Source organism: Marinobacter shengliensis (assembly GCF_030297115.1).
Classification (GTDB): Bacteria; Pseudomonadota; Gammaproteobacteria; order Pseudomonadales; family Oleiphilaceae; genus Marinobacter; species Marinobacter shengliensis.
This window is the reverse complement of record NZ_AP028062.1, coordinates 1,954,174-2,011,844: the sequence shown is the minus strand read 5'-3', so window position 1 is coordinate 2,011,844 and position 57,671 is coordinate 1,954,174. Positions and strand designations below refer to the sequence as shown.

The following is a 57,671-nucleotide window of genomic DNA, read 5'->3' as shown; positions in this document are numbered from 1 at the left end:
GTAGCCTAAATGCAGGGTGCCTAGCGAAAGCTTTGGGTGAAAACTCTCCATAAAGCCCGCCTGCAGATTGTATACACGATTGCCTGCCTGAACATCGTAAAGGACTGAGACTACCTGCCCCCTGGCCTTCAGCGCCGAAAGCCTGGCTGATTGGCCATCACCCAACCGGCTGAGGAAAGCCAGATGAAAGCGCACCGCGTGCCTGTCAAAACAAGGCTTGCCCCAACGCTCAAGATGAAACTGGTTCAACTCCTGTAAAAAGCTCTCAGGCTCATCCCAGGGAACATATTCACCTGCAACTTCGCTTTCGAACACCGCTCGGCGGTTGAACGCCTTCAGGCGGGTGTTCTTTCCCAGCCTTTCCAGCCAGCGCCTGTAGCCAGATTCAACTGGAACCAGGACCCCTTCCGCTTCACTTCTGACCAGCCGGGCTATACCCATACTCTCTGACAAGGCCGGCTCCAGAAGCTTCATGGATCTGGGCGAAGCATCCGCCACAATCATCTCGTCCCAGACGAACCCTGCCAGATAATCTGTAAGCTGTGACATAACCGGTTGTTGATAGCGGCGATCAACAATTAGCCCAACGTATTCCGTCCGAACCGTCGGCCCTAGCTTCCAGGCGTTACCAATCACATGCAGACGGCGTACCCGCCAGCCCACAGGAGTTCTGACAGACTTCAGATACAATGGAGCAAGACCTACAAGTTCGTTGCACTGGTCGTAGACTCCTAGCAACAGAAGTTCCAGCTCCAATTCCCGGTTCCACGTCTCCCACCACGAAACCTGCCAGGCCCAGCTCATAAACAAAGGATCTGCATCACTGTGCTTGAGCAGTTCTACCCAGTTGTCCTCAAGGCTCAGAAAATCCGCCTCAGAGAGCCTGCGAACCGTAAAACTCACGTTCGCCTCACAGACACGGGGCTAATCAGAGTCTTCATGGCCAAACGCCAAGGGCCAGACCACAGGGGATCGTTTGCCAAGGACTTTCCAAGATCAACCAAAGCAGTTCGGTAACGACCTTGAGAAAGCTCGTAGCGTCCCTTGCGGACAAAAAACCGACTCATCCCATGGCGGGCTTCACCACGGCTCAACGCCTCAGGAAACGCCCCCAGAAAGTTCCGAATGATCTGCTCATTAGCCATGAGACGGCTATCCTTGTCGCTGGAAATCTGATTCTCCATCACCCGGTAATAACCCAGAATTTCAGGTAGATACAGGAACTGGTAGCGCGTTGAAAAACGTAACCAAAGACCATAGTCTTCGGCCAATCGATCGGCGTTATCAAAACCGCCCATTTCTTCGAAGCATCGCCTGCGAGTCATGGTGGTATTCATGCTGATAAAATTATCATGGATGAGATGGGAGGTAATCCGACCGGAATAGCGCTTCATTCGGTTAACGCCCTGCTCCTTACCGTCTTCATCTATCAGAATGAAATCCCCATAGACGATATCCGCTTCAGGGCTTTCCTCAAAGGCTTGAAGACTCTTATTCAACTTGGTTGTACACCAGGCATTATCTGAATCCAGAAAACAAATATAGTCACCTTTTGCGGCTTCGATGCCTCGATTTCGCGCAACGCTTTGACCTTGATTTTCCTGTTTAAAGTATCTGACTCGCGAGTCTGGGGTATACCGCTCCATTACTTCAGAAGTATTGTCTGTCGAGCCATCGTCAATCACGATCAACTCGAATTCCGGCATAGTTTGACCTAGAACACTTTCTACCGCGATAGGCAGATAATCTGCTCGATTGAAAGTCGGTGTAATGATTGATACCAAAGGCTTTGAATACATGATTGACCTACCTCCGTGTGGTTCAGACCAATATCATTGGAGCAGAGCGAGGGACCGCTAACTGCATTATTAATTTATTTTGGCGGCGTGGCATCACGCTGGTCACGAACCTCTATGGCTCGAGGTTATACCGCCCTTTACATCTAACCAGTTATCTCTCGCAGCGCTTAAAAATTCACCGTCTGAATCACCACCCATAACAAACCACCCAAGCTCGCCGATATCTTTTACACCTCCTAATCCGCGAGGCGAATGCACGTATAGTTTTGGAGTACTGCGAGTGAGAAAAAAGCCTTCGCTCAAGAAAACCCTTTTCAATGCCGGATCGGACGTTACAGCCAACCAAAGCCTCGCACCGTCATAACGCAAAACTGCAGCTTTCATCATTGATTTAAGCATCGAAGGCCGATCAGAACACCCAATATAGTCCACCACCCGAACCACACCCTCATGTTCACGTAGCACAAGCATCCCCTGCAACTTTCCAGACTCATCTCTAGCAACAAGGAACTCGTACGATGCCAGTGGATGCTTTTGATAACGCCAGTTCAAGTAATCGTAAGTACGGCAAACAATTTTTCGATAAGTTGGTGCTGCCTCTTGCCACAGAGCATTCACTTCACAGGCGTTAGGAAGTTCTGATTGGAATGTCAAATTTAATGAAAGGTCGAGTGGTATACGGAAAGCCAATTTCATCATCGACTGTAAGCACTGTATTGCGCGATCTTTGAACGAAGATGCGGTGATGATACGCCTGAATGACCAAACCTCTGGACTCTTTGACCAGCCCATTTTTTCAAGGACAATGGCCGCTGTGGGGCTTACACCAAAGGATAAGATAACAGGAGCACGCTTCAAAAGTTCTTGTTTGATCTCTTTTCCAAGACCTTTGCCTCTAACCCGAGCAGCAACATAGAAATCACAACTCCAGAGTCCCTCAACAACATCCTGTCCATATTTGATTGAAACTGGCATGACGCCATTGAATCCTGACACGCCCTGATCATCCAATTTCACAATCGGGGAAAAGCCGCAGGCTAAAGCTCCAGGATTAGTCTCATATTGCCAGTTCCAGATGTCATTCTTGAAAGGAGCATCAGGGAAAAACTCCAGGATTTGTGCGCGGTGCTCAGGCTTGTATTCACTCACGTATTATCGTTCCTGTCCTGAAAACGCGGAATCTCTCCATTGAATCATTGGTTTTCGATACCAGACAAGCATATAGGATTGAGGAATATACTCCCCTTTTTCGAATAGTTCGTTTCTCGTTTTTGACTTGGCAAGCGCGCTACCCGAATTGTCCGTTCCCAAATGGAAGCGCTCCGCTCCATACTTCAAAGGATCATTTGCCAGGTACGCAAGCCTGGGGCTGACCTTATCCAGTTGAGGGTCGTAAAACCAACTCGCGCCGCAGAATCCCTTGTGATCCGGATTTGCGCTTAACAGGTCAGCGACCAGCTTATAGGTCTTAAGCCAACCCTCTTGGTTAAACCGGCTAAGCAGGCTAGTGTGCGTATGATGCTGAAAGTAGTATTTGTTACCAATGGGCATTTGCAACAGATGACGCACAAACCGAATCCGCTGAGAAAAAGCTCCGAATTTCAGCGGGTGCCGCCATAAGGCACCATGAGTGTCCACAATCCCTGTATACACTGGCATCGATTTACCACGGAGTAACGAGAAATCCTTGTAGAAGGCATCGGCAAACGGATAGTAGTGTCCGTGCTCAGAGGAGATTACCTCATCATGTATCCGCTCACGCTCCTGTCGCATTTCTTTAACGATTGAATCAGGCACGTTACAAAGCGGACGCCATTCATTGTCATCCAGAAAAACCAGTAACAGGTAACGAGCCAGCACCTCAACGCTCTGTTTCCCAGATTCCGCTTCAACTTTACGGAAAAACGGCTCCAGCTCTCCAAGCCAATGATAGCTGTGACTGATCGGCAAGGATCGTGCGACAGTCAATGCCTCCTGTACCATCGCAGCATCGATTAGCTCAGTTTGGAGCCCAATCTTCTTGCCCAGATTTTGTAAATCGAGAGTGTCTAGTTCCATAGTGAACGCACCTTCCCGCGAACCTGCCTGGCGAGTGCCAGAAAGCCTGAAATCTCTGCCAAAAACTCATTGTCGCTGATCGTATGTTTATCCAGATAGCGTCTCAGAGTCAGATAATCATCGCCATCTGACACAAAGCCCAGATTGCAGGTAGTTGCTGACCGAATGTTCATTTTATCAAGCCAAGGTAGCTGGGCCGGATCCCACTTACCACTCGGATAACAGAAATGCTCGAGAGAGCCACCGGCAAGAGGCTCAAGAAACTCTCGATTTTCACGAATTTCCCGGTTAGCCTGATCCTCATCCATAGGAAAAACGTGACGATGTGTGTGAAGCTGGACGTCAACCCCCTTCTCCGCAATCATCTGAAGTTCTTTCTGGCCCATCAGCCGAAACATCCCAGCTGTTACCATACCGCCGTAATTCAATTCCAACTTGGCACACAAAGCTTTCAGAATATTTTGGCGGCCATTCTCGTCACAGTTTGCTCTGCCGTAGTTAATTATTCTCTCGCACCACCTCTGCTTCTCCACAGAGTCTTCAAGATCAATATGATCAACCCCGGGTAGCCCGATAGCAGAAAGATCCCCCTTTAAACTCGATCTATCAGTTTTCCAAAACAGATACTGAACCATGACATTAAAAATAGGGGTCTGCTTCTCTGCGTAGTAAGAGGTCACGTATATAGTCAGCGGATAACCAAATTCCTGACAACATTCGACCAGGGTCTCTGGTGAGTTCAAATAACCATCATCAGCTGTAATCACAATCGAATTAGCCGGCAGTGATCCTTCGGATAACCTGTTTAGTGCATCTCCGAGCCCCAGGACCCGATATCCATGATCCTTTAACAGTTTCAACCTTCCACGAAACCGATCCTCTGTCATAAATACGCCAGGCCACCACTCGTGTTCATCATCCAGCGAGATACCGTGGTAGCAAAGGATCATCAATTTGTGCCGAAAAAGCCGCCGCATCAGGTAAAAAGCACCAGCTCTTCTCAGCATCCCATAAATCCGATCTTTCACACCCTCATCCCCTTTGGTACTCGTTAAGCCAAGCCTGGAACATCAAAATGCCCCAAAGCTCAAAACTATAATCTTCCCGGCCAGAAAGATGCTCCTTCCACATCCAGCGCACCATTCCCGTATGCCAGTATGCTTGCTGAGCGAGCCGATGCTCGGCCAGTAGCTCCTCCGCCCACTCCCGGAGTGCGCCTCTTAACCAAGCCGCGACCGGTACAGCGAATCCCTGCTTGGGACGGTCAATAAGGTTCCGCGGTACATAACGGTATAGCACAGACCTGAGTACCTGCTTGCCAACACCGCCCTGAAGATTGAGGGAATCGGGTAGCCCCAGTGCGAACGACACGATTTCCGGAGCCAACATTGGAATACGGGTTTCCAGGCTGCATGCCATAGCCGCACGATCCACTTTGGTCAGGATGTCATCTGGCAGATACCAGTTAAGATCTCGCCACATCAGGGTTTTGAGCGTGTTTTCCGGGATACCTTCAGCAAGAGTACTGTTCAATCCATAACCGTACTCGCCTGCCGCCTTCAGCGCGATGGCAGGATCTGGCCAAAGGGATACCGACCGGCGGTAAAATTCAGAAAGATCGGAGGCTTCGGCAATCGATCGAATTCTGCACAGCTGATACTGAATTGCCTCTACGCTTCGATGTCTCTGGGAATGCACCAGAGCGCGAACCAGCCGGGCAGACAGCCCCGATGGTAAACTGGCAGCAACACGCTTAAGACGACTAACAGCCGATGAACGGCTATTCCAGGCATTCAGCATGCCAGGGTAACGCGTATAGCCGCAAAACAACTCGTCGCCGCCATCGCCGGATAGAGCGACCGTGACGTGCTTACGCGTCATCTGACTAACCAGAAATGTGGGAATCTGCGAGGAGTCCGCAAAGGGTTCATCGTAAATTACAGGGATGTTCGGAACCAAGTCTCTGGCTTCCTGCTCAGTCACATAAAGCTCGGTATGGTCCGTACCAAGATGCTTCGCGACTGCCCCTGCATGTTCTGCCTCATTAAAGCCTTCTTCACGAAAACCAATGCTGAAGGTACGTACTGGCTGACTGGCCATGCTCTGCATGATGCCAACCACGGTAGATGAATCGATGCCACCGGACAAAAAAGCACCGAGCGGTACGTCAGATACCATCTGGTCACTGATTGACTGCTTCAGTAGCCTTTCGAGCTCATCGGCAGCACTTTCTAACGTGAACCCGGACCGCTCCTCAAAGCAGGTTTCCAGCTTCCAATAACGTTTGGTCTCCAGTAGCTGACCGGACTGAGGATGATCGAGCTCGAGGCACACATAAGACGCTGGCGGTAGCTTGCATATACCCTGGTATATGGTGCGGGGGGCAGGAATCACATTGTGGCGCAGGAGCGCAGGCAGGACGGATGTATCAATTGCCCCCTGCCAATCGGGATGTTGGCGTAATGCCCGAAGCTCTGAACCAAAAATCAGGCTTTCACCCTGCCAGCCATAGTACAGGGGCTTTTCCCCCATTCGGTCCCTTGCCAGATAAAGCTTACGGAACCGCTTGTCTACTAACGCAAAGGCGAACATCCCTGAAAGTCGCTGGAGGGCCGGTTCGACCCCCCAGGCCTCGAATGCTGCAAGCATAACTTCAGTATCGGAATGCCCTCGAAATATCGCACCTTTGGCTTCCAGCTCTTTGCGCAGCAGGCGAAAGTTATATATTTCACCATTGAATGCAATAACAAAACGGCCGGACTCCGACGCCATCGGCTGGGCGCCAAACTTCGAAAGATCAATAATCGACAGGCGACGGTGACTCAGGCCGACGGACAAACTGTGGTCAAGCCATATTCCCGCACCATCAGGTCCTCTATGCTCGATAGCACGCCCCATCTGCTCTAGAACATGTTCATCGTCAGAAAAAGGCTTTGTACTAACAAATCCGGCAAAACCACACATTCCTTATTTCCTTCCCGCGATACGAGCAATCCGGACACCCAGATACGTTCGTTCTTCCCTGTTTAACACCAGTAACCAAAACGCCACAAGCCACGCGATACTACTCAGCAGTGCGCCAGCGACAATATCAACGTAGGAATCGTATACCAGATACTCATCCATACCCAATAGAACCAGCGCCATTAACCCTGCCGGGGCAAACGCCGGCAACACGGATACGCGAAGGTATTTTCTGACAGGTAATTCTAGGTGCTTGCAGGTATAACGAAGATATAAAGGCACAAAGATCAGCCCGGGTACCACTGAGGCAAAAGCCACACCTTCCAGACCAAAAGGGTGCACCAGAACAAGGCTAAGCCCAATATTTATAATTGCTGAGATGGGCGTAAGCCTGGCAAAAATTCCATGCTTGTTAATCGCCGTTAGGTAACGACTGGCGAATGGGTTAATGAAGGGCAGCACCGTAAATAACACTAGAAACACGATAAGCCATTGCGCTTTCTCGCCAAACTCGGGGCCCAGCCAAATCGAAATAAAAGGCACGCCTAACAACAGAGCCCCAGTAGCCATGGCCAAAAGAATACTGACAACGTAACGGGACGAAACCACAAAAACCTGCCGAATCGTGTCGTTCTCAGCCTTTGCGCTCAAGCCACTGAATAACGGCATGAAGGCGTGAGTTAATGTCCACCCAAGATTTCGGATGTATTGAGTCAGATTCGCCGGGATACTGTAGAAAGGCACCACGGCGGGCCCCATAATCAAGCCGATCACCAAAACATCCGTGGCGTTTTCAACACGGGTGGCAATACCCTGAATGAAAGATTTGAAGCCGAAAACAATCAGCTCTTTTAGCCGCAGCCAGGAGAACGATCGCCAACGGACCCTGATCGCACCGAATGCCGGGCGAGAAATTAACCACATAAAGAGCAGATATTTTATGGAAATTCCAATGGCGTTGATGCCGGCTAACAACACCAAACCATTTTCAGGGGTAATGAACAAGTAAAGAAGCGTGGAGCCTACTATCGAATTGATAATCGTAATATTATTTTTGAGATAATACTTCTGGAAACCTTCCAGATAGCTCTCTGCAACATACCCTGGAAATGAGATTAACAGGTGGGCGCCAATGATGATTAGAAACAGCGTGTATTTCTGGTAGGTCTCACCTTCCGGGGCGATTGCTCCTGAAAACCAGACTCCCCAGCAAAAGAAGAATGCGAAAAGAAGCAGCCCGACCATCATCATGAACGCAAATGCGGACATGTACACAGACTGAAGTGCCTGTGAATCCTGCTCCGCGTGGTGTTTCGCGGCATACCGACTGATGGCAGGCCTCAGGCCTAGGTCCAATATCCCCATGTAGCCGATCACAGCGCCAATCATCTCCCACAAACCGTAGTCATACTTCCCCAGGTTGTGAACAAAGACGGGGGTCATAATGAAGGTGATGATCAGTTTCACGATCATCACCAGGACATTTGAGCCGGTATTGACCAATAAAGTACGAATCACCGACTGGACTCCGGCTTTGTCAAAACATCATTAAAGAGGCGCATCAACTTACTTGAGGTTTGGCTGACATCGAATCTCAAAGCCGCTTCTTGCCTGAACCTATCCGAGTCAAGCTGGAAAGCGTTCTGATTTGCTCCAAACAAACGGATTTTTTCGAGAAGTCCGTCTAACGATCCAGCATCGAATATAATTGCCGGAGAATCGGCAACCACTTCCTTCATTCCAATACAGTTAGATGCAATTAGAGGTCGACCAGAGACCATTACTTCCATCGGTAGAAGGGGGCATGCTTCCCACCTGGACGGCATGACGACCACATCCACGCCCCGTATGGCCTCGGCCATCAAATCTGTCGCGGGAAAAAAATGAAAGAATGATTCCATGCCTCGGGAGCGAATATCTGCCTGCTCCTCTCTGATAAATCCACCCCAACCGAAGCAGCACACGTGAACCGGTTTCCCAATGCCCTCTTGATTCAATCTCTCAACGGCATCAACCAATAGGCCAAATCCCTTTTGAGCCATGAACCGCCCAAAAAATCCGAGCACAAGAGCATCAGAGGGAATGCCCGCTTCGTTGCGGAGATCTCTGACACTATCCACGAGAAAAGACTCAGCTTTAATCCCATTCCGAATCCCCTTTACGCGTCCCCGGGAACCCAAATCAGGAAACGTGTCTATAAAGTTCGAAGCCGCGTCCTCACCAACTGGATTTATCATATCCGCCAAGGAGAACAACCTGGCCATTATTCGTTTCTTTAATATTCCAAACCGTCCGTGGAAATGCTCATGCATAAATACATCATGAGTAGTTATGACATGAGGTATACGGAACAACCAAAGGGGCAAGGCCGCAACCAATCCGGCGGTAAAACCATGGGAGTGTACTAGTCCCGGCCTGGCTTTCATCACCTGCTTTAATAATGCTATCAATAACATAGCTAGGCTTTCAGTAGACTGATCGGCAATTTCAACATTTGATAGAGGCTCAACAAGAGCCTGAAGTGATTCAGACTCTGGCGTTACCAAACTGAAGGTGTTATCACTTTGAGCTTTATCGCCATAAACATAGGAAAAATACGTCCTGATACCACCACTTGGGTGTCTGGCAAAAACTACAACTCTCATGGGTAAATCCTTTTAAAAGACAAACTTCAGTTCCAGTGCGGTATGTTCTCACGATAAACTTCGATAATTTCATGATGTGGCCCTTCATCTCGCGTTTCAAATCAACCGAAATGATGCCGACCGTCACGAAGTTTTTCCGCAAGGTTGAAACGCCCACTTTCTTTATATTCTATAATGGCAGTTCCCTCAGCAGGCGTTGAGTCAGATTTTTCTGACATCGCCAGACGGCCCAACGCGATACTTAGACCACCGAAAAGGTACCAGTAGTATTGAGACAGCCCCCAATAGTTAATGCTGTAGACTGCGTACATCCAAAACAGACAGATAAGTACCTTATTCAGATTTTCATAGAACGAGATTTCTACGCGATCACTTCGGCCAAATTCTCTTTGAAGCCGTTTCAGTTGTCTGAAAGTACGCACTAAAAAGTTAATAAAGATTACAAACCCGATAGCTCCTATCTCGATCAACAGTTCAGCATATAAATTATGACTGGCTTGGCGCCGTCCTAATTTGTTTGCCTTAGTCTCCCCCGTCGTACCAAGTCCATGCCCCACAACAGGTCGGGTCAGCCCAAGCTGGAACTCCTGAATCATCCCCTGAATTCGGCCCTCGGCCGATGCTCCGCCTTCAACATCGCGGTCAATGATCGATAGGTAGCGTTCTTTTTGAACAGGCGTCATAACAGAAAAAGCAGCCACAATCACCATCACAGCCACTCCAGCGAGAGCCGCCTTATGTCGCGACTCCTTGAAAATAAAAAAGCTGACGACCATCAAGGCCAGGAAAGCACCGCGCGACATGGTTAAAATTAGGGCGTATAACAATAACGGCATCAAAATCAGATAAACAGCTTTGAGCTTCCACCTGCCAGTCCATAGGAGATAGTGTAAAAACGGAATTACCGTGACGATAACGAACCCAAGCTCGTTAGGATTAATTACGTCGGCGGGGGCACCTGAGAGCCGATTAGCAAACTCTGCCGTACTCAGGTACGTCGAGCTGCCCCAATATCCCTGAGTCAAATTCAAATATAGGGGCTCGAGTACCCGCACGAGCTGGCAAAACACGAAGACACCAACAAACCATACCAGCCGTCTACGAGTATCTACAATTAATGCAGTAAAGAACAAAAAGACAATAGCTTTAACAAAAGGATCCAGGTTATTTCGGATTACGCTACCCGGCCACTCCACAAGAGGCAGACTAATTACTATGTAGGCGAGCAAGGCAAACACGGGTTTGAAAACAGGATGCCGAAACTTCTCGGCCAATTTTTCACGCTGCACGAATAGTAGCAGCAAGAGAATCGCCACAGCCACCAACGTAGGACGCAGACTTGAATATCCTGGTATCCGAACCGAAAAGCGAAGGAAAAAGTCCAGAGTAAAATATAGAAAAAAGACAAAGGTAAACGAGCTGACTACTTGATCAGAGGCTTTGGCCTGACACTGAGCATCTACCCCTTTACCGGCCATAACTAGCCACCACAGCACCCATACCTAACCGAACTTCACTCCGGAGTTGTAAACCAATTAATTCAGCACCAGAAACAGACTTGAAAAACTGAAACATATCATCACCACTGGCATGGCGTCGCATTAGATAAGGCTCGGCAACACCACGTGCATCGGGAAACGCTGTAACCGCACCATAGAAACCTGCGCGTTCGACGATACCAGGTAAAAAGGGCTTAAAATCAGATGGCTGACCATTTGGGTAGCAAAAGGTTCTTGGGCGCTCCCCTAAGTTCTTAGTGAGCGATTCCATACATCCGAATATCTCCTCCTTGGCCTGCTCTTCGTCGACGCGCCCAAGGGAAGGATGAGTAACGGTGTGACCGCCAATTTCGATACCACTGTCTTGCAACTCCCTTAGTTCCTCCCAATTCAGCGGCTCGTAAGCGCCTGGAATCGACAGCGGAAAAGCTGTATTGAGGCGAAGCGTTAACTCTCCAATAAACTGCTGTTTTTCTTGATCAGGGAGGGAGAGAGCATGATCATTTAATCGCTTCCAATAAACCGGCCGGTTTTCAGCACTCACCGGTCCAGAAGGCAACTCGATTAGATCAATTTGTATCGTTTCAGGAATTTCTGAAACCTCATTCAGTAACCAGGTAATCTTATCGGGCCATAGCCAATGTTCGCGTTCTATGAAACCTGTGGTGGCAAACAGCGTGGCGGGAACATCGTATTTTTTCAGGATCGGGAAAGCGTATTGGTAAAAATCCCGATAACCATCATCAACAGTAATAACCACAGCATGAGGTGGAAATCGACCATGTTCTCGCTGATATTCCATTAAACCAATGAGGGAAAACGGGTTGTAGTTTCGCTTGATGTGTTTTACCTGGTCCTCAAAATGTTTCGAGCTACACTTACCGTCCGCAGGAGCGGAGGAAAACCTATGATACATAAGGATACGGGGCTGACTGCGGCAAATCTGTCGGGCAACCTCGTAGCCACCCACGGGCCCAAACGTTCGAATGATTCTAGAGAACAACCCCATACCGCCTTACTCCTTGTTCAGCAGTGAGTCATAAACTTCCTGATGCTGCCGTACCATAGTTTCCATACTGAAGCGTTGCATTGCGCTAGTCTTCGCAGTTCCCCCCAAACGGACTCGGAGTTCACTGTCCGTAACCAGTCTTATAAGGCAATCCGCCAACTCTTTCAGATTACCACATGAATACAGAAACCCGGTCTCTCCATGGGTTATAGCTTCTGGATTCCCTCCCACCGCACTACATACAACCGGTAAGCCAGCCTGCATATACTCTACTAATGAATTAGAGAAACCTTCGGACTCGGAACATAACAAACCGATATCAAGCCCGGTAAGACACTCCTTTACATCACGCCTCGCTCCCAAAAAGTGGACCCGCTCCTCAATGCCCAACTTTTTTGCTGTTGCCTTGAGTGCTTTTGGACCTCCATCTCCGATAATGACCAGATGCAAAGCCGGTGTTTCCCCTGACAACACCCCCAGCGCACGCACTGCATCTTCCACTCGTTTTATAGGCCGGATGTTAGCAACAATTACGGCAAATACTGCATCTGGATACTCCTCACGCAATTCCTTTAGATCAGCAGGTATCGCGGGCTGCTCATCCTCGAATTCATATCCGTTATAAATCACGTGAGTGCTTGTTAGATCAAATGGCTCATGCTCGATAGTAATCTTCCTCACAGCCTGGCTGTTGGCGATCGCCAAAGAAACAAATCGCCCACTAAGATTCAACATCGCTAGGTATTTTGGTGTGTACCAATAACCCATGTCACGGCGGGAGATAATCGTACGGATACCCAGCATTCGGAAAATTGGAGGGCAGATTACCGATGGATCGTTAAAGAAAACATGAGCTAGCCGGCCTCCTTCCAAACGGAATTCTTTAGCAATCACCCACAAACTTAACCAAGTTTTGATAGATAGCAACTTGCTATGCCCAAGCACCTTCACAGCACACGGGAAGTCGACCGAATCGAGATATTCGGATTGCTTGAACACTAAAAGAGTTGGCTCAAACCTTCGCCGATCAAGCCCGGTGATTAATTGGCATAACTGCCCTTCCGTGCCAGCATGGGGATTACGAAAAAAATCAATTACAAACAGAATAGGAATTGGTCGCGTACGGCTACTCATAAATAGTCAAAACGCTCCCTCAGCACGATTAGCCCCTTTCAAGCCAACAGCGATTGCCCTTCTCGGATCCAATAGCGAACAAGTCAGGAAAAAGCTAATTGCCTTTAAATACATTCCTTTCTCAAGATAAACCTGCCCTAACCGAAAATACAGTACGGCTCGACGCCTTCGCAGCGTAGAACGTTGGTATGGATAACGCACCGCTGCCCGTTCAAGGATTTTAAATCCATTTTTCCAGCGACTTAGCTGTCCATTTGCGCTGATAGTTCCACGGTGCTTTCTGTAGTAAAAACATTCAACACCGGAATAGGCAATCCGAGATACCTCTGCAACCCGCAGCACAAAGTCGTGGTCCTGAGCTGCCCTAAAGGTCTCTTCAAGTTGTCCAATTTTTGAAATCACGCTCTTACGGAACATGCAAAGTCCCGGTGAGACAATATAACAATCGAGTAAGAGCCGATTCGGATCGCTTTCCTCTTGGTGGGATGAGGGAAAAAGTTTATAGAGCCTCGCCGCCCGCTCATCAACAGCATACCCTTGACCATAAACCATACCGACTGAAGGAGTATTTTCCATCACTTGAACATGGGCAGCGAGCGCCCCCCCGGCAAGAAGGTCATCACTATCAAGGATTACAACATATCGCCCCCTGGCATAGCGCAACCCTAAATTTATTGACGCTGCCTGCCCGCGATTTTTCCTATCTGGATGCGAAAAAACCTTCACACGCGGATCGTCAACGCAATTGAGCCACTCCCAAGTGCCATCGGTGGAACCGTCGTCGACAATTAAATACTCTAACTGCTCGTAACCTTGAGACAGCACAGAATTTAACGTCGCAGGAAGTAAGTCAACACGGTTGAATGACGGGGTGATAACCGAAACTAAGGGGAGTGAATCCTGGTCCATGGAGAATACTCTATAATTCGAGCGACTTGGGCAAATGGATAGGCAACTTGTAGACAATCAAGCACCGACAGGCGTAACATTTTGATACATGGAGTATCAGTTTGTAAACCAATGATGCAAACCCAATACTCACCGCTCAGGTCTAAAAGCCTCGACAAGAGCCACTGCAGCTAGGATCAGCACGTTTTCAACCTTGCTTATTCACCCACCCATTCATTCAGTTTCGAAACTGGCACACACTCATGATAAGCCTGCCCGTCTAGATGGGAGCGATTCTCAAATTGGACCGACATGAGCAACATCACCTCGTCATCTCTATCGTGCCTTGGGTCGATGAAAATTCCTAAGATCAGCATGGACTAAAAAGCTGGGACCAAGTCACCAAAATTAGATATTACAGTCGAAATAGAATGAACTACAATTACAATGTAATACTTCCATCAAGTTGAATACTTTTAGTGTATAAAAAGTTATCACCATTAGTAATTAAAAGAAATAAATTAATAACCAAATCACAAACAACAATATCCAAAACGCTTTACCATAGGAGTTTGCTATGAAAAGTCGAAACCTTGATAAAAAAATCCTAGCTTTTACCTTGATCATCAAGGCTTCGACATCAGTTCAAGCGGAGCCTGTGATCTCTAATATTAGTTTTGGTGCTGACGCTCAAATTACTGTGTATGGCTCGGAATTCGGCAGAGGACCAAATATCGTCCTTTACGATGACTTTGAGACCGCATCAATAATCGATGGACGACTCGAATTACAACCAAAAATAGGAAGCTGGTATTCAGTTGCGTCCTCTAGCCCGGCTATATACTTAGATCAACGAAAAAATAAAAGCCTTTTTGTTCGCGGAAAAGGCCATGCAGCTTTAGTATTCGGGGTTGAGGATAGTAAAGGCCTCTATGGACTATCCCCCTTTACTGAAATTTTCTTTAGTTATTCAGTTAAGGACCTTGCTGAGTTCCCCGGAGATGGTGGAGAGAACTTTTCGTTTTCGACAAGATCTTCAACCAAGGATGCTTGGATGATGCTTGGCGACCGCGGAGACAACTTATCTTATTCATTATCCTTCAATACGCCTTCAGGCAACGACCTATATATACCAGCTTGGACGGGAAATGGATTTAATATAGCTGGCAATACAACAAAACTAGAACCAACTTTTTGGCAACCTGAGCTAACTAAGAATTGGGCTTTTCAAGATTGGAACACTACATTCTTTCACGCAAAGCTCGATCCAAAGGATCCGTACGGCCCCGCCGAAGGCTACTTTGGATTCATCAATAACAACTCATACCATGTAAACAAGAGATCTGGAAATCTAATTCAAGATCTACGTTCCGAGGGGCTTCCTTACGCATATTGGGATCGGATTAAATTTTTCGCTTGGATGAATGAAGGAGACGCAAATGTTGAAAGGTTATTAGATGATGTATACGTGGCAATTGGCCCTAATGCTAACGCAAGGGTAGTCATATCGGATGCACCTAGCTTAGAACAATCTTCACACATTCTTAATTTACCTATCAGAAGCTGGGATCAAGAAAAAATCTCTATTTCGTTACCAAAGTACATCATGGAAAACTCTCAAAAGAATCTTTATATCAGAGTTATAAATTCAGAAAATCAAAGCTCTAATTCGCTCAGACTCTGTAAAGACTGCCCTGTCGCACCAAAGTTAGAGCTAGTTAATTAACATCGCTTTGATACTTGCTGTAGACAGCTGCTTTTAGTTTATCCAAAGCAGCTGCCTCAACTTCCCCCAACAAACCTTTAAGACTATCGATATTTTTTGAGTGACTATCAAAATCAGCACTTAGAACCTCAATACTTCTTCTTATATCTTCAGGAGAATTATCAGTAAATAAGAAACCCTTAGAAAAATACTCACGAAGCGTTAATGTATTCGAGAGAATGCCAGGCTTCCCAGCAGAAACCGCTTCATATGCCCCACAATTTAAACAATTATCCCGTTTTGTTAATACAATTACTGCATCAGAATCAAAAAGCTCTGATATAAAATCTTCATCTGAAACAAATCCTAGCAACGCGACTGATCTTGGACATTTATATTCAATACCTATGGGCGGCTTCCCAGTTATTCTTATTTCATATTTATCAGAGTCTAACATCGATGCTGCATCTAAAAGCTCATAAAAAGGCTCATCTTCTGCCCAACTACAAATAAAAAGCAGCCTAAACTTTTCATCCTTTATTTTATTATGTTTTTTTAAGTCAAAAGTAGGAAGAGGGTCAGGCACAATAATCGGATCCCCCCCCCACTCAAGGCAAACATCCGACAACGGCTTATTAGTAACAATAACAATATCAGAGGTTGCAACAATCCATCTCGCGATATATTTAAGAAATATACTTCTACCCTCCAAAGGAAATAGCCCCGCATTATGCTCATCAACTACTGACAGGTAGCCAAAAGTTCGCCTAAGTGCAACGACAACAAACGCAAGGACAATTGAAGGGTTCTGGACAAAAACCACGTCAGCCTTTTCATCATATAATAGCTTTATAGTCTTAAAGGTCAGCTCAGCGTAACGAAAAAAGCCTTTTTTACTAGTTACAAACTCAAAATACGATGCATTTAACGCACTAGACATTGAGCGATTCCGACGCTGCACCTCCCATGTAATCCATAGCGATTTCATAAATCGACCTTATTAATCGAGTAGGTTTTCAAAAGTCTTTCATATTGTTCAGTATATTTTTTCGACATCATCCCTGCAGAAAATCCACTTACAACTTTATCATAGCCAGAATCAAGGCAAACACTGATTGTATTTAACCTTCCTAGAATAGAAGATACAGCATTTGAAATTTCTTGATGATCACCAACTTTTTTTAAAAGTACTCCTACCCCTCCCTCAAGAAGAGCAGGGATTTCACCAACTGAAGATGCAACAATTGGAATCCTTAGCAAAAGCGCCTCCAACAACGTAATTGGAAGCCCTTCATTAAGCGAAGGCATTACCAAGATTGACGATCTAGCCATTAATGCTGGTATATTTTCGACGTAGCCTAAAAAAAGCACATCATCTGATAATCCGAGCTCTAGCGCCATACTCTCTAATCGTGCTCTTTCGGGCCCATCGCCTGCTAGTACAAGCCCAGCATTAGTAAAATTATCTTTAATTTTTCTAAATGCCCTCAAAAGGTTATCGAAACCCTTTTCAGGTGATAGCCTTCCTACACCAATGATCAATGGTTCATGTGATTTAAAGAAATCGTTTATCTTAGGAGGCAAATCAGATTTGGCCATCTCCTTAACTCGATCAACATCTAAACCGTTTCGAATAGATATTACATGTTTATTAGAAAGCACAAAACTTGGCAACTCATGCCTCATTGCTTCACCCACTAGCACTAAGGAATCAATTCTAAGTGCGGAGAATCTATCTAGCTTTTCGTAAATCCAAAGTTTTGAAAATCTTGGTGCATGCAGATAGCCATGAAAAGTTGAAATCAAAGGAACATTTCGTTTGTGCCAGAATAGCCCCATCAGAACATTGAATTTGAAACCATGCGAATGAAATAAATCAACACCAATTTCAGCCGCCCATGATCTAATTTCTTTAGCTGCCTTCAGATTAAGACCTGGATGCATTCGCCAGACCTTCAATGGGAGGTTTAGACGCATCGCTTCAAGCTCAATCGGCTTGTTTTCGATACCAATCTCTCCAGCACTTAGGATAACCGGATCAAGCCCCGCATCTAGCTGTTCTTTCACAAGTGCCAGTAACATTCTTTCTGCGCCATATAGCCCCCCGCTGTCGATAAGATGAAGTATCTTCAACTCCAACGCTCCCTAGCCTTCATGCCATCCATACTTTGCGGATTCTCCGCCATAGATGAGTTACTAATCCTTGGCCCCTTTACCACATAGCGGTGCTTTAACCGCAGGAATCGTTTTTCGAGAAAATGGTAAGACGCTGATGCGAGCATACCGCTTATGATCACCCCAGCTAGGAGCTGTAACCACTCGGGGAGGAAGTTCAATTTATCACCCGCCTGGAGTCCCCAGACATGCCAAAGGTAGATTGGATAGGATATGACGCCGAGATAGATCGACACAGGATGATTCAACCACCCCCAAAAACGGCCTGAGCTGAGTCTTATCAGCTGCAGCAGCAGAATCGCTAGCAACAATGCATCAATTGTAAATGCGGGGCCGTAGGCGTAATCACTGCTGCCGTATTGTTTCGACAGAAACAACAGGCCCAGTGGTATAAAGGGCATCCAGAACCGACTGCTGATGCCATCGAACACGGTTAGCCAACGCGGCTTTTGAGCTAGAAACGCCAATAAGCACCCAAGCGCCAGATTATCAAAACGGGTATCGAAAGCGTTGTATGCGTACGACGGTCCGTAATCGAGGTAGGTATAGGAATAGGAGCGCCAGGCCAGTACAACCAAACTGGCGATAATCAATAAAGCAACCGCATACTCCCGACCACACCTCATCAGAAAAACGAAAAGCATCGGCCAGATCAGGTAGAACTGCTCTTCAATTGCCAGAGACCACACATGCCCAATGGACGACGACGAATGCCCCTCTAGCGCGTTGTGGTAGTTCATAAAATAGAACAAGCCGGGAACTATGGCGTCTTTGATGTCGTCATTACCGCGGAACAAGTCCCATGAAATTGATACCAGTAAGAAGGCGTAGTAAGCCGGGAAGATGCGAAGAGATCTCCGCATGTAGAAGTTTCTGAATGAAATGGTTCCTGCTTTTTCATGCTCTTTGAGCAGTAGCCAAGTGATCAGGAACCCACTCAGAACAAAGAAGCCGGCGACGCCATGACGTGCAGAAAAGAAAAGCGTGCCTACCCCGGAGTGAGCGAACACCACGGCCATGACGGCAACCATTCGAAATCCATCAAGCCCAGGGAGTTTCTTCTCCTCCAGCAATGCTTCCAGGTGGGGCAATGCCATCATCCTTTCCTTGGATTCCAGACAACCTTCTTCTCGCCCTTGGAGAAGGCGACAAATGCCTTAAAGGACGCAAGGTTTAACAATACAAAGTAGTAAGGCAGGGCATACACGGTAGAAAGCGATTGCCCCCGGCTCTCTTTTTGATAGCCCGCCCACGCGAAATAGAGAAACAGGCCGTACCCTATCGCGGCTAACGCATACAACCCTTTCACCGGCGCCAGGTAAAGTGCAGCAATCGCAAGGGTTATCATGGGTGCAAAGGCGGCGTAGCGAAGTAGCTTGTGGGAGATAAGCTGCCAGGCAAACAGTGGATCGTTGGCTGGGCTCATCAGCTGTTTCATATCTTTCAGCGCCCACAGCGCACGCAGGCTTACCCGCACCCGCATGCTGAACTCGCTCCCTCCGTCACTCAATGCTTCTTCCTTGAGCAAGGCTCCAGGTTCATATACAACACGGTACCCCTGCTCAACCACTTTGAGTGGCTGAACGAAGTCCGGCAATTGATCGGCATTCAGCTCGGAATGTAGTTCTTTACGCATCGCATCAATGCCACCATCAACGCCCACCACGGAGCCTACCAGAGTCTCCTGTGCCCTAAGCCAGTTCTCATACTTCATGTAAGCACTGCAGCCGTCGCCAATCAGGGCGCCCTCCGGGTTCACGTAGACCATTTTTCCGGTTACGTAACCCACCGATGGGTCGTTGAAATTACTCACTAGTGCTTTCAGGGCTTGTTGATCCCATTCGGAGTTTGCATCCGAGAACGCCAGGATCTCCCCTTCCGCATGCTGTTTGAGCATGTTGAGCCCCACGGTTTTACCCTGACGGGGTACCTGACGAAACAGTTTGACCGGGAAAGGCGCATCAGCGGCAACCACCTGGACAATCTCGTCGGTTCCGTCCTCCGACTCATCGGAAACCACCAGGATTTCCAATTGCTCCTTGGGATAGTCCAACGCCAGCTTGTTCCTGAGCGTAGCCTCAATGTCTTTGGCCTCGTTGTAGGCGGCGATAAGAATCGAGACTTTCGGCTGGTAAGCGCCGCTCTTGTTTACGGGCAAGGGTCGTGCAGATGCCAGCAGTTTGATACAGACGGGATAGCCGAAATAGATGTAAGCCAACAACAGGAAAGATATCCAGAAAACGGCGACCATCATGCCATCCCTGCCACAGAACTGGAGCTTAGAGTGTTCGATGAGGGCTCAAGAACCCCTTCGCTTTCCAAAACCTGGCTCATGGTGGTAAACCGGAAATCTGACAGCAACTTGGTCAATCGCTGTTCACACACATCCAGGTTGTTGTAATGGCGAAAGCGCGAGAACCATTTAACGTCCAGCCTTGGCTGGCCCGGGTCGATTTCCCAGGGGTGCAGGTAGAACACAAATGGCTGCCCCTGGCGATTGATGCTGCCCAGGCCCCAGCGACTGAACCAGTATGGGAACAGTCGGAAGTATCCGCCACCCGCTATGGGTAATGTGTAGCCGGGGAACTTCAGGGTACTCAAGGGGAATTCAGCAAGCTCATAGCCTTTGTCGGTTGTCAGCTTGTGGGGCCAGCGGGGTGTTCCGGGCATGCCATATCGGTCGTGGTGCACCGGGAATATGGAGGAGTCCCAGGTAAAACCTTCTTCCGCCAGAATATCCAGTGCCCAGCGGGACTGGTTGGTGATGGAATAGCTCGCCGCTCGATAACCAGTGATTGCTTCACCGGTGATATCTTCAAGGGTCTGCTTAGACCTACGGGTTTCTTCTCGAAAAACCTCTGGCGTTTGGTTGTAGATCAACTGGTGGCTGTAACCATGGCTCGCTACTTCATGGCCGGCTCTCTGAATAGCTTTTACCAAGTTTGGTGATTTATCAGCCACCCACCCCAGGGTAAAAAAGGTGGCCTTGCACTGCGCTTCATCCAGCAAGGTCAGGAGCCGGTTTACATTGGCTTCCACCCGGTATTCCATAGCGTGCCAACGATTAGGATCAACGGCTTCTGCCAGGGCGGCTACCTGGAAATAGTCTTCCACGTCGATGGTTAAAGCGTTGGAAAAGGGTTGTTTGTTCATGGCGTCTTCGTCACCTCCCGTATGCCGACCTGTGAGCACCTGTGTATTTCTACCGCAACATTAGTGAATACGGGCTCACATGGGCCTGCAGTAGACTCGACTTGCTCCAGGTAACGATCCAGCTTGTCTCTTTCAGGGTTTGAGAGATGGGTCATTACTAGCCATACCGTCCGGTATTGATTGAGTCCCTCCAGTTGATCTGGATACTCATCCGGCCCCTTAAAATAGTTTTCCGGAACCAATTTAAAGGGCAATGGATCCAGATCACAGCCGGTGGGATCGTGCTTCTCGTAGTAGTTAATGGCAGCCTGCCCCCGTGGGGTCATGTAAAGCACAGCCTGATTATTGCCACAGTGATTAGCCAGAAAACCAAAAGCCTCTGCCCAACGGTTAGGTTCCCGATGGGTGTAGGCGTGGGCAGACAACGCCAGGAGCAGCATGGCCAGCGCCACGGGTGCCAAGGCCCAGGTGCGGAACGCCAACGTCACCCCGATCGCCGCCAGCATCAGATAAAAAGGCATGAACGGTGTAAAAAAGCGTGTGGAGAATACAGGCTCAAACTGAGAAACCAGGAATACAATCCCAACAGGCACCACAGCGATGACAAGCGCACTAATCCAGAGCTGAAGCAGCCTGTTACCTCGCACCTTGATTCCACCCTCGGAATACAACAGCCGCAGCAAGCCAATTACTACCAAGATGCCAACTGCAAACAGCAATCCAAAACGCACCGGTTTACTGGCTTCGGGGGCGGCTCCGGAATAATCGAAACCGAGGTAGATGAGAGACTTGATGTCAGGCGCAGTCAGCCAGGCCAGTTGTCCGCTTTCCTTGAACACCACGAAAGCAAGAATGGGTAGAAAGCTCACACCAATAACCAAATGAGCACCAAGCCACCTGCCGAAGTCTCCTCGGCTCTTCAACGCCGGCAACGCCATCAAACCAAGGCAAAAAATTCCAAGTGCGATGTAGAAATGGGTATGCACCGCAAACAAGCCCGCCAATGCATACCAAAGCCAGTAATGACGTTCGCCGTCGAGAACAATGCGCGTCCAGCAGAACCACATCAGGGCCATGAATAGCAGCGCAAGGGCATAACCCCGGATTTCCACGCTGTAGCGAGCAAGATAGAAATGACAGAGGGCTAAGATCAGAAAAGTAAACGCAGCTCGTATCCCTAAGTGCTTGTTGACCGGCAGGAACATGAGCCAAAGTGCGCCAGCATAACAGAGCAGGGAAAACACCCGCAGGGCAATCTCGGAGCCTGCCGCCATGCTCCAGAATTTGAGCACGATGTAATATAACGCCATGTTGGCTTCATACCGGGCAATGAAGTGAAACAGATCGGCCCAGCCCAAGCCAATAAAGTAAGTGGTCAGTGCCTCGTCAAACCAGACCCCTTCACTGAGACTGTACCGAAGCCCGTAAAACAGACATAAGCCAATAGATACAAGCAGGGCAACAAACCATAGATTGCGTTCTGTAGACGATAACTGCAGGGTCATTTGACATCTTCCCTGGCATACTCTGCCGCGCTAACCGAGCCCCTGAAATCAGAACCACGCACGTGCTCCTGAATCAGATAAAGAGGGCGGCGTTTGGTCTCGTCGAACATTCGCCCGAGGTATTCCCCCAGCACACCAAGGAACATGAGTTGGATACCGCCAATGAAAAGAATTACGGTCATCAATGACGGATAACCGGGAACGGGATCCCCCCAGATCAGTGTTTTTACAATAACGTAGGCGCCGTATAAGAAGGAGCCAAAGGCCAGAAAAACCCCAATGTAAGATGCCAGCTTCAGGGGGATTGTGGTGAACGATGTAATACCATCAAGCGCAAAGTTCCACAGCTTCCAGTAATTGAATTTGGTTTCGCCCGCATGGCGGGGATCACGGGAATACTTGAGCGCGATTTGAGGGTAGCCAATCCAGGAGAATAGCCCTTTCATAAAGCGGTTGGACTCCGGCAGGCACCGCAGCGCATTCACTGCACGCCGGCTTAGCAGGCGAAAATCTCCTGTATCGCGGGGAATCGAGAATCGTCCAACATGGGCCATCAAACGGTAAAAAGCACTGGCAGTTAACTTTTTAACGAAAGACTCACCGTGCCGCTCGGTTCTCTGCCCGTATACTGTGTCGTACCCTTTTTTCCAAAGAGTGAGCATATCCGGGATAAGTTCCGGGGGGTCCTGGAGATCTGCATCGATGATAACGATGGCATCCGCGTCTACATGATCAAGCCCAGCCGTTAGCGCGGCTTCTTTTCCAAAGTTCCTTGAGAGTCGGAGCAATGAGAGCCGTGGATCCTTCGCAATCAGACCGCTAATAATGTCGCACGACCCGTCTGAGCTTCCATCATCTACAAAAAGGATCTCGAACTGCGTTCTGTCGAGGCTTTCGCACACAGCAACCGTACGACGATAGAACTCATCGATTACAGCTTCCTCGTTATAGACCGGCACCAGTACCGTCAAAGAATCCATTCGCCCCGCCATCCTATGCCCTGAACGTCCAAGACTTGTTTAAAACGAAAGTAACCAGGAACACCCCGGCTGTCGCTATCAGTTGCGCCAACAAGTAATAGACATGCATCAGCGAATGCAAAAGGTACATCGCCAGCATGTTTAAACAAAAACCAAGTACCGCTATGGCAAAAAATCTGACTGCGGTCTCGGCGTATCGCCCACCTGCACCCCTGAACACATAACGCCGGTTAAGTTCGTGGTTGATTACTGCGCCAACCAAAAACCCAATACCGGTTGCAACAAGAACGCCAACACCCGCAAATTCCACAAAGGTGTAAAGGGTCAGATAGTGAAACAATGTGCCAACGATGCCTGCCAACCCATAGGCAGCGAGCTTATTCACCATTCCTTCAGCATTCGTCAGCATTTTCCATTCACCTACCTAAACCGGTACTCCACCCCAACCAACACCCAGTTCTCGTCGTACTCCCGGGTAGGTACATCACTTACTTTTCTTTCGTGCCCGACTTTCGCCACCAGGTTGAAGTCCCGGGTTGCCTGGTACTCGGTACCGGCTTCCAGCCTGAGTGTGCGGTCATCTGCCTGGTCGCTCTGGAACTTGGTGTAGTCATAGCCGATGCCGGCGTAACCACTGGCCAATTCCGTCAGAGGCCTTGAATAGCGCGCGTTAAGCCCGGACTTGTCCTCACGCTCCGGTGATTCCAGATAATCCGCCTGGCTGGCATACAAATCAACAGTCAGGGATGACCGGTCTGAATAGCGCTGGTTAATACCGGTAGAGAGCGTGGTAGTTTCAACCGAGATGCTGTCACGCAGGTTGAACTCGAACTCACCAAACCGGATGTCAAAGCTGGAGGTGCGGTCGGTTAGCTCCCGGGCACCGCGCAGGTACCAATCCAGGCTTGGGGTAATGGTGCGTGTGAGGTCCAGCTCGCCGATCAGGCCGTCGCTGCTTTGGGTGGTTGAACCAAAGCGGGTTTCTATTTCGCTCACCCCAATGGCACCAGACAATCTTGTGGTCGCCCATACGTTGGAAAACGTCAGTCTGGCGCTCTTTACATCAACCTCTGCATCGGTGTCGTACTCGGTACGGCTGTATGAGGTGCTCACACCTGCAGTCAGTGTCTGGCTTACGATGTGGTTCCACGCCACAGAGCCGATGTAGCGTTCGCTGTCCGATTCTTCTGGCTCACTGAACTCGACGTTTTCATATCGGGCCGACAAGTTCAGCCAGTTGGTATCGTTCACGCGCAAAAGGTAACGGGGGCCGGTGCTGAATACGTTTTTGCGAGTTCGGTTGTCTGGGGTGTTGCTCTGGGTTGCGTCCTGGTTCACTTCACGCAGGTTGTTGCTGACATCCCAGTAGAAACGGTTAGCCAGTTCGCAATCACCGTTGAAGTCCATCTCGCCGTACGCTTCGTTATCGAAGGTGCTGTCTTGCCAGTACGAATAGCCCAAGGTGCCGGTAAAGTCTGCATTACAACGGCCGGGGTCAGTGCGATAGCCAGCTCTGATGTAGGCCCTGGTTTCCATATCACTGGTTTCACCGCTACTGGCTTTGCGGGCATTATCGGTGAAGCGGGTGTCCAGGCCCCCGGTGACCTCTGAATTACCTTGGGCGGTGGTTGCAACTCCGGAACATGCCAGCAAGAACCCGATCGCCAGTATTCTGCTGTGGGGCATCCCTGCGCCCTGCTTGCTATCCATTGATCACCGCTCCCACAAATTTATCCGGGTTGAAAGCCGTGGCAGCATGCTCAGCGGTGGTTGCTGTGATCTTGCCGTGAGGAACCACCAACATAGCGTAGTCGCACAATTCGGTCAGAATCCTTGCATCAGGTGATTCAGAAATGGGCGCAGTATCCAAAACAATGAAGCGATCTGGGTAGCGGCGGCGAACGGCTTGCAGGAACTGCTTCATTCGGAACGATGTAAAGAATTCCGACGGCGTTTCGCGGCGGCTGCCAGCCGGGATCAGTCTCAGCCTCGGGATACCCGTTGGGTAAAGGATTCTGGCGATGTCATAGTCTGGGTCATCCAGGAAGTCGGTCAGGCCCGTTTCCGGCAAAACATCCAGAGTGGTGTGCAGGGACGGCTCCCGGAGGTTGCAGTCAATGATCAGCGCGGTTTTCGCCTGGTCAAAGGCAAAGGCTGCGGCCAGGTTGAGCGCAACGAAGGAAGATCCGGCCCCAGAGGAGGCTCCGCTCACCACCAGGGTGAAATTGTTGCCGCCAGAAAGCTCGAGAAGCTTGGTCCGCAGGTCCCGAAACCGGTTAACGAGAGTACGGTTGCGGGATTCAGGATAGATAATGCGGCGTTCGTCCAGGTCATCAGGTGTCAGCCGCCTGGGCTCCTGCATCCGCACAATCTGCTTGCTTATGACGTATTTGTCTACAGCGCCCGGTCCCAGCTCAAGGGAGCTGGGTACCAGCATTCTGGAATCGTCTTCGTCAAAGTGTCCGAGCTCCTGCTTGAGACGCTCTTTGCGCTTCAACCAGAAAGACTGCTCATCCGCACTGGGAGCGCCTTGCTCCTCTGATTGTCCAGAGCGTTGCTCTGTTGGATCCAGTTCGGGCTGATCATTTCGTTGTTCTGGCATCAGATCACTCCCAGTTGGGCGAGCACAACGATGGTGATATACACCGCTGCAGTTAACACGACAAAAATGCCGACCATCATGGTGACCCGCCGGTCCCGGCGTTTCTCAAAGGGGGTGCGCACTTCCGGTATTTCGATCAGCACCGGTAACCCGATGCCGTCTTCAAGCTGCTTACGGGCACGAATTCGGGGATCGACCTGGAGCAATCCGGCAACCGCCCCAAAAGGCGCTGCCAACCCAAGGAAAAGCCCGGCCATGGCGAACATGGAAAACTGGGGGCCAGAAGGCGTTCTGGGGAACTGTGCCGCTTCGTTAATTCGGTAATTCAGGCCCTGCCCTTCTATATCAAGATGCATGGACACCCGCGCTTTTTCCCTGCGTTTGAGCAGGTCGTCATAGATTTCGCGGTTTACTTCCATGTCTCGGGTGAGTTCCGAGTACTGAGCTTTATTGGCCTGTATGCGCTCCATCCGCTGAGTCTGCTGCTCCATAAGGCGCTGTAAGGAGTTGATACGGGTATCAATGGTCGCCATGTCGGCCCGGGTTTTGGAGAGTGCAGCGCTGAGTTCCTGATAGAGCGGGTTTACAGCCTCTTCGCCATCGAGCGATGTGGTACCGCCTTGCTGTGCCGCAGCCAGATCCCGTTGGCGTTTGAGTTCGGCCAGCTGTTCCTGGGTGATAACGATGTCCGGATAGGTGTCGTGGTATTGCAGCCTCAAGGCATCCAATCGCTCTTCCAGTGTCCGAATCCGCTCCCGGAAAGCATCCTCGGTTCTGCCCTGGCGAATGGTCGGCCGGATGTTGTTGAGTTGTCCCTGCAAAGAAGCAATACGGGTTCTCAGCTCTTCCTTCTCTAGCTGAGCCAACTCCAGCTGGTTGCGCAGCTGGGCCATTCTGGAGTTTGCCTCCTGCTCCGTGCCGTCGGTGTTTTCAGAGAGGAACCGTTTCAGGCGATTTTCGGCCTGGGCCAGCTGCCTCTCGTAGCTTTTCACCTGTTTGTCGATGAAGTCGTAAGCATTGCGGCTTTCTGACCGTTTCCGGTCTTTGGTCTCTTCAATGAACACCTGGCCCAGCTTTTGGGCTACACGGAAGGCTTCCATCTGGGAAGTCGAGGAAAAGCCAATACTGAAGTAGCTATCGCCCCGGGGGCGCACCGATAGCCCACTTCGGATTTTGGCGATGCGCCCTTCCAAAGCATCCGGGTCCATGGGAGCGTTACGGTAAATCTCCGGGTCTGAGGCCACCCGCTCAATCAACGTTCGGCTCATCAGAAGCTCTCGGGCCGCCGATGTTCGATCATTAATCTTGGTGGTAACCGCACGCCCTTCCATCAAGGGCGCAATAATATTCCGGTCATCCACGAAGATAATGGTGTCTGCCTGGTACTTGTAAGGCCATATAAACCCGGCACCCAGCACCGCAAAACTGACAACCACAAACAACAAGAACGCCAGGCCCTTGCGCTGGCGCACTTCGCGAATAATCTCTTGCGGTAACTGCGATAACGGTAATGCCATAACTACACTCGATTCGAGACCAATGGTTCAGACAACGTCTGTCAGAAACTGCGTTCCGGGATGGTCAGGATGTCGCCCGGGCGCATGGAATAATTGGTTTCAACCTGGCCCTTGCTCAGGATGTCATCCAGCTTTACAGGGATGGCAACTACCTCGTTACCCACCTTGCGGTACAGCATGGACCTGTTGAGGGCAGCAAACTCGTTGGCGCCGCCAGCATTGAGAAACATATCCAGTACCGTCATACCACTGCGATGGGGAATAGACACAGGCTGGCGCACAGCACCGGTCACACGCACCCGGTCAGTGAACTCATGGCTGCCCATGGAGGTCACCACCACGCTTACCTGCGGTTCACGTATATATTCAGCCAGAGATGCCCGGATTGAGCTGGCAAGCTCCTCAGGCGTTCTGCCACTGGCCTGAACATCGCCAACCAGCGGTACGGATATCTTGCCGTCTGGGCGTACGGGTACCGAGATGCTCAGGTCCTCGTTGCGCCACACAGATACCCGGACAACGTCCGTAGCACCAAGTATGTACTGGTCCACACTGTCGCGGGTATCCAGTGCGAGTGCTCGCTGAATCTTGTCAGGAGAAGATGCGGACGGCCCTGCACAACCTGTTGCCAAAGCTACCGCCATGAAGGACACAAACAGCCCTTGGGTGAGATACTTCCGTGACATCGTATACCCTCTCTTGTGAGGTCCGTGCTGCATTCCATGTTTCGGGAACAGCTTACTCCCGAAACTACCTTGATCCTTTTTTGAACAATACCACTTCTACTGTCTGAATTATAACCAACAGATCAAGAAGCAAACTCTGATTCTTGATGTAATAAAGGTCGTAACGAAGCTTTTCCCGGGTGTCTTCTTCGTTGTCTGCGTAGGCAAAGCATAGCTGTGCCCAGCCAGTCAGGCCCGGCTTTACGCGGTGGCGTTCCGAATAAAACGGAATCTTCTCTGCTAACTGCGCCACGAATACCGGGCGTTCCGGCCTTGGCCCTACAAACGCCATGGTGCCGTTAAGAACGTTAAAGATTTGTGGCAGCTCATCGATCCTGACTTTCCGGATAAACTCGCCAACGCGAGTTACCCGGGTATCGTTCTTTTTTGCCCAGACGGCTCCGTCCTTTTCGGCATCGGTGATCATCGAACGGAACTTATGAACCTTAAAGACTTTATTGTTAAGCCCCACCCGCTCCTGGCTGTATATCACCGGCGCTTTGAAGCCGTCTTCCAGTTTGATGGCAAGTGCGGTGAGGATCATGATGGGAAACGTCGCCAGCAGCAGTGTGCCTGCGGCGAGAATATCGAGCGTTCGCTTGCCAGCACCGTAGACAGATGACACGGAGAAACCATCCGAGAACACCAGCCAACCGTGGCTGATCATTTCCAGGGCCACTTTCCGCGATTCCCGCTCATAGAAATTGGCACCGTCAATAATACTGACACCTTCCATTTTGCATTCCAGAAGGTCTTCCATCGGCAAGCCGCGCCGGCGGTCATCTACAGCTACCACGATCTCCCGAACGGGATGGCGCAATACGTAGTCGTGTAATGATGTGGGCAGGTTGATCAGGTGCTGATCACCCACTTCGATGGGTTCGTCCGGAAGTGGGACAAAGCCATCAAGCGTGAACCCCTTGCGGTTGAATGGGGTGGTGAGATCTTCCAGCAGTTGCCTGGCCCGGTGCCCTGCGCCAAGCACCAACACACGGCGTTTGAATGCCTCTTTGCCAACCAGGGCAAAAAACAGGACGCGCACTATGCCTAACGAAAAAATGGCCAGGACCGTGGCGGAGGTAAGCAGGCCGAAGCTGCCCAGATACCAAAGCCAGTCATCGGCAATGAAGTAAGCGAAACCGTGAACCGGTATGGCGAGAATCATGGCCATGATGGTTCTTAGCATCATGCCGGACATGCCCTCTTCCACCCGCGACTGATGCACACCCAAGGCAATCATAACCAGCAGGTTAAACAGGGCAAACGTAATGATGGAGGGAAAGACAAAATACAGGTGTTCAAGGAAGAAACCGACTTCACCAAAAAAGCGGAAGAACACCGCCAAACCAAAGGCAAAGCCCATCACGACCAGATCAATCAGGCCAAGGATGACGAAAGGTAAGTGAATATAGTGTCTGAACAACCTGACGTGGGCCACGTCGACTCCTTGTGCGGTTCACACTGCACTGTACTGCCAGCATCCTTTGCTACACACCGTAACAAACCGTAACAGAATTGTACTTCAATCTCCTGAAACTTCAATGAGTCCTTTAAAAACAAAGATCGGAATCTCACAGATGAGATCCCGATCATACGTTTGACCCAAGGGTTTACTTGTTACGGCGACGAACACCCAACAAGCCAGCCAGGCCCAGACCCAGCAGACCAAGCGTACCCGGCTCAGGAACACTCGCCACAGGCTCGTCAGGAATGTCGACGTTGTCGAGGGTTTCACCCATCACATAGGAGTAGCTCAGCTTGACCAGGTCACCCTGGAACAGGTTGCCAATGTTGAACGCCAGGCCAATGACGTTATCGCCATCGCCGTCGTTCTGACCGGCCAGGTAGGTATCCGGGTCATAGCTCCAGGACGAGGTGATACCGGTGTTATGCTCGATCGAAGAGTTTGTGTACAAGCCAAGGGTCAGGCCAGTCTGGGCGCCCTGGGAGTTTACAAAGTCTTCCTCGGCAATGCCTGCTCCGCCTCGGGTATTGATGGTGTTGAAACTGCCGTAGGTGTTTACATCGGGATCCGGATCAATCGCCCGCAGGAATTTCAGGCCGGTCAGGTCAGTCAGGGCCTCGATAGAGGTCAGGACATCAATGCGCTCGTAATTGTCATTGAAGATGTATTCGTGGGTGATATTGAACATCCCACCGTAGGTTCCACTCCAAAGCACGTGGTTATCGAAGGCGGAACCGCCACTGATATCCGTCAGGGAGGTGGAACCAATGTTGCTGGGCCAATCATTGTTATTGTGAACGTTGCCGAACTGATCGGCCTTCACACCAAACATTTCCCAGGGACTGCCAGGAGTCAGATAGTCCTCTGCGCCCCAGCTGCGTGTGCCGCTTGGATCGTGCAGCAAGCCAGGGGAGGTCGTTCCGCCGTAACCCAGCGTGCCGTTGTCGCTGATGGCGGTACGAACATAATCACCTTCCATGATGATCGGTGCCGCCAATGACGTTGCTGAGAAAGCAAGTGTCAGGGCCGCGCAACCTGCCAGCAGTGCCGGCTTTTTGAATGATTCAGGAATACGATTCACTGTCTAATCTCCCTTTAGATAAAAAATCCGCGTTGTTGGTCGGCGCTTATAACCGCCGGCCAAGCGGTCCGTGCAGCAATAAACTGTCCAGTTTCACGTCAGGCTTTAAATATCAGGGAGATAGAGGAACTTTAGAAGGGAAAAACCGGAGGTGTATCCGGAATGTGTAAAATCCTTCAACACCTCATAGGTCTGACTGTAACGAATCAGAAACAGTCGCCGGGCACCCTCACCCAGCCTTCCATGATAATCCGCGCGCTGCGGCTCATGATGGCTTTGGTGGCGGTCCACTGGCCGTTAACTTCTTTGGCTTCAGCACCCACACCCAGGGTTCCGGAGGGGTGACCAAAGGTGACTTCGGTGCGATCTCCGCCGCCGGCCGCCAGGTTCACCAGGGTTCCGGGAATGGCGGAGGCGGTGGCAATGGCCACGGCAGCGGTGCCCATCATGGCGTGGTGCAGCTTGCCCATGGACAGCGCTCGAACCAGCACATTGATGTCTGCCGCGTTGATCTGCTTGCCACTGGACGAGACGTAATCCACTGGTTTGGCTACAAACGCCACTTTTGGCGTGTGCTGGCGGTTGGCGGCTTCGGCGACGTCCTTGATCAGCCCCATCTTTACCGCGCCATGGGCACGAATGGTCTCAAACATCGCCAGTGCTTTGGGGTCGCTGTTGATGTCGTTCTGCAGCTCGGTGCCTTTGTAGCCGATATCTTCCGCATTGACGAAGATGGTCGGTATACCGGCGTTGATCATAGTGGCCTTCAGGCTTCCGACGCCCGGTACTTCCAGGTCATCCACCAGGTTACCCGTGGGGAACATGGCGCCTTCGCCATCGGCCGGGTCCATGAACTCGATTTTCACTTCTGCGGCCGGAAAGGTCACACCATCCAGTTCGAAATCGCCGGTTTCCTGCACTTCACCGTTGGTGATGGGTACATGGGCCACGATGGTTTTCTGGATGTTGGCCTGCCAGATACGCACGGTACAGATACCGTTGTCTGGAATGCGGTCTTTGGCGACAAAGCCGCCGTTGATGGCGAAGGCGCCTACCGCAGCTGTCAGGTTACCGCAGTTGCCGCTCCAGTCCACGAACGGCTTATCGATGGAGACCTGGCCGAACAGGTAGTCCACATCGTGGTCTGGTTGGGTTGGCGCCGCCAGGATGACCGTTTTACTGGTACTGGAGGTGGCGTTGCCCAGGCCGTCGATCTGCTTTTCGTAGGGATCGGGGCTGCCGATGACTCGCAGCAGCAGCTTGTCCCGTGCTTCGCCGGGCACCTGGCAGGGCTCCGGCAGGTCTTGCAGGCGAAAGAACACGCCTTTGCTGGTGCCGCCACGCATGTAGGTGGCGGGGACTTTGATTTGTGGGGGGAAGCTCATGGTGTGCCTCGGGTTTGGAGTCTGGTTCTAAAGTGGGGTCTGACCCCATGCGGGGTCAGACCCCTTAGGTTCGGAGTTTGGATCCAAAGTGGGGTCTGACCCCATGCGGGGTCAGACCCCTAAAATCAGCGCTCGGGGTCAGACTATTTCCCTCGCCGCCTGGTTACGCAGCACCTTCAGAAGCGAGGAAATCCTGCGCGAAGCGCTGCAGTACGCCGCCTGCGGTGTACACGGTGACTTCTTCTGCTGTATCCAAGCGGCAGATCACCGGAACACGGTCCACTTCGCCGGTCTTGCGGTGAATCACCAGTTCCAGTTTGGCTCCCGGTGCAGCCTTGCCTTCCACATCGTAGGTTTCGGTGCCGTCCAGCTGCAGGGTGTGGCGGGTGGTGCCTTCCTCGAACTGGAGGGGCATTACGCCCATACCGATCAGGTTGGTGCGGTGAATGCGTTCGAAGCCTTCGGCCACAATCGCTTCCACGCCCGCCAGAGCAACGCCCTTCGCCGCCCAGTCACGGGAAGAACCCTGGCCATAGTCGGCGCCGGCTACGATGATCAGCGGCTGCTTGCGCTCCATGTAGGTTTCGATGGCTTCCCACATGCGCATGGTCTTGCCTTCCGGCTCAACACGGGCCAGGGAGCCCTGCACTACTTCGCCGTTCTCGTCCCGAACCATTTCGTTGAACAGCTTCGGGTTGGCCAGAGTCGCGCGCTGGGCGGTCAGGTGGTCACCACGGTGGGTGGCGTAGGAGTTAAAGTCCTCCTCCGGCAGGCCCATTTTGTGCAGGTATTCACCTGCTGCCGAGTCCATCATGATGGCGTTGGACGGCGACAGGTGGTCGGTGGTGATGTTGTCCGGCAGGATTGCCAGCGGGCGCATGCCCTTGAGTTCCCGCTCAGCGGCCATGGTGCCTTCCCAGTAAGGCGGGCGGCGGATGTAGGTGGACTGCGGGCGCCACTCGTACAGCGGGCTTTTGGCCTGCTCGGCAGCATCCAGATTGAACATCGGAATGTACACCTGCTTGAACTGCTCCGGTTTCACGAATTCGCCAACGATGCGGTCGATTTCTTCATCAGACGGCCACAGATCTTTCAGGGTGACCGGCTTGCCATCCTTGCTGTAACCCAGGGCATCCCGCTCGATATCAAAACGCACGGTACCGGCGATGGCGTAGGCCACAACCAGGGGCGGAGACGCCAGGAACGCCTGTTTGGCGTAAGGGTGAATCCGGCCGTCGAAGTTACGGTTACCAGACAGCACTGCTGTGGAGTACAGGTCGCGATCAATGATTTCTTTCTGGATTTTCGGATCCAGGGCGCCAGACATCCCGTTACAGGTAGTGCAGGCGTAGGCCACGATACCGAAGCCCAGCTTTTCCAGTTCCGGCAGCAGGCCAGCTTCTTCCAGGTACAGGCGGGCAACCTTGGAGCCCGGCGCGAAGGAAGATTTCACCCACGGCTTGCGCACCAGCCCCAGCTCGTTGGCTTTCTTGGCCACCAGGCCGGCAGCCACTACGTTGCGAGGGTTGGAGGTGTTGGTGCAAGAGGTGATGGCCGCGATGATCACTGCGCCATCGGGCATCAGGCCCTTCTTCTCTTCTTCCAGTGCCTTGTCCAGGTTAACGGCAATGCCACGGTCATGCAGATCGGAAGTGGCAACACGGCGATGCGGATTGGACGGGCCAGCCACGTTTCGCACCACGGTAGACAGATCAAACTCCAGCACGCGCTCGTACTGGGCTTCGGTCATTTCCGTGGCCCACAGGCCGGTTTCTCTGGCGTACTTCTCTACCAAGTCTACCTGCTCTGGCTCACGGCCGGTCAGTTTCAGGTAGTCGATGGTTTGCTCGTCGATGTAGAACATCGCAGCGGTGGCACCGTATTCCGGAGTCATGTTGGAAATGGTGGCACGGTCACCGATGGTGAGGCTGGACGCACCTTCCCCGAAGAATTCCAGATAGGCGCCAACCACGCGCTCCTTGCGCAGGAATTCGGTAATGGCCAGCACGATATCGGTGGCAGTGATGCCCGGTTGGCGCTTGCCAGTCAGTTTCACACCCACGATATCCGGCAGGCGCATCATGGACGGACGGCCCAGCATCACGGTTTCCGCTTCCAGGCCACCCACACCTACCGCAATCACACCCAGGGCGTCGATGTGCGGGGTATGGCTATCGGTGCCCACGCAGGTGTCCGGGAAGGCAATCGGATGACCGTCTTCGTCCGGGCGGTTCTGGATCACCGGAGACATTTTCTCCAGGTTGATCTGGTGCATGATGCCGTTACCGGCTGGAATCACGTCTACGTTCTTGAACGCGGTGCGGGTCCAGTTGATGAAGTGGAACCGGTCTTCATTGCGGCGGTCTTCGATGGCGCGGTTCTTTTCAAACGCGTCCGGGTCAAAGCCGGGAGCCTCAACGGCCAGGGAGTGATCCACGATCAGCTGGGTTTGTACCACCGGGTTCACTTTGGCGGGGTCTCCGCCCTTCTCTGCGATGGCGTCACGCAGCCCGGCCAGGTCCACCAGGGCAGTCTGGCCGAGGATGTCGTGGCACACTACCCGCGCCGGGTACCAGGGGAAGTCCAGGTCGCGACGGCGTTCAATCAGCTGCTTCAGGGAATCGGTAAGGGATTCCTTGTCGCAGCGGCGAACCAGCTGCTCAGCCAGGATCTTGGAGGTGTATGGCAGCTTGGCGTAGGCGCCGGGCTGGATAGCCTCCACCGCCTGGCGGGTGTCGTAGTATTCCAGGTCGGTGCCTGGAAGGGGTTTTCTGAATACGGTGTTCATAATAATCAGCTCCGCTCTTCAATCGGCAACCAATCCTGATGCTCAGGACCAGTGTAGTCCGCGCTCGGGCGGATGATGCGGTTGTTGGCGCGTTGTTCTTTCACGTGGGCGGTCCAGCCGGATACCCGCGACATCACGAAAATGGGGGTGAACAGTTCGGTGGGGATGCCCATGAAGTGATAAGCAGATGCATGGAAGAAGTCGGCGTTGCAGAACAGTTTCTTCTCGCGCCACATGACTTCTTCACAACGCACAGAAACCGGGTACAGCACAGTGTCGCCTACTTCTTTCGCCAGTTTCTCGGACCATTGCTTGATGATAGCGTTGCGCGGGTCGGACTCTTTGTAGATGGCGTGTCCGAAGCCCATGATTTTCTCTTTGCGTTCCAGCATGCCCATCAGGCCGGCTTCGGCCTCTTCCGGCGTCTGGAAACGCTGGATCAGTTCCATGGCCGCTTCGTTGGCACCGCCGTGCAGCGGGCCACGCAGGGAGCCGATGGCGCCGGTTACGCAGCTGTGGATATCAGACAGCGTGGAGGCACAAACGCGGGCGGTAAAGGTTGACGCGTTGAACTCGTGCTCCGCATACAGGATCAGGGAGACGTTCATCACCCGCTCGTGCAGCTCGCTGGGCTTCTTGCCGTGCAGCAGTTCCAGGAACAGGCCACCGATGGAGTCGCATTCGCTGTTGGCGGTGTCGATGCGCACGCCTTCGTGGGCGAAGCGGTACCAATAAGTGATGATGGCCGGGAAGGTGGCCAGCATGCGATCGATCTTGTCGTCCTGCTCGCTGAAATCGTTTTCGGTTTCCAGGTTACCTAGCATGGAGCAGCCGGTACGCATCACGTCCATGGGGTGAGCGTCTTTGGGGATTTGCTCAAGCACCAGTTTCAGGGCGTCTGGCAGGTTGCGCAGGCTTTTGAGCTTGGCTTTGTAGGCGTCCAGCTCGGCCTGGTTTGGCAGTTTGCCGCGTAGTAGCAGGTAGGCTACTTCTTCGAACTGGGCGTTGGCGGCGAGATCGGTCACGTCGTAGCCGCGGTAGGTCAAGCCGGTGCCGGTTTTGCCGACGGTACACAGCGCGGTTTCGCCAGCTACCTGGCCTCGCAGGCCTGCGCCACTAAGTTTCTTTGCTTCAGCCATGTTGGTCTCCCGTTGTTTCTGATTTTTCTGTTGGGGTTCTGTCCCCAGGGTCTGACCCCGAATGGGGTCTGACCCACTTTTGCCCGTTGATGCAGGGACTAGAACCCATTGCGTCTATCGGGTCTGACCCCGAATGGGGTCTGACCCACTTTTACCTCGGTCATTCTCCGGAGTCAGCTGTTCCAAAATGGGGTCAGTCCCCATGCGGGGACAGACCCCTTACTCCGGAGTCTGCTGTTCCAAGGTGGGTCAGTCCCCATTCGGGGACAGACCCCTTACTCCGGAGTTAGCTGTTCCAAAGTGGGGTCGGTCCCCGTTCGGGGACAGACCCCTTGGGACAGCCCCCTTATTAGTCCTTTTTCTGAGCAAACAGCTGGTCCAGCTTTTGTTCGAAGTCGTGGTAGTTGAGGAAATCGTACAGTTCCATTCGGGTTTGCATCAGGTCTACCACGTCTTTCTGGTCGCCTTTTTCCAGGATGTTCTGGTACACGGCCAGGGCGGCTTTGTTCATGGCGCGGAAGGCGCTCAGGGGGTACAGAACCATGGCGGCGCCGGCTTCGGCCAGTTCGGAGCGGTTGTACAGCGGGGTGGCGCCGAATTCGGTGATGTTGGCCAGGATCGGGGCGTCGATGGCTTCGGCGAAGGCTTTGTAGTCGCTCAGTTCGTGAACGGCTTCGGCGAAGATGCCGTCGGCACCAGCTTCGATGCAGGCTTTGGCGCGGTCGATGGCGGCTTCCAGGCCTTCTTTCTGGAAGGCGTCGGTGCGGGCCATGATGAAGAAGTCTTTGTCCTGGCGGGCATCGGCAGCAGCCTTGATGCGGTCGACCATCTCTTCTTTGGACACAATCTCTTTGTTCGGACGGTGGCCACATCGCTTCTGGGCAACCTGGTCTTCAATATGCACAGCCGCAGCGCCGGCACGTTCCATTTCACGAATGGTGCGGCCGATGTTGAACGCGCCACCCCAGCCGGTGTCGATATCAACCAGCAGCGGCACTTCTGTGGCGGCAGTGATGCGGCGCACGTCTTCAACAACGTCGTTCATGGTGGTCATGCCCAGATCCGGCAGGCCATAGGAGGCGTTGGCGACGCCACCACCCGACAAATAGATGGCCTGGTGCCCTACCCGCTCCGCCATCATGGCGGTGTATGCGTTGATGGTACCAACGATCTGCAGTGGATGGTTTTCTTTCAGGGCCTTGCGGAAACGAGCGCCCGGGGAGAGTTGGTTAGCCATGGGACATTACCTCTTGGATCAGATTGTTAACACGCCTTGCTGAATCTTTTGTTCGATATTCTGGCGTGCGGCATTGATGTGTCTTTTCATAAGGAATTCGGCGAGTTCGCCATCGCGCTGGGCAATGGCTTCGACGATACGGCGGTGTTCACCCAGCGCCATGTGTGGGCGCCCGGCGGAGGTGCTTAACCGGTAACGGTACATGCGCACCATGTAATACAGATCACCCAGCAGCATCTGGGCCAGCTTGGTGTTGCGGCTGCCGGTGGCAATCCGGTGGTGGAAATCGTAGTCACCCTCGGCCTGGTAATAGGCCTGGCCCTGGGCTTCTTCAATCATTTTCTCGTGACTATCCAGTGTAGCTTTCAGGTCGCGGATTTCCTCATCGGTCATCCGTTCGGCGGCCTGGCGGGCAGCCAACCCTTCCATAACTTCACGAATTCGGTACAGCTCCAGCAGCTCTTCAGCACTGACAGATACCACTTTCACACCAGCATGGGGCCGGCGCACCAGCAAACCACGGGACTCAAGGCGGCCAAGCGCCTCTCTCAGGGGACCACGGGTGAGATTAAAGCGGGAGCAGAGTTCGACTTCGCCGATCTTTTCACCGGGCGCAAGGTCACCCATCACGATGGCGGTTTGCAGACAATCAAAGGCTTCATCTGCACGAGTATGTACTTGGGCCGGAGCTTGAACCATGTTTTGTTAACAATCCAATGAGTGATGCTGGTGAAATTACGCCCAACAACCCGGATTGTCAACAATAGAACCTCTATCTTAAGTCGTATTGTCTACAGTCTGGTTGAGTCGCCTTTCTACAAACGCCTGTACGCGTGCGCCCCAGAACGACGAAACCGGAGCATTCCAAGCACATTTATGCAAGTCAGCAAGAGCCTGGGCATCCTCCAGGGCAAGAGAAAGCGCCTTCTTATCCATCGTCGGGTAGCCGGATTTCACGCATTGTTCGACGGCCGCATCTATCGATGCCCGTTTCGCCCCCCGGGCCTTGGGCCGGGCAAGGTGCCGATGAAGGCGGTTAGCCGGCGGCACAATGATCGCCCGCTCCAACGGTGTCAGTTCCTGATCCACGGACAGCCGTTCTCGCAACTTCCGTGCGTCTTCCAGTAACGGGATCGGGGTCAGGGTGTCTGGTATCTGTAACAGGTGATATCGCCCCAGAGCTTCTCTTTTGCTGATCCGACTCAGCCAGACCGTCGTTGGTGCCGCCAGTATCAGCGGTACCGAAACAGGCAAGGACCAATAGAAAAACATAGGGTCGAGTGCCATCGCGAACAATGACCAACCACCACCAACCAGAAAACCTGGCAGATGCTGTACCAGCGCATCCCGCCAGCGAATCTCTTCTGTTCGGTTCTGGGCCGCCCAGCCCAGTCGGAGGTTTAACAGTGCCGAGACAACGAATCGGCTATGGGCCAACATCCGGATGGGCGCCAGGAGCACGGAAACCATGATCTCCAGAAACACACTGATCAAAAGGCGCGGCCCCCCTCCATACCTTCTCAATTCGCCTTTCAGGACGACATCCGCAACGGCCAGAAACTTTGGTAAAAAAAGAAGGGCCAGCGTACTGGTCACAAGGAGAATCGCCCACTCGGGCCGCCACTCGGGCCATAGAGGGAAAAGACTTTCATGACCGTCCGGGAAGTAATCTATCGGAGCCAGGGTAAGCTGTACGGCGGCAATCGTGGTCAACACCAGAAAGGCCAGCCACAACGGCGAGGCCGCGTAAGCCATGATGCCGTTCAGGAACGCCAGACGGTGAGCCATTCGGAGCTTCGGTGCCAGCAGCATAAGGAAGGCATGCTGCAGATTTCCCTTCGACCAACGCTGATCCCGGGCAAGCTCATCATCCAGTGTTGGAGGGGATTCTTCATAGCTATGGGCCAACGTCGGTTCCAGCCACACTTCGTATCCGGCCCGCCCCAGAAACGCCGCTTCCACGAAATCGTGGCTCATGATCGGCCCGCGCCAGATGCCAAACCCTGACAACTTACGCAACCCACAGTGAGACATGAATGGTGCCACGCGAATGATCGCGTTGTGGCCCCAGAAGACCGCATCGCCCATCTGTATGGCCGCCAGCCCGGTGGCAAACAATGGCGAGTAGAGCCTGCTGGCGAACTGTTGAATTCTGGCGAAAGCCGACTGGCCGTTAATCACTGTCGGTGCGCTTTGCAGGATGCCAACCCTTGGCTCAAGGTTCATCAAACGAACCATTTTCCTGATGGTGTCGCCGGCTAACAGGCTGTCTGCATCCAGAACAACCATATATTCATACCCTCGACCCCAGCGACGCAGGAAATCTGCGACATTACCGCTTTTGAAGTTCAGGTTAACCCGACGTCTACGGTAAAAAATCTTCCCTTCTGCCCCCAGCTCTGTTACCAACCGGTACCAGGCGGCCTGCTCCTCCAGCCAGACCTCAGGGTCCTGGCTGTCCGACAGGATAAAGAAATCAAACTGGTCGAGCTCTCCGCTGCGCTCAAGATCCCGGTACATGGCCTTGAGGCCTTCCAGAGTCCACCTCACCGGCTCGTGATAGATCGGCATTACCACAGCCGTCCGGGAAAGCGGCGCTGCGTCAATTTCAGGGGAGGAATGGCGGTTAATCAGGGAGTGTCGGTCACCACCCAACAACCGGAGAACAAAGCCGTATACCGCCATCCAGAAACCAAACGAAATCCAGACGTACAACAGGGCGAAAAGAAGGACGATACCGACTTCCACGGGCGTGCCCCCATGGTAAGGCAGCACCTGCAGAAGCAAATTGCCGGCAATCAGGGTCTGGCCGCCAACCAGCAAGATCAGCGCACACCGCCTGACCGCTGCCCGCAGACGCCACGTTCTGCACTTTTGCTCAGGATGAGCCATGAGCGTAGTACCCGATACTGCCACGCTGGAATGGTGGGGCAACCTTGGGCAGTGCGTCCTCCGCAATCCGGAAGTAATGAGGAATGCGTTCAAGGAGCCAGTCAAAATCCTCAGGCTGTGCGGCCGACTGCTGTAAATCCGAGAGCATCTTAAGGGCGGTGTCGAACGTGGCGGTATTCAATTCCAACCCACAGGCTTCAAGGTACACAAGCAGGCGCCCGAGTAACTGATACTGGTTCATGGCATCCATACCGTTCCCCCTGTTATCGCTGACTTCCCGGACCGACACCTGGCGGTAATGAGTAAGTCCAGGTTTCGGTGACCACCTGGTCATCTAACTCCAGATAACCGCGCAACTGCAGAATACTGTCTTTCGCAGGCCTCGCTAATATCGACAGGCGCCACTTATTCTCGGGCTGCACCCATTCAACAAAATGCTCGAGAACCTCGACACCATCGCCACCTGAGACCTTGCTGACCACCGGTGCATCGGGCTCGATGTCTGCAAGCTGGCCGCCTGCAAAGTCCACCAGAACACGGTAAGCACCGGACTGATCACCACCGCCAATGCGATCACCGGCGCCGATGAACGTATTGACAGCCTTCCCGCCCGGATGGCGGGCAACATCTGGCCCACCGAATGTCATGGAATACTCAAGCGACCGCTCTGCCCCACCGGTAACCTTATCGTCGGGACTCCAGAACGCCACTATATTGTCGTTGGTTTCATCGTCGGTCGGGATTTCCACCAAGACAACGTCACCCGCTCCCCAGTCATCGTCCATCGAAACCCAGGCACTGGGACGGCGCTCGTAACGGGCTTCCAGATCTTCAAAATGGCGGAATTCTGTATCTCGCTGTATCAGCCCGAATCCGGCAATGCGACTGGTCTGATGGAAACTCGTGGCAAGTCTTTTGGGATTGATAAGTGGGCGCCATAGCCACTCTCCGGATTCGCCGTCGTGAATGAGCAGGCCATCGGAGTCGTGTACTTGCGGTCGCCACTCGCCGTCAGGTCGCGGAGTATTCTCACCATAAAAGAACATGGAGGTAAGCGGGGCCAGTCCGAGCAATTCAATGTCGTCACGGATAAACAGCCTGGCTTTCACATCAAGTCGGGTCTCTTCTCCTGGATAGACCGTAAACTGGTAGGCCCCGGTCAGTGACGGACCATCAAGCAGGGCGTAAACCCGCATCTCTTCGCTGTTACGTGCAGGGCGCACCAGCCAGAAGTCTGTGAAGTCAGGAAACTGCTCACCAGAAGGCAATCCGGTGTCAACCGCCACACCTCGGGCCGACAAACCAAAGGCGGTGTCCTTGCTGACACCCCGGAAGTAGCTGGCCCCGGCAAAAACCAGAAACTGGTTGGCGATGTCCGGGCCATCGAAAGGAAAGGTTAGTTTGAAGCCGGCGTAACCGAGATCTGCGGGTACCCGCTTGCTCAACTCACTATCGGGCATGTTGAACAGGCTTTTATCGAATTCCAGCTTGCTGACACCTTCGGCATCCACAACGTATATATTGACCGGGCGCGTGTAGAACTTCCCGGCCGGAACAAGCATTACCTGAAACTTCGATGACGCCTCTTTCCACAGGTTTTTCTCGGGATCAAACCGGATCGACTGATAGTCCTGATAGCTGAGATTCCGCATAAAATCCGGGATGGTGTCGGGAGCCTGGTAAGCTGAACCAGCCCGTTCACGAGCCTGCTCCACCACGTCCTCAAACCGGAACTCGGCTGCCGTCACTGTGGTGAATGACATCAAACCCAGAACCACAAGCCATACTGTCCCTGAGCGCATAGATCCTTCCTCAGTCCACGGGTGATTACTTCAATCTAGCATCAGGGCGGAGGGAATCTACAAGTGACAACTTCGTAAGCGATCAGACACTATATTTTTAAGCTCATGGAAAGTCGCACATCCGGGTGGTCTGGAACGACAATGGCTTCGGTGGTTGTTCCAAGTACCCGGCCAACGCTGACATCGGCACTGAACTTGCGGGCAGAAAGGCCGAGGGACAGCTCCCCGGAGGTGACGTGGCCCGACTGGTCCTGCTGGAACGATACGTCGGGAACCCAGCCCCGCAGCACCGACAGCCTGACACTGGACAGCATTTGGGGGAAAAACGGCACGTTAAAGGTGGGGCTGCGGCTACCGAGCCGCAGCCAGCCACCCTCCGCCACACTCAGGGATTGGCCGCTAAAACCCGTCGAAAGCGCTGAGCCAGCAACCTGCAGACGGTGAGATCCGGGAATGTCCGCAGAAGCAATTTGATATTGCCCTTCAAGATCCCATTGCCAGTCCAGCATTTCCCGGTCCAGGGACGCCGTAAACAACATTCGCCCGAACTGATCGTCCTGGGAATCCTGATAACCAACCGCCGTGCGTTCCGCCTCTGTCTCAATGCCAGTGACAGCCCTGAATCCACTGGAGAGACTGAAGCCGCCCACCAGGTCATGGCGCCCCAGGGCTTCAAAGCCCAGGGTGGATACCTCGTAGTGATTTCTGTGGTTTTCATCGCTCTGCCGGGTCCACGAACGGGTTACAGAGTTATACCCTGCCCGCCCCCGGATACTGTAACCGCTGACGGAGAACAGCGGCCGGCTTCCGGTTACGGCCACGTCGCGAATTCGGCCGGCCTTCTGATAGCGGGCCCCCTCAACCCTCGACACTTCATCATAGGCGGTGTTGGTCAGCTCCATTCTCAGCTGGTTGCGCCCCACCGGCAAGCCATAGCCAAACCCAAGGACCTTGCGCTCGTTACTGACTCGATAAGTCTTGGAGTCCGCGTATCGAAGATCAGCCCGATGACTTTCACCGAACATATTCTTCAACCCAAGGTTCAGCGTGCCGTCAAGGCGATCTGAATCGTCGTTGGTACGTCCTGAAAACTCGAATTTCGACCGTAGCCAATGCTCGCGGGTGGCTTTCAAACGGTCCTGAGCAAACAGGGCTTCCTGGGTGCTGAGAGCATTCTGCTCGGAGAGTGAAAGCTCGCTGGCACCCCCCTGCACCGAAAATACAGCCAGTGCGCACGAAAACAGTGCAATGGAGCTCAGTTGAGGGCCGTGCCGTTTTGCGACCAGCGGATGTGCCATTCAGTACCCGTAGAAGTGTCAAGATCGTGTAAATGTGCTGAAGCTTTGCCACTTTAAATTATGGAGAGCCGGGCAACCACCCTTGTCATCATAATTTTACAATTTTAATGTTTACTTAAATCAGTGTCTTAGTGCGCCAACTGAAACTATTTTCGAGATATTTCAATCGCTCAGCGGAAGTAGGAAACAGGTCACAGAATTACCAACAATCAACATTCAGAAATGAAATCCTCCAACTCGCGAAACAACTTGGTTACACTTGGCACACTTTGTGGGACGGCTCCCAGCATGCAAGATTCAAACTAAGGATGAACACCATGATCAAAAAGTGCCTTTTCCCGGTAGCCGGCTACGGCACCCGCTTTCTCCCGGCCACCAAGGCCATGCCGAAAGAGATCCTGCCAATCGTTAACAAGCCGCTGGTTCAGTACGGCGTAGAGGAAGCTGCCGAAGCCGGAATCCACGAATTCGGCTTTGTAACGGGCCGCGGCAAGCGTGCCATCGAGGATCACTTCGACATCAGCTACGAGTTGGAGCACCAGATTGCCGGAACCGGAAAAGAAGGCCTGCTAACCTCCATTCGCGACCTGATCACCAACAACACCTTTGCCTTCACCCGTCAGAACGAGATGAAAGGCCTGGGGCATGCCATTCTGACTGGCCGCAACCTGGTGGGTGACAACCCATTCGCGGTGGTGCTGGCTGATGACTTCTGTGTGGGGCCGGAAGGCGAGGACGGTGTTCTGGCGCAGATGGTGAAACTGTACAACCAGTTCCGCTGCTCCATCGTGGCTATCGAAGAAGTGCCGCAGGATGAAACCCACAAATACGGGGTGATTGCCGGCGAGTCCATGAAAGACGGCCTGTACCGCATTACCGACATGGTGGAAAAGCCGGCTCCGGAGGACGCACCCAGCAACCTCGCCATCATTGGCCGGTACATTCTGACACCGGATATCTTCGACATTATCGAACGCACCCCTCCGGGCAAGAACGGTGAGGTCCAGATTACCGATGCACTGCTGGAGCAGGCGAAGAACGGTTGCGTGCTGGCGTACCAATTCAAGGGCCAGCGTTTTGACTGCGGCAGCATCGACGGCTTTGTGGAAGCCACCAACTACGTTTACGAGAATATCTACAAAAAAGGCAAGTAACCTGGCTTACCGGGGCGGTTAACGCCCCAGCAGCTGAAGGACCATGCGCCGGTTTTCCGCGGTTGCCTTGCGGAACCGGCGCAGCAGTTCCAACTCTTCCTCTGATAGCCGCAATCGGTTCAGCTCCCGTTCCAGCTCTTTCAACGCGACAGACAAATCATCGCTGTTACTGAACGCCAGCCCCGGCAACTCCAGCTGACCGCTGTCACCGCCATCATCCATATCCAGCAGTTGATCCAACGGCGTTTCGGTTTTCAGACACACATCCAGCAGTTCACTGACGCCCGGATAGCTCCGTTGCTTGGGATCTGTGGCCTCCCAGCTGCCTACCCGGGCTTCGTCCACTCCGCACATATTGGCCACATCCGCCAAAGACAGCTGCCCGGTCTGCCGGAGTTGCCGCAAGCGGCGATGAAAGGACTGCAGGTACCGCATAGCTCAGTGTCCCTGAAAAATTGGCTGGAAAAGTGAATCAATCCGGAAATGTATCGTACATATAGCTTTGCACACAATCTGCCTATACTGAAACCACAAAACCAACAAACGGGAACGCCATGGCCACCCTGGATACAGACACTGCCTGGAAGCTCATACTGAATGCCAGCAACCGCAGCAATGTCACCCTTCCCCTGCCGGGAACCAGCCAACCAGCGCTGCGGATTAACGGCAAGAGCTGGGAGTTGGTGCATCAGGCAACCGAAGATGCCAGGAATCTGATATCGCTGTTCCTGCCCCTGTGCCAGCCCATCAAGCGCCCGGCGGGTAACCATGTGATTGGTCAGCTTGGTCAGAGCCTGGACGGCCGCATTGCCACCGTAACCGGTTGCTCCCGTTTCATTAATGGTGACGACGGAATCACCCATCTCCATCGTATTCGTGCCCTGTGCGATGCGGTCGTGGTTGGCGCCGGCACCGCCGCCACAGACAATCCACGCCTGACCGTACGCCGCGCGAATGGGCCCAACCCGACAAGGGTGGTGATCGATCGCCATGGCCGAGTTCCTACCAGCCACCACCTGTTTACCGACAACGCAGCACCCACACTGCATCTGGTTGCCGGTGAATACGACCCGGCCCAAAAGCCCGCCCGCATCGGCCAGGTAACCACTGTTCCCTGTCTCGGGGCTGCCGACAACCCTTCACCGGTGCCACCGGAGCATATTCTTCAAGTATTACAGGACTACGGACTTCGCAAAATCTTTATTGAGGGCGGCGGTGTAACCGTTTCATCCTTCCTCAAAGCAGGGCTGTTAGACAGACTTCATGTCATGGTGGCTCCGATGATCATCGGCAGTGGCCGGCCGGCATTCTCGCTGCCGGAAATCGACCAACTGGATGATGCCCTGCGCCCGCGGGCCCAGCTGGTTAATCTGGGCAGTGACATGCTGTTCGACCTGGCCTTCGAGAGGCGCTGGAATTGATCAGGCGCGTTTGAGAAGCACCAGCGCCCCCGGCCAGCTGGCCAGGAATATCAACGCACCGTAGCCAATACTGATCGCCACCCCCTGCTCTGCTGGTAACCCAACCGCGGGCCAAAGCAGGGCGGCTGCGCCTTCACGGACACCCCAGCCAGACACCGTTATTGGGACCACCATCGCCAGAAGCAATAGCAGACACAGGGCTGCGGTAAGAAACAGGCTGCTGGCATCGGCCGCTAATCCCATTCCAAACGCCAACAACACAAACACCGTTAAATAGGTGCCCAGAACGGCAAGGGAAGTAAACAACTGCACCGAACCATTGCGCCAACCTGCAAATGCCCGCTTGAGATCGGCGCCCAGGCGCCCAAGGTAGCGCCGCAGTGAGGCAAGCCGACCACTGACCCACAGCAGCCAGGTTCCAATGCCCACCAGCAGAGGAGGCAACAGCCAGTAGGCCGGGTTCAGGGATATCCTGATGGGCAGCGGTTGACTGCTAAAAGCGCCCACACGCCAAAGCACAACCACAGCGAGTAAGACCACCGGAAACAACACCAACTGCCCGGACAGCCGTTCAAGGACAACCGCATGAACCGCCGAAAGCTGCCCCGAGCGCTCGTGAGCTCCCTGCCCGTGGGCCCGGCTGTGTCGCCAGGCCCGATTCACATCGCCCATAACGCCACCCGGCAGCACCTGATTCAGAAAGGTGGCCAGGTAATACTCCCGAACGGCAAAGGTCATCGGCACAGAAACACCTAGCCTGCCGGCGGTGTAACGCCAACGCCAGGCGGACAACACCACCTGCAAGACAGAAACCACCAGGGCCAGGGCGATCAGTGAGGGCGGAATGGATCGGAGCCTGGCTATCAAACCGGACAGGTCCACAAACCGTAACACCAGCACCAGGATAATAAGGGTCGCAGCCCACCGAAGCAGCAGCTTTGGCCATGGCCGCTGGCGCATCATGCCGGTAAGCCTGAGTCGGGTAACCCGAGTAGGTCCAGGTGATCAACCACCACCCGCAGTTCGTAACGGGCCAACTGATCCTGCCGGTCTGCCAGCCAGGTTCTGATCTCAGCCTCCGCAGCCGGGTTCTGCTGGCAGGCGGCATCCGCCCAACCAGTCATTAGCATGGTGATCAACTCAGCACTCGCGCCGCCCTGGCCCGGGCTGAGATGCCATTGGCTCTGCTCTACCGTGACGGTATAACCTGCCTCACGCAGCAGTTTCTCCAAAACCCCGGTTGCTTCGGGACCCAATGCCGCTCCGCTGCCTTTATCGCCATGCTGGTGCTGATTCACCAGCTCCTGTACCAGGGCGTCGGAGGCATGGGAAGGCGCCAGTTCAAAGCGCCCGCTGTAGCTAATCACCACCAGAACACCCGCCCGCCTTCGCACCACGGCACTGGAAAAGGCGCGAAGCCAGTGTTCAGAGACCAGGTCAATCAGGGCCGATGCCGTGACCAAGGTGGCATCCTCTGGCAATAGCTCATCCAGGTTGTGCGGGGTTAGCTCCCGCATCATGGGAGCCGCTGGGGCGTCCAGTGCCCCAACCCGATGGCAGGCCAGCCCCAGCAGATGCTGATCCGGTTCAATCAATGTCCACCGCTGGGGCACCGGCAAACGGGGAATCAGATAACTGGGGTTAGAGCCCCGCCCACTGCCTATATCCACCAGATGCAACGGATCACCGGCCGGTTTTCCAGCGGCTTTCGTGTTGTATTCCACAGTTAGCCAGTTTGCCAGCGCATCCGTCAAGGCCCGGCTTCTGGCGGCATGATCCGCGGGCTCCCGGGCTTCCAGCCACTGGCCAGAGAATCTTGCAGGATCACCCTCGTCGCTGATGCCCAGACTGCCGAGGAATTCCCTTGTGGTATCTGACCACTGGCGAATATCTGACCGATGGGCCCGCGCACGTCGCGCCAGATCCGAAAAATCTGCGGTATTCGTCAGGAGAGAGCAAAGCTCTGACGCCAGGACCTTCGCATTGCCAGCCGGAAAATTCCGGGCTCCGGGTTTGCTGGTGGTCAACGCCAGCGCGCCGCCATCGGAAGACAACACCGGCAAGCCCGCGGCCAGGGCTTCATCGATGACCATGCCATAGCCTTCGTAGAGCGACGGAAACACGAACAGATCCGCCCGGCGGTAGGCCTCCTCCAGCGCGGGTTCCGATAGCTCTCCCAGAAGCTGAATACGATCAGCCAGTCCGTGCCGGGCGATGGCACTGCGAACGGCCAGCGCATAGTCCGGATCACGATCCTCCGCCCCCACCAGGGTGCATTGCCACGGCAGTTCCTGCAAAGTGGCGAGGGCATCGACCAGTTGGTGCTGCGCCTTACGGGGGGATAGATGTCCCACGCACAAGAGCCTCATGGGCTTGCCCAAGTGGTCGCGCTCCATCTGGAAGAACAGGGCGTCCACGGCCGGCTGCGCCGTCGTAATCTTCCAAGACGGCACACCATAATCCTGCTGCACACGGCGGGCAGTGTACTCACTGGTCGTGACCACCCTGCTGACCTGGGCCAGGGACTGCCTTTCAGCTTCCCGAAACCAGGCCTGTTGCTCCTGGGATAGCCCGGTCTCATCCGCCAGCGGGTGGTGTACCAGCGCCACAAGCTGCAAGCGTGTGCGGTGGCGCTCCAGCACGTCTGGCATGGCCCCTATGGCTAGCCCGTCAAGCACCACCAACGTGTTGTCTGGTAAAGACGTCAGGAGCTCTTGCATGGCATTGGTAGCTGTTTGATCCGGTCTCGGAAAGCACCCGGCGAGCCCCTGAACCCGCGCGTTCACCCCGGCCTGGCGCGATGCCGCCACCAGGCGCTGCACATATCGGTACCCACCGGTGTTCTGATCAGGATCACCGGGAACCACAAACCATAGGTCAGATGCCGGCATGGTAACTGGCCCAGGCCAGGTGCGACTCGCCCAAAGTCACTTTAAGGCCGGCAACCTGCCGGCCCTCTTCACCAAGGCGGCCAGCATGGATGGCAGCAGCCATGCGATTGAACACGACTTGCGCCATGAATTCCGTGGTGGTGTTCCGGCCTTCGAATTCGGGCAAGTCGTCCAGATTCTTCATGTTGAATTCCGAAAGCACCTCTTTCAGCAGGTCAGACGCCTGGCCAATATCCACAATCAAATCGTTATCGTCCAGCACGTGTCGCTCGAACGTAACGTCTACCACGTAGGTGGCGCCATGGAGCCCTTGGGCCGGTCCAAAGATTTCCCCTTTAAAACTGTGAGCAATCATCATGTGATCGCGAACGGTCAAACTGAACATAGTGTTTCCTCAGGAATAGGTAATTCGATGGCAGAGCGCATCCCCTGCTGGTGATAATAAAGTGCTGGCAACCGCAGGAAGTTCGTCAAACCGGGATTCGCCGCTGATCAGGTTGTCCAGCTCAGGCGCTCTGAGCAACTGAAGGGCAAGCTCAAGCCGCCGTGCATAGTTCCACCGGGGCTGTCTGCGTGGCGGAATCTGCCCTACCTGGCTGGATTTAAGTTCAAGGCGGTTAGGATGAAAGGCATGGCCAAGGGGAACCGTGACCGGTTCGTTGCCATACCAGCTAAGCTCCACAATGCGAGCTTCCGGCCCGGCCATGGACAGGGCTGATGATAACCCCTCGCTCCGGCCGGATGAATGAATCACCAGATCGCAATCACGGGCCGAGGCCTCAGTTGTGAACGGAATCTCCAAAGCCTTGGCAATGTCAGCCCTGGACTCATTGGTATCGACAGCCAGCAGCTGGATGCCGGGAATCTGTTTGACCAGCCAGGCCACCAAAAGCCCGACTACCCCCAGGCCAACCACGGCAACCCGATCGCCTACAGCGGGCTCGGCATCCCAGAGACCGTTAATGGCGGTCTCCATATTGGCAGCAAGAATGGCGCGCCCCGGCGGCAGATCGTCTGGCAGTAAGGTGACGGCACTGGCCGGCACGCGATAGTGCCTCTGGTGGGGGTAGAGGCAAAATACCCGCTTACCCATAAGGTGCTCTGGCCCGTCCTGCACTTCGCCAACATTGGCATAGCCATACTTGACCGGAAACGGAAACTGGCCCTCCTGAAAGGGCGCGCACATTCGAAGGTATTCGTCCTGTGGAACCCGATTATTGAATACCAGTGATTCCGTGCCCCGGCTGATCCCGGAATACAGCGTGCGCACGGTGACAATCTCTGCCCCGGCACCGTCAGGCCATCCCAGAGTCGCCGGCCGAAGCTCCCCCTGGCCCGGGGCAGTCACCCAAAACGCCTGATTCCCTGATGACGTCATAAACAGTCCATTCTCTTGTTATCTCCGTAAGCAAAAGCATCTACCCCAAACTATAGTCATAGAACGGGGCCTAACACACGTACCAGTCAGGCTATACGGAAACGCTCGGATATGGATTCGATTCGCCCGGCAACATTTCAGATTCCTGCCACTGTGAGGGAGCTTGGTTGGGCTGCCCTACTGCTGTTTTTCGTGTTGCTGTCCGTGCACGAATGGTTCAGTCCTCCCGGCTGGTTCGGTCTGCTGGCGATTTTGATTTTTGCTACCCAAGGCGCCTTGATACTGACTCGATGGCCAGCCAGACAAAACTTCGGCTGGGCAAACCGCACTACCCTGCTTCGATCCATCCTCGTCGTTTCCCTGGTGGCCTGGGCACCGTTTCTGCCAGCTGCCGATTCTTCCGCGTTGTGGATTTACGGCGGGGCCTGCCTCATTGCGCTGATCCTTGATGGCGTGGATGGCAAGGTGGCCCGGGCCACCAACAGCAACAGTGAGTTCGGCGCCCGGTTCGACATGGAACTGGATGCTTTGTTTATATTCGGCTTATGCGTTGCCACGATGGCTATCGGTAAGGCCGGCCCGTGGGTATTGATGCTTGCCCTGATGCGTTACGCGTTCTTGGCCGCCAGCCATTTCCTGACGTGGCTCAACCAACCGCTGCCGGACAGTTTCCGGCGCAAAACCGTATGCGTATGGCAGGTTGTTACGCTGATGATCGCCATACTTCCCCCTACCCCCACCGGGTTTGCCGGCACCACACTGGCCATGGCGCTGGCCCTTCTGGGTTGGTCGTTTGCGCTGGATGTTCGCTGGCTCTACCAAAGGAGACACTATCATGAAAACTAAACTCGCCGCCGCAACCCTGGCAGCCACCCTGCTCTCCACCGCGCCGCTGCTTCAGGCAGAACCAACCAGATTCCAGGTGGACGATGAGCACTTCTCCATGGTCTTTGAGGTGATGCACATCGGCTACGCCCCGGTCATGGGCATGTTTCGCGAGGTGAAAGGCGAATTCGTCTATGACGAACAGACCGGGGAGCTGTCATCCGGTGAACTGGCCTTCAAGGCGAACAGCGTATTCAGCAATCACGGTAAACGGGATGATCACCTGCGCAACAAGGATTTCCTGAACACAAGAAGACACAAGGACATCACCTTTACCGTCACCGGCTTCGAACGCACGGGAGACAACACAGGCATCGTCACCGGCGATCTCACGCTTCTGGGCAAGACCAACCCCGTGGATGTGGATGTCACCCTCAACAAGGCTGACGTATATCCCTTCGGGCACGAAGAATACACACTCGGCCTCAGTGCGTCGGCCGTGATCAAGCGAAGCGATTGGGGTATGACTTACGGAATCGACGAAGGCATGGTCGGTGACGAGGTAGTACTGCGTTTTGCCTTTGAGGCGATCAAGGACTAACCCAATACGTGAAATCGGTCACACTTTAGGGTGAAAGTGGCGCATTGTCGGACAAGTTTCATGCCGGTTACGACAAAACTGGCTATGGTTACTCTTTAACCAAAAGCAATGAAATAACAATAAGAAGGTGATTCTACATGCCTTACAAGGCACTGATGGCCACCGCCGTAGTGGTGGCCAGTGTTTCAGGTACTGCCTGGCTGTTATCCGCAGAAAACGACGGTAAGTTCAGTTGGCTGCCTTTCGGCAGCCACCAGGATCATCAGGAAGCAAACGCCATGGCGAGAGACCGCACGCCACAGGCAAATGAGGCAAAGGCTTCGAACGCTCCTGCGCCCTCTGACAACGCCCTGGGGTTCATGCTCGCCAGCGTTGCAGACGACTACCAGCGAAGCGCCCGCTACCCGGATTACTCGGTACCATTGACCACCGCCCAGGCCGAAGCCTACCAGGGCAACCGGTACCATCCGGTTGAGTTGCCGCTGGAAGACGACGGCCGCTTCATCGTGACACTCGACAAGTTCCGCTTTACCCGGGGCGAGCCCATTCTTGTGGTGGCGTCCCTGAGTGGCCGGCAGGTGTTCGGCGATACCCTCTCGGCAACACTTGAGTCGGCCACCAAGAGGGACAAGGCCGATTCAGCAGACCTGCCTGCCACGGAAGACAGCGGCTACTACCAGGGAACGATCAGTTCCGATCACGAGCCAGGCGAATACCGGCTGATAGTAGAGGCCAGGGTTGATGGAAAGCCGGTCCGGCATGTGTCGTCTCTCTCCATTGAACCTGATCTCGGCGACTTCGGTGGTATCGACTCACCCTATGTGTCCGGCAATGACCTGGTTATCCCAGTCCGTTTCGATCCGGACCACGCCGGCTACTATGCGCTGTCTGCCCAGCTATACAACGGCCAGCGCGCGCTGGCCCAACTCAGTACTGAAGAATCCCTGGGCAGCGGCAGCGGTACGCTTGTACTCAAGGCCCATGGCAGCGTGTTGGCGAACCAGGACATCGAAGGCCAGCTGCAACTCCGAAACCTACAGTTACGCCAAATGCCGGACCGCCCTGGCAATCGCACCCATTACGCCTTCGGCCCAGACGAAGGCTATGAATTTTCACCGCCGGATCTTGGCAACCTGCGTGACACACCTGCGGTGAACACAGAATCAGAGCAACGGGCGGCGTTGCTAAGGCAGCTGGCCGACAAGTTCTGATACACAACAATAAAACCGGAAAAACGGAGCAAGCAATGATCAACAAAAACAAAAGATGCCTGAGTAAAACTGCATTATCGATAGCGCTGGCAGGCGGATTGTTCGCCACAGCGGCGCAGGCCCAACTGGCGGGCCACAATGTGATCCTGGTGCACGGTTTCATGATGGAGAACCTGTCCCAGGCCCCCGCCAACATGCAAGAGGTGAAACAGGCCGGAGAAGACTACTGGCGGGATTACTGGCTGAACCGCGCCGAAGCGCGCATCGACTGGGCCAGTAACGGCCGGGTGGAAGGAGAGATCGCGCAGCAAGCCTACCAGCAGGTTCGACAAATCAGCCAGCAGGGTCTTTGCAACAATTACTGTATTGTCGTGACCCATTCCACCGGTGACCTGGTTACCCGTCACCTTCTGGAAAACCAGGCTCGCTGGCTTCAATCCGAAGGCCTGCAACCGCTGAAAATCCTCGCGGTCATGGATCTTGCGGGGGCTGGCGGCGGTACTGAACTGGCCGACCTGGCGGTCAGCATCGCCTATAACGACAGCTGGTATAACTGGCCGGTAAAACAAGCGGTGCGTGCGTTCACCGGGATTGATCCCCAGCCCGACAACCTGGGCGTGGTCAATGACCTGCAAACCAACACCGCCCGCAACCTGTCGGTAGGCCCCACGGCGATTCCCCGGCTGCGCTTCGTAGGCGGCGGCTCGTCCTACGGAGGCATTACCAAACCCTTCATTGCCGGCACCGATGACGGCGTGGTACCCACCCACTCCGCCTGCGGCGCCACCACCGCCAGCGGCATAGACTCGTGCTCCAACAGCATCAGTCTGGCGGGCAAGGTAAGCGGGCAGAATGGTCCTTCTGGCCTTTATTACAATCACTACCCGATTCTGATGAGCGAAGGCGCCAACCACAGTGCCGTGAAGGACACCCAGACCGGCAACATCTCCGTGCCGGTGGTGAACAACACTGTGCTCAATGGCCTGCAGATCGACTTTGCCAGCCGCACCTACAACCAGCGGGCCTGGTGGCAGCTTTGGGGCTCCGGTGACCAGTATGTCGAGGTCCCCAACTCCAACCAGACCAGCATGTCCAACCTGCTGTATACCACGCTCAACAACTGACACCACGGTTGTTGGCCGGGCTCAGGGATGAGCCATCTCCCTCCCTCTCGGTTTTCGCTGCTTTCTTTTTTAGTTCGCAAACTATAGATTTATCCCTCCTTGCACTTCACTCTGCCTGACCGGAGCCAGTTACTCGATGTCTGACGCTCACAAATCCGATCTGTTGCTGGTCGTCGTTACCCTTCTGGCTGCGATCAGCTGGATGTTTTCTAAAGAAGCCGTCCTGATGATGCCACCGTTGATGTTCATGGCGGCCCGGTTTCTGATTGCAGGTGGGGTATTGGCACTGATTGCGCTGCCGGCCCTGCGCCGGTTGGATGCCGACCAGGTAAAACGGAGCATGGGCGTAGGCCTGGTATTCGGCATTGCCATGAGCTGCTGGATACTGGGCCTGTTCCATGGCGACAGCATGGGTGAAGGGGCGTTTCTCACCAGTCTTGGGGTTGTGATTGTGCCAATCATTGCCCGCGTGGTATTCGGTGAATCCCAGCCACTGAGTACCTGGCTTGCCATACCGATTGCGGTAGCGGGCCTGGCCCTGCTGTCCCTTGAAAACGGCTTCAGGCCAGATCCGGGGCAGCTGTACTTCGTTGTGGCCGCGTTTATCTTTGCGCTTTACTTCACGCTCAACACCCGGGCCGCCAATCAGCGAACGGTCACCAATAAACAGGGCGAAACAATCGAGAAGCGAAAGGTGCCGGCGCTGCCCCTGACCGCCCTGGCCCTGCTGACAGTGGGCCTGGTTACCCTGGTGGAGTCCGCTATCAGCGAGCCCTGGGCACCAACCCTCAACAACCCGCCGCCGATTCTGATGGTTTGGGTTCTGGCCAGTGCCATCGTTGGCACCGCCGGGCGCTTTCTGTTGCAGACCTATGCACAGAGCCTTTCGGTACACAGTCACGGCGTGGTGATTCTGGTCCTGGAACCAGTGTGGGTGGCCCTGTTCGCCGCAGCCTGGTTTGGTGAGACCATGTCATTGCTACAGCTGGCAGGGTGTGGGCTGATTTTCATGGCGCTGCTGGTGAACCGCTGGAGCGCTCTGAGCCGCGCGATTAAAGGCTTTCTGAAACCGGCAAAAACTGCCTGAAAGTGGTTGACCACGGGGAACGAAATCCGTATATTTCCACCCCGTTGCAGGACACAGGACCATAGCTCAGTTGGTTAGAGCGCTACCTTGACATGGTAGAGGTCCCCAGTTCGAATCTGGGTGGTCCTACCAATTCTGCAAAGAAAGTCAGTTACTTACGCGCAACGTGAGAACTGGCTTTTTTTATGCCTGCGCGAACCGTCGCTGATTACCAGTCATCCTTTTCCTGTTTTTCCTTCTCTTCCAGCTCCGCTTGTCGTTTACGGATTTTTTCCAGCTTGTGTTCGGGAATTTTCATATTGCTGCTGTCTCTGAGTAGCAGAAGACTGCCGATAACCATGCCGAAGGCGAGCAGGATAAATATCCATCCTATTGCGGGCATCGTGTTCTCCTTATGCTGGATCTGTTTCCTGGGCAGCCAACCACGCTGCCCCGCGCACGCCACTGGAATCGCCGTGTATCGCTGGCCGGACCCGGGTTGAGCATTCGCCACCGAAAACATACTGCGGCAGCCGCTCCGGTAACGATTGGTAGAGTTCCGGCACGTTACTCATGCCTCCGCCCAACACAATCATGTCTGGGTCCAGAAGATTGATAACCGAGGCCAGGCCTTTGGCCAGATGCTCAATATAGAGGTCCAACGTAAAACGGCAGTCGCGGTCTCCCTGCCGAGCGCCAGCAACAATCTCCTGTGCCGAGGCTTTGTCGCCCCAGGATAGCCGATGAGTCAAGCTGAAGCCGGTACCAGACAGAAAGGTTTCGTTGCAGCCACGTCGGCCACAAAAGCAAGGGCGATCATCCAGCTCTCGCTGTGGTGTCCAGGGCAACGGGTTATGCCCCCACTCACCGGCCACACCATTGGGGCCCGTCAACAGCCGTCGATCAATACTGATACCAGCACCACAACCGGTTCCCAGGATAGCCGCAAAAACCACCTCCACATTCTGACCTGCACCATCTGTGGCTTCCGATAATGCCAGGCAGTTGGCATCGTTGGTCAGGGCAACCGGTCGGCCGAGTAGCTGGCGAAGGTCATCTGCCATGGGCTTGCCATTGAGCCAGGTGGAATTGGCGTTCTTGATACGCCCGGTAACACCAGATACCGTTCCTGGAATACCAATGCCTACCGGTAAGCCGCGTTGGCTGGCATGTTGTTCAGCTCGTTCGATCAGTGATTTGATGGTAGCCAGGGTGGCCTGGTAGTCGCCGGCAGGCGTTGGCACCCGATGCCGAAAGTGCTCCTGGTGGTTCTCATCCAGCAGGATCACTTCCGTTTTGGTGCCTCCCAGATCAATACCGGTCAACCAGCGTTTGGACATTCGTAAAGATCGCCTTTGGTATCGGTTTGCTGCATAAACTGACTGCGCTTTTGGCTATAATCCCAGACTTTACCCATCCTAACCAGAGCGACCATCCCCGACCATGAGACGTACCCTGGACCTGAACGTTTCGGAATCCCAACTTGCCGTCGATGCACTCGCAGAGGCGTCGGGGCTCCCCAAACAGCGGATCAAGGATGCCATGGCCAAGGGTGCCTGCTGGTGGACCCAGAAGGGCAAGCAGGTTCGGTTGCGGAAAGCGAAGCGGGAGTTAAAGCCAGGCACCCGGATTCAACTGTTCTACGATGACCAAGTGCTGGGCCTCAAGCCGGACCAACCTGATCTGCTAGAAGACCTGGGGCGCTACAGCCTCTGGTACAAACCCCACGGCCTGTTAGCCCAGGGCTCACAATGGGGAGATCACTGCAGCCTGCTGCGCCTGGCAGAGGTTGCCCTGAGCAGGCCCTGTTTTCTCGTGCACCGCCTGGACGCCGATGCCGCCGGGCTGATGCTGGTAGCCCACGACAGTAAAGCAGCCGGAGCCCTGTCTCAACTGTTCTCCGGCCGCACCGTCACCAAAACCTACCGAGCGACAGTGACCGGCCAACTGAATGCGGATGACCTTGTCATCGACGCGCCACTCGACGGCAAGAAATCCCTGAGCCGCGTCACCACCCTGGCGATAGATCCCGAGGAAAACACCTCCGACGTACAGGTGCTTATCGAAACCGGGCGCAAACATCAGATTCGCCGGCATCTTGCAGGTATTGGCCACGCCATCGTCGGTGACAAGCTTTACGGCAGCCCCCACCCCTCCGGGCTTTGCCTGAAGGCCGTTCAGCTTCAGTTTGTTTGCCCACTGACCGGGAAAGCAAGAAACTTCAGCACCCCTTCGCAGGATTTTAACTAACGCTGTTGGTTACAGCCCCCGCAAAACAATGTCAGCTTTCTATACATATCAGATGCGTCATATCTGGGCTTTTCACCCAGAACCTGAAGAATATCCCGACATCACAGCGCGTTAGGTCTGCGTTAAGCCTTGTGGCACATGCTATGCAAGGTTTACTGATGCCTGCATAGGTGTACTACCCGGGAGTCAGCCGATAAAGCAGTACGGTACGGATGCCCGCCTACAACACTCAGTCTGGATGAGGTAACGATAATGAAACTCAAGCGATTTCTTTCAGGTTTGATACTTTCGACGGCGGCCGCTAT

The 57,671-nt window shown here is 53.5% G+C and carries 52 protein-coding genes and 1 tRNA gene (2 of these 53 only partly in view); 11 read left to right on the top strand and 42 right to left on the bottom strand.

Annotation, left to right across the window (positions count from 1 at the left end; genetic code table 11):
• The 12 genes from QUE75_RS09270 to QUE75_RS09215 all read right to left on the bottom strand — a co-directional run.
• Positions 1-804 carry the 5' portion of a GNAT family N-acetyltransferase gene (locus QUE75_RS09270; RefSeq protein WP_286255349.1) on the bottom strand. It extends 219 nt beyond the left edge of the window, so only the first 804 of its 1,023 coding nucleotides appear in the window; it begins with the start codon at positions 802-804; its stop codon lies off the left edge, out of view.
• Between the two features lie 95 nt (positions 805-899).
• Positions 900-1,799, bottom strand: coding sequence for a glycosyltransferase (locus tag QUE75_RS09265; protein WP_286255347.1), 900 nt, complete (start codon positions 1,797-1,799; stop codon positions 900-902).
• 102 nt (positions 1,800-1,901) lie between these two features.
• Positions 1,902-2,948 (bottom strand): hypothetical protein, encoded by a 1,047-nt coding sequence (locus QUE75_RS09260; protein ID WP_286255345.1) that lies wholly within the window; start codon positions 2,946-2,948, stop codon positions 1,902-1,904.
• A 3-nt stretch (positions 2,949-2,951) separates the two neighbouring features.
• Positions 2,952-3,857 (bottom strand): hypothetical protein, encoded by a 906-nt coding sequence (locus QUE75_RS09255; RefSeq protein ID WP_286255343.1) that lies wholly within the window; start codon positions 3,855-3,857, stop codon positions 2,952-2,954.
• A complete protein-coding gene (locus QUE75_RS09250) occupies positions 3,848-4,885 on the bottom strand; it encodes a polysaccharide deacetylase family protein (protein WP_286255342.1) in 1,038 nt (345 codons plus the stop codon). The genes QUE75_RS09255 and QUE75_RS09250 overlap by 10 nt, the downstream gene beginning before the upstream one ends.
• Positions 4,886-4,889: 4 nt before the next feature.
• Positions 4,890-6,821 carry an asparagine synthase (glutamine-hydrolyzing) gene (gene asnB / locus QUE75_RS09245; RefSeq protein WP_286255340.1) on the bottom strand — a complete coding sequence of 644 codons (1,932 nt, stop codon included), beginning with the start codon at positions 6,819-6,821 and terminating at the stop codon, positions 4,890-4,892.
• 3 nt (positions 6,822-6,824) lie between these two features.
• Positions 6,825-8,339, bottom strand: a complete 1,515-nt coding sequence (locus QUE75_RS09240) for an oligosaccharide flippase family protein (protein ID WP_286255338.1) — start codon at positions 8,337-8,339, stop codon at positions 6,825-6,827.
• Positions 8,336-9,466 (bottom strand): glycosyltransferase family 4 protein, encoded by a 1,131-nt coding sequence (locus QUE75_RS09235; RefSeq protein WP_286255336.1) that lies wholly within the window; start codon positions 9,464-9,466, stop codon positions 8,336-8,338. Before QUE75_RS09235 ends, QUE75_RS09240 begins: the two co-directional genes overlap by 4 nt.
• 101 nt (positions 9,467-9,567) lie before the next feature.
• Entirely contained in the window at positions 9,568-10,944 is a 1,377-nt protein-coding gene (locus QUE75_RS09230) for an O-antigen ligase family protein (RefSeq protein ID WP_286255334.1), read from the bottom strand.
• Positions 10,934-11,974 (bottom strand): polysaccharide deacetylase family protein, encoded by a 1,041-nt coding sequence (locus QUE75_RS09225; protein WP_286255332.1) that lies wholly within the window; start codon positions 11,972-11,974, stop codon positions 10,934-10,936. The genes QUE75_RS09230 and QUE75_RS09225 overlap by 11 nt, the downstream gene beginning before the upstream one ends.
• Before the next feature lie 6 nt (positions 11,975-11,980).
• Complete coding sequence (locus tag QUE75_RS09220; protein ID WP_286255330.1) at positions 11,981-13,108, bottom strand: glycosyltransferase; 1,128 nt, start codon at positions 13,106-13,108, stop codon at positions 11,981-11,983.
• 6 nt (positions 13,109-13,114) lie between these two features.
• Positions 13,115-14,017: a glycosyltransferase gene (locus tag QUE75_RS09215; protein WP_286255327.1), complete on the bottom strand. Its 903-nt coding sequence runs from the start codon at positions 14,015-14,017 to the stop codon at positions 13,115-13,117.
• A 556-nt stretch (positions 14,018-14,573) separates the two neighbouring features.
• On the opposite strand from QUE75_RS09215, the gene QUE75_RS09210 reads away from it, so the two are divergent.
• Positions 14,574-15,722, top strand: coding sequence for a hypothetical protein (locus QUE75_RS09210; RefSeq protein ID WP_286255325.1), 1,149 nt, complete (start codon positions 14,574-14,576; stop codon positions 15,720-15,722).
• On the opposite strand, the gene QUE75_RS09205 is transcribed toward QUE75_RS09210, so the two are convergent.
• The 23 genes from QUE75_RS09205 to QUE75_RS09095 all read right to left on the bottom strand — a co-directional run bounded on the left by QUE75_RS09205 (position 15,715) and on the right by QUE75_RS09095 (position 43,445).
• Positions 15,715-16,641 (bottom strand): glycosyltransferase family protein, encoded by a 927-nt coding sequence (locus QUE75_RS09205; RefSeq protein WP_286255322.1) that lies wholly within the window; start codon positions 16,639-16,641, stop codon positions 15,715-15,717. The genes QUE75_RS09210 and QUE75_RS09205 overlap by 8 nt on opposite strands.
• Before the next feature lie 44 nt (positions 16,642-16,685).
• Positions 16,686-17,834, bottom strand: coding sequence for a glycosyltransferase (locus QUE75_RS09200; RefSeq protein ID WP_286255320.1), 1,149 nt, complete (start codon positions 17,832-17,834; stop codon positions 16,686-16,688).
• On the bottom strand, positions 17,831-18,973 hold the full coding sequence (locus QUE75_RS09195; protein ID WP_286255318.1) for an acyltransferase family protein: 1,143 nt from the start codon (positions 18,971-18,973) through the stop codon (positions 17,831-17,833). The genes QUE75_RS09200 and QUE75_RS09195 overlap by 4 nt, the downstream gene beginning before the upstream one ends.
• On the bottom strand, positions 18,973-20,130 hold the full coding sequence (locus tag QUE75_RS09190; RefSeq protein ID WP_286255316.1) for a glycosyltransferase family 2 protein: 1,158 nt from the start codon (positions 20,128-20,130) through the stop codon (positions 18,973-18,975). The genes QUE75_RS09195 and QUE75_RS09190 overlap by 1 nt, the downstream gene beginning before the upstream one ends.
• Positions 20,127-21,029, bottom strand: a complete 903-nt coding sequence (locus tag QUE75_RS09185) for an XrtA system polysaccharide deacetylase (protein WP_286255314.1) — start codon at positions 21,027-21,029, stop codon at positions 20,127-20,129. The genes QUE75_RS09190 and QUE75_RS09185 overlap by 4 nt, the downstream gene beginning before the upstream one ends.
• Positions 21,026-22,534 (bottom strand): glycosyltransferase family 39 protein, encoded by a 1,509-nt coding sequence (locus QUE75_RS09180; protein ID WP_286255307.1) that lies wholly within the window; start codon positions 22,532-22,534, stop codon positions 21,026-21,028. Before QUE75_RS09180 ends, QUE75_RS09185 begins: the two co-directional genes overlap by 4 nt.
• The gene (locus QUE75_RS09175) at positions 22,531-23,514 is read right to left on the bottom strand and encodes a glycosyltransferase family 2 protein (RefSeq protein ID WP_286255306.1); all 984 of its coding nucleotides are present in this window, start codon (positions 23,512-23,514) and stop codon (positions 22,531-22,533) included. The genes QUE75_RS09180 and QUE75_RS09175 overlap by 4 nt, the downstream gene beginning before the upstream one ends.
• A 13-nt stretch (positions 23,515-23,527) precedes the next feature.
• Entirely contained in the window at positions 23,528-23,923 is a 396-nt protein-coding gene (locus tag QUE75_RS09170) for a GtrA family protein (protein WP_286255305.1), read from the bottom strand.
• An 11-nt stretch (positions 23,924-23,934) separates the two neighbouring features.
• Positions 23,935-25,224 (bottom strand): outer membrane beta-barrel protein, encoded by a 1,290-nt coding sequence (locus QUE75_RS09165; protein WP_286255304.1) that lies wholly within the window; start codon positions 25,222-25,224, stop codon positions 23,935-23,937.
• Positions 25,217-26,116, bottom strand: coding sequence for a P-loop NTPase family protein (locus QUE75_RS09160; protein WP_286255303.1), 900 nt, complete (start codon positions 26,114-26,116; stop codon positions 25,217-25,219). The genes QUE75_RS09165 and QUE75_RS09160 overlap by 8 nt, the downstream gene beginning before the upstream one ends.
• The gene (locus tag QUE75_RS09155) at positions 26,116-27,633 is read right to left on the bottom strand and encodes an XrtA system polysaccharide chain length determinant (RefSeq protein WP_286255302.1); all 1,518 of its coding nucleotides are present in this window, start codon (positions 27,631-27,633) and stop codon (positions 26,116-26,118) included. Before QUE75_RS09155 ends, QUE75_RS09160 begins: the two co-directional genes overlap by 1 nt.
• Positions 27,634-27,674: 41 nt before the next feature.
• On the bottom strand, positions 27,675-28,319 hold the full coding sequence (locus QUE75_RS09150; protein ID WP_152438014.1) for an XrtA/PEP-CTERM system exopolysaccharide export protein: 645 nt from the start codon (positions 28,317-28,319) through the stop codon (positions 27,675-27,677).
• Positions 28,320-28,383: 64 nt separating this feature from the next.
• Positions 28,384-29,796, bottom strand: coding sequence for a TIGR03013 family XrtA/PEP-CTERM system glycosyltransferase (locus QUE75_RS09145; RefSeq protein ID WP_061331062.1), 1,413 nt, complete (start codon positions 29,794-29,796; stop codon positions 28,384-28,386).
• A 172-nt stretch (positions 29,797-29,968) separates the two neighbouring features.
• Entirely contained in the window at positions 29,969-30,904 is a 936-nt protein-coding gene (locus tag QUE75_RS09140) for a PEP-CTERM sorting domain-containing protein (RefSeq protein WP_061331061.1), read from the bottom strand.
• 206 nt (positions 30,905-31,110) lie between these two features.
• Positions 31,111-32,289 carry a 2-methylaconitate cis-trans isomerase PrpF gene (gene prpF, locus QUE75_RS09135; protein WP_061331060.1) on the bottom strand — a complete coding sequence of 393 codons (1,179 nt, stop codon included), beginning with the start codon at positions 32,287-32,289 and terminating at the stop codon, positions 31,111-31,113.
• A gap of 163 nt (positions 32,290-32,452) precedes the next feature.
• A complete protein-coding gene (acnD, locus tag QUE75_RS09130) occupies positions 32,453-35,077 on the bottom strand; it encodes a Fe/S-dependent 2-methylisocitrate dehydratase AcnD (protein WP_286255297.1) in 2,625 nt (874 codons plus the stop codon).
• 5 nt (positions 35,078-35,082) lie between these two features.
• On the bottom strand, positions 35,083-36,216 hold the full coding sequence (gene prpC, locus QUE75_RS09125) for a bifunctional 2-methylcitrate synthase/citrate synthase (protein WP_286255295.1): 1,134 nt from the start codon (positions 36,214-36,216) through the stop codon (positions 35,083-35,085).
• A 349-nt stretch (positions 36,217-36,565) separates the two neighbouring features.
• The gene (gene prpB, locus QUE75_RS09120) at positions 36,566-37,453 is read right to left on the bottom strand and encodes a methylisocitrate lyase (protein WP_061331057.1); all 888 of its coding nucleotides are present in this window, start codon (positions 37,451-37,453) and stop codon (positions 36,566-36,568) included.
• 18 nt (positions 37,454-37,471) lie between these two features.
• Positions 37,472-38,152 (bottom strand): GntR family transcriptional regulator, encoded by a 681-nt coding sequence (locus tag QUE75_RS09115; RefSeq protein ID WP_058089623.1) that lies wholly within the window; start codon positions 38,150-38,152, stop codon positions 37,472-37,474.
• 78 nt (positions 38,153-38,230) lie between these two features.
• Entirely contained in the window at positions 38,231-40,345 is a 2,115-nt protein-coding gene (mdoH, locus tag QUE75_RS09110; RefSeq protein WP_286255292.1) for a glucans biosynthesis glucosyltransferase MdoH, read from the bottom strand.
• On the bottom strand, positions 40,332-40,595 hold the full coding sequence (locus tag QUE75_RS09105) for a hypothetical protein (RefSeq protein ID WP_058089622.1): 264 nt from the start codon (positions 40,593-40,595) through the stop codon (positions 40,332-40,334). Before QUE75_RS09105 ends, mdoH begins: the two co-directional genes overlap by 14 nt.
• Before the next feature lie 13 nt (positions 40,596-40,608).
• Positions 40,609-42,147: a glucan biosynthesis protein G gene (locus QUE75_RS09100; protein WP_061331055.1), complete on the bottom strand. Its 1,539-nt coding sequence runs from the start codon at positions 42,145-42,147 to the stop codon at positions 40,609-40,611.
• Positions 42,148-42,236: 89 nt separating this feature from the next.
• Entirely contained in the window at positions 42,237-43,445 is a 1,209-nt protein-coding gene (locus tag QUE75_RS09095; RefSeq protein ID WP_286255290.1) for a ShlB/FhaC/HecB family hemolysin secretion/activation protein, read from the bottom strand.
• Between the two features lie 317 nt (positions 43,446-43,762).
• Between QUE75_RS09095 and galU the strand changes: the two genes are divergently transcribed.
• Complete coding sequence (gene galU / locus QUE75_RS09090) at positions 43,763-44,599, top strand: UTP--glucose-1-phosphate uridylyltransferase GalU (RefSeq protein WP_061331053.1); 837 nt, start codon at positions 43,763-43,765, stop codon at positions 44,597-44,599.
• Positions 44,600-44,617: 18 nt separating this feature from the next.
• On the opposite strand, the gene QUE75_RS09085 is transcribed toward galU, so the two are convergent.
• Positions 44,618-45,034, bottom strand: coding sequence for a helix-turn-helix domain-containing protein (locus QUE75_RS09085; protein WP_286255288.1), 417 nt, complete (start codon positions 45,032-45,034; stop codon positions 44,618-44,620).
• 119 nt (positions 45,035-45,153) lie between these two features.
• Here QUE75_RS09085 and QUE75_RS09080 point away from each other — a divergent pair, with 119 nt between their 5' ends.
• A complete protein-coding gene (locus QUE75_RS09080) occupies positions 45,154-46,020 on the top strand; it encodes a RibD family protein (RefSeq protein WP_286255287.1) in 867 nt (288 codons plus the stop codon).
• On the opposite strand, the gene QUE75_RS09075 is transcribed toward QUE75_RS09080, so the two are convergent.
• From QUE75_RS09075 to QUE75_RS09060, 4 genes are read right to left on the bottom strand one after another with little or no spacing between them, the layout of a single operon-like run.
• Complete coding sequence (locus tag QUE75_RS09075) at positions 46,021-46,983, bottom strand: lysylphosphatidylglycerol synthase transmembrane domain-containing protein (protein ID WP_227510070.1); 963 nt, start codon at positions 46,981-46,983, stop codon at positions 46,021-46,023.
• Positions 46,980-48,911: a glycosyltransferase family 4 protein gene (locus QUE75_RS09070; RefSeq protein ID WP_286255286.1), complete on the bottom strand. Its 1,932-nt coding sequence runs from the start codon at positions 48,909-48,911 to the stop codon at positions 46,980-46,982. The genes QUE75_RS09075 and QUE75_RS09070 overlap by 4 nt, the downstream gene beginning before the upstream one ends.
• A complete protein-coding gene (locus tag QUE75_RS09065) occupies positions 48,898-49,296 on the bottom strand; it encodes a 6-pyruvoyl trahydropterin synthase family protein (protein WP_061331049.1) in 399 nt (132 codons plus the stop codon). Before QUE75_RS09065 ends, QUE75_RS09070 begins: the two co-directional genes overlap by 14 nt.
• A 9-nt stretch (positions 49,297-49,305) precedes the next feature.
• A complete protein-coding gene (locus tag QUE75_RS09060) occupies positions 49,306-50,289 on the bottom strand; it encodes a zinc-dependent alcohol dehydrogenase (RefSeq protein WP_286255285.1) in 984 nt (327 codons plus the stop codon).
• 111 nt (positions 50,290-50,400) lie between these two features.
• On the opposite strand from QUE75_RS09060, the gene QUE75_RS09055 reads away from it, so the two are divergent.
• From QUE75_RS09055 to QUE75_RS09030, 6 genes are all read left to right on the top strand, one after another.
• Positions 50,401-51,135, top strand: a complete 735-nt coding sequence (locus QUE75_RS09055; RefSeq protein ID WP_286255282.1) for a CDP-alcohol phosphatidyltransferase family protein — start codon at positions 50,401-50,403, stop codon at positions 51,133-51,135.
• Entirely contained in the window at positions 51,125-51,715 is a 591-nt protein-coding gene (locus QUE75_RS09050) for a YceI family protein (protein ID WP_286255279.1), read from the top strand. The genes QUE75_RS09055 and QUE75_RS09050 overlap by 11 nt, the downstream gene beginning before the upstream one ends.
• Positions 51,716-51,852: 137 nt before the next feature.
• Complete coding sequence (locus QUE75_RS09045; RefSeq protein WP_286255277.1) at positions 51,853-52,926, top strand: hypothetical protein; 1,074 nt, start codon at positions 51,853-51,855, stop codon at positions 52,924-52,926.
• Positions 52,927-52,961: 35 nt separating this feature from the next.
• Complete coding sequence (locus tag QUE75_RS09040; RefSeq protein ID WP_286255275.1) at positions 52,962-54,050, top strand: hypothetical protein; 1,089 nt, start codon at positions 52,962-52,964, stop codon at positions 54,048-54,050.
• 136 nt (positions 54,051-54,186) lie between these two features.
• The gene (locus QUE75_RS09035) at positions 54,187-55,137 is read left to right on the top strand and encodes a DMT family transporter (protein ID WP_061331043.1); all 951 of its coding nucleotides are present in this window, start codon (positions 54,187-54,189) and stop codon (positions 55,135-55,137) included.
• Between the two features lie 55 nt (positions 55,138-55,192).
• A tRNA-Val gene (locus QUE75_RS09030) sits at positions 55,193-55,269 on the top strand.
• Between the two features lie 76 nt (positions 55,270-55,345).
• On the opposite strand, the gene QUE75_RS09025 is transcribed toward QUE75_RS09030, so the two are convergent.
• Both QUE75_RS09025 and QUE75_RS09020 read right to left on the bottom strand, forming a co-directional pair.
• Positions 55,346-55,519: a DUF2897 family protein gene (locus tag QUE75_RS09025; RefSeq protein WP_230712445.1), complete on the bottom strand. Its 174-nt coding sequence runs from the start codon at positions 55,517-55,519 to the stop codon at positions 55,346-55,348.
• 10 nt (positions 55,520-55,529) lie between these two features.
• Positions 55,530-56,456: an ROK family protein gene (locus QUE75_RS09020; RefSeq protein WP_286255271.1), complete on the bottom strand. Its 927-nt coding sequence runs from the start codon at positions 56,454-56,456 to the stop codon at positions 55,530-55,532.
• A 103-nt stretch (positions 56,457-56,559) separates the two neighbouring features.
• On the opposite strand from QUE75_RS09020, the gene QUE75_RS09015 reads away from it, so the two are divergent.
• Positions 56,560-57,366, top strand: a complete 807-nt coding sequence (locus QUE75_RS09015) for an RluA family pseudouridine synthase (RefSeq protein WP_286255269.1) — start codon at positions 56,560-56,562, stop codon at positions 57,364-57,366.
• A 252-nt stretch (positions 57,367-57,618) separates the two neighbouring features.
• Positions 57,619-57,671 carry the start of a vWA domain-containing protein gene (locus QUE75_RS09010; RefSeq protein ID WP_286255268.1) on the top strand. It continues 781 nt past the right edge of the window, so only the first 53 of its 834 coding nucleotides appear in the window; it begins with the start codon at positions 57,619-57,621; its stop codon lies off the right edge, out of view.

Bases quoted from the DNA above. Each gene is read 5' to 3' on its own strand.
- QUE75_RS09265 (WP_286255347.1), bottom strand. From the start codon at position 1,799: ATGTATTCAAAGCCTTTGGTATCAATCATTACACCGACTTTCAATCGA.
- QUE75_RS09255 (WP_286255343.1), bottom strand. From the start codon at position 3,857: ATGGAACTAGACACTCTCGATTTACAAAATCTGGGCAAGAAGATTGGG.
- asnB (WP_286255340.1), bottom strand. From the start codon at position 6,821: ATGTGTGGTTTTGCCGGATTTGTTAGTACAAAGCCTTTTTCTGACGAT.
- QUE75_RS09235 (WP_286255336.1), bottom strand. From the start codon at position 9,466: ATGAGAGTTGTAGTTTTTGCCAGACACCCAAGTGGTGGTATCAGGACG.
- QUE75_RS09230 (WP_286255334.1), bottom strand. From the start codon at position 10,944: ATGGCCGGTAAAGGGGTAGATGCTCAGTGTCAGGCCAAAGCCTCTGAT.
- QUE75_RS09225 (WP_286255332.1), bottom strand. From the start codon at position 11,974: ATGGGGTTGTTCTCTAGAATCATTCGAACGTTTGGGCCCGTGGGTGGC.
- QUE75_RS09220 (WP_286255330.1), bottom strand. From the start codon at position 13,108: ATGAGTAGCCGTACGCGACCAATTCCTATTCTGTTTGTAATTGATTTT.
- QUE75_RS09215 (WP_286255327.1), bottom strand. From the start codon at position 14,017: ATGGACCAGGATTCACTCCCCTTAGTTTCGGTTATCACCCCGTCATTC.
- QUE75_RS09210 (WP_286255325.1), top strand. From the start codon at position 14,574: ATGAAAAGTCGAAACCTTGATAAAAAAATCCTAGCTTTTACCTTGATC.
- QUE75_RS09205 (WP_286255322.1), bottom strand. From the start codon at position 16,641: ATGTCTAGTGCGTTAAATGCATCGTATTTTGAGTTTGTAACTAGTAAA.
- QUE75_RS09195 (WP_286255318.1), bottom strand. From the start codon at position 18,973: ATGGCATTGCCCCACCTGGAAGCATTGCTGGAGGAGAAGAAACTCCCT.
- QUE75_RS09190 (WP_286255316.1), bottom strand. From the start codon at position 20,130: ATGATGGTCGCCGTTTTCTGGATATCTTTCCTGTTGTTGGCTTACATC.
- QUE75_RS09185 (WP_286255314.1), bottom strand. From the start codon at position 21,029: ATGAACAAACAACCCTTTTCCAACGCTTTAACCATCGACGTGGAAGAC.
- QUE75_RS09180 (WP_286255307.1), bottom strand. From the start codon at position 22,534: ATGACCCTGCAGTTATCGTCTACAGAACGCAATCTATGGTTTGTTGCC.
- QUE75_RS09175 (WP_286255306.1), bottom strand. From the start codon at position 23,514: ATGGATTCTTTGACGGTACTGGTGCCGGTCTATAACGAGGAAGCTGTA.
- QUE75_RS09170 (WP_286255305.1), bottom strand. From the start codon at position 23,923: ATGCTGACGAATGCTGAAGGAATGGTGAATAAGCTCGCTGCCTATGGG.
- QUE75_RS09165 (WP_286255304.1), bottom strand. From the start codon at position 25,224: ATGGATAGCAAGCAGGGCGCAGGGATGCCCCACAGCAGAATACTGGCG.
- QUE75_RS09160 (WP_286255303.1), bottom strand. From the start codon at position 26,116: ATGCCAGAACAACGAAATGATCAGCCCGAACTGGATCCAACAGAGCAA.
- QUE75_RS09155 (WP_286255302.1), bottom strand. From the start codon at position 27,633: ATGGCATTACCGTTATCGCAGTTACCGCAAGAGATTATTCGCGAAGTG.
- QUE75_RS09150 (WP_152438014.1), bottom strand. From the start codon at position 28,319: ATGTCACGGAAGTATCTCACCCAAGGGCTGTTTGTGTCCTTCATGGCG.
- prpF (WP_061331060.1), bottom strand. From the start codon at position 32,289: ATGAGCTTCCCCCCACAAATCAAAGTCCCCGCCACCTACATGCGTGGC.
- acnD (WP_286255297.1), bottom strand. From the start codon at position 35,077: ATGAACACCGTATTCAGAAAACCCCTTCCAGGCACCGACCTGGAATAC.
- prpC (WP_286255295.1), bottom strand. From the start codon at position 36,216: ATGGCTGAAGCAAAGAAACTTAGTGGCGCAGGCCTGCGAGGCCAGGTA.
- prpB (WP_061331057.1), bottom strand. From the start codon at position 37,453: ATGGCTAACCAACTCTCCCCGGGCGCTCGTTTCCGCAAGGCCCTGAAA.
- QUE75_RS09115 (WP_058089623.1), bottom strand. From the start codon at position 38,152: ATGGTTCAAGCTCCGGCCCAAGTACATACTCGTGCAGATGAAGCCTTT.
- mdoH (WP_286255292.1), bottom strand. From the start codon at position 40,345: ATGGCTCATCCTGAGCAAAAGTGCAGAACGTGGCGTCTGCGGGCAGCG.
- QUE75_RS09105 (WP_058089622.1), bottom strand. From the start codon at position 40,595: ATGGATGCCATGAACCAGTATCAGTTACTCGGGCGCCTGCTTGTGTAC.
- QUE75_RS09100 (WP_061331055.1), bottom strand. From the start codon at position 42,147: ATGCGCTCAGGGACAGTATGGCTTGTGGTTCTGGGTTTGATGTCATTC.
- QUE75_RS09095 (WP_286255290.1), bottom strand. From the start codon at position 43,445: ATGGCACATCCGCTGGTCGCAAAACGGCACGGCCCTCAACTGAGCTCC.
- galU (WP_061331053.1), top strand. From the start codon at position 43,763: ATGATCAAAAAGTGCCTTTTCCCGGTAGCCGGCTACGGCACCCGCTTT.
- QUE75_RS09085 (WP_286255288.1), bottom strand. From the start codon at position 45,034: ATGCGGTACCTGCAGTCCTTTCATCGCCGCTTGCGGCAACTCCGGCAG.
- QUE75_RS09080 (WP_286255287.1), top strand. From the start codon at position 45,154: ATGGCCACCCTGGATACAGACACTGCCTGGAAGCTCATACTGAATGCC.
- QUE75_RS09075 (WP_227510070.1), bottom strand. From the start codon at position 46,983: ATGATGCGCCAGCGGCCATGGCCAAAGCTGCTGCTTCGGTGGGCTGCG.
- QUE75_RS09070 (WP_286255286.1), bottom strand. From the start codon at position 48,911: ATGCCGGCATCTGACCTATGGTTTGTGGTTCCCGGTGATCCTGATCAG.
- QUE75_RS09065 (WP_061331049.1), bottom strand. From the start codon at position 49,296: ATGTTCAGTTTGACCGTTCGCGATCACATGATGATTGCTCACAGTTTT.
- QUE75_RS09060 (WP_286255285.1), bottom strand. From the start codon at position 50,289: ATGACGTCATCAGGGAATCAGGCGTTTTGGGTGACTGCCCCGGGCCAG.
- QUE75_RS09055 (WP_286255282.1), top strand. From the start codon at position 50,401: ATGGATTCGATTCGCCCGGCAACATTTCAGATTCCTGCCACTGTGAGG.
- QUE75_RS09050 (WP_286255279.1), top strand. From the start codon at position 51,125: ATGAAAACTAAACTCGCCGCCGCAACCCTGGCAGCCACCCTGCTCTCC.
- QUE75_RS09045 (WP_286255277.1), top strand. From the start codon at position 51,853: ATGCCTTACAAGGCACTGATGGCCACCGCCGTAGTGGTGGCCAGTGTT.
- QUE75_RS09040 (WP_286255275.1), top strand. From the start codon at position 52,962: ATGATCAACAAAAACAAAAGATGCCTGAGTAAAACTGCATTATCGATA.
- QUE75_RS09035 (WP_061331043.1), top strand. From the start codon at position 54,187: ATGTCTGACGCTCACAAATCCGATCTGTTGCTGGTCGTCGTTACCCTT.
- QUE75_RS09025 (WP_230712445.1), bottom strand. From the start codon at position 55,519: ATGCCCGCAATAGGATGGATATTTATCCTGCTCGCCTTCGGCATGGTT.
- QUE75_RS09020 (WP_286255271.1), bottom strand. From the start codon at position 56,456: ATGTCCAAACGCTGGTTGACCGGTATTGATCTGGGAGGCACCAAAACG.
- QUE75_RS09015 (WP_286255269.1), top strand. From the start codon at position 56,560: ATGAGACGTACCCTGGACCTGAACGTTTCGGAATCCCAACTTGCCGTC.